This window comes from Paenibacillus sp. MER TA 81-3 (assembly GCF_023713585.1).
In the GTDB taxonomy this organism is placed as follows: Bacteria; Bacillota; Bacilli; order Paenibacillales; family Paenibacillaceae; genus Paenibacillus_B; species Paenibacillus_B profundus.
In genome coordinates, this window is sequence record NZ_JAMAWB010000031.1 from 1 (window position 1) to 57671 (window position 57671).

Here is a 57671-nt window from a genome sequence, read left to right on the forward strand (position 1 = left end):
TCCACCAACTCGTCCATTCTGCGCAGTAGATTATCTTTGGGAACTACCAGATTGTAGAGTTCCATATATGGGCTCAAAATAAAGCTTTGTTGCTTCGGGAGCACAGAGATCACCAGCCTTTGATGAGTTACTTTGATTATACCGAAAAAAAGAGACAGACTCTTCAAAAAAATGAAGAATGGTCTCTTTCAGGACTAAGGGACTTTTTCAGTGGCCTCTGGTATCACTAGGGTTACTTTTATTCATAGTCGTAAAGGTGATTCATTCGACACTGGGTAGCCCCGCCGCTTTTCTTGTCTTGGGCGGGGCAAAAAGAAACAGGTCTCAACAGAGAATATATCTCCAATAAGACCTGATTTAATAAATTTGCAAGGCTTAGCTTTACCTGTGAACCCAATAATCTGTTGTGCTTAGTGAATTGTAATTTTCCCCTCTGAGGTTTCATAAGCACTTTGTACCTTATTCTAACATATAAGAGATATTATTGAGGTAAATCCAATCCCTAAAAAGTTTTTCATTTAGTAGTTCTGGACATACCTTTTTGCTATAAGCAATAAAATTTTCAAACAATTCTTCTAGCATTTTTTTCACGTCTGACTTTTCCATTACTATGTGCGAAGGTGATGGTAACCATCCAGGTATTAAACTTTTGCATTCTAACTGCATCTTTCCACCTTCCTCTCTAAAGCCTATCTCCCTCATTACACCCTGCTCATAAAAACCTAAGCGGAAGTTGTATTCATTTTTATTGAAATTTTGAATTATCTCTGGCAATTCTTCAATAATCAATGGAAGGTCGAAATTACAATCTACTGGCCAAAGTTCACTTCCAAACCCTGAAACAATAAACTCAATATTTTTAGTTTGATGTAAATATTTACAAATGTCAGATATTATACTAGTTTCATCATCAAGCTCATCATCATATTCTTTTTCTTCAATAGTCAATTTGTCAAAGTTGTTTTTATGCTGTAAATACATTCTAAACATTGAATTTTTCCTCCTTTTTTCAATTACTATTTCAATTTAAATGCTTCACTTACAGGATATGAAGTTATTAGTTTACCCGTTTTTGAACTAGGGATAATAACTGCTTTTGTAGCTGGTATTATATCCCAAGATGGTTTTATTACTTGTCCTAACCCCTCTGGTATATCAACAATGGTTGGCTTATCAACTTTACCATACGAATTTAGAAATTCTGCTGTTTTTTGATTATCAAGCCATTGACCTTGTTCTGTCATTTTTCCTAGTTCATTAACAGTTCTTGCTCGTCCTTTCAATGACTCTAAATTCTTATTACCTGCACCATGTGTTTCAAAAGTATGTCCAAAGTTAGGTCTGCTCTTCCAATTAACCTCGCCTTTTTTCCCAACTAACCATCCATCAACCTTACTTACGCCCGCTTCACCCGTCCCCCCAAAAGGCCCTTCCTTCTTACCGCCGCCACCGCATGACTGGCTGCTGTACCCGCTCGGGTCCACGTAATTAATCGGGTTGTTCCCGACATACGCGTACAAATTCAGTCCGTCGCCCCGGTACTCGTCCTCTTGCGTAAACCGGGCGATTACAGGGTTATAGAACCTTGCGCGCAGGTAATACTGCTCCGTCGTGTGGTCATACTGCTCGCCCGCATAGCGGAAGCGGTTCGGGATGCCTTCTGTGGCGGATAGAGTGCGACCGAACGCGTCGTACTCATAGCTGTTTACGATTCTGCCGAGGCGGTTCGTGATGTGCGCGACATCGCCGTGCTGGTTTTTTAGGTAGTAGTAGGAATCTCCCCTGCCATCCACCTGCGCGAGCCATTCATGGCCGCGGACATAGGATGCCTTGATGTTATGCTCCCCGTCCAACTCATTGACCATGTTCCAGCCGTCATACACGAAGCGGCTGGTAACGCCGTTCTCGCGGATGCCGCTGCGCAAACCCTCGGGGTCGTACTCATGGTGGATATGGCTGCCATCCGGCTTCTCCACCTTGGCAGTCCGGTTGAACGCGTCGTACGAATAGGTCGTGGTGCCGCGGCCAGAACGTTCAGAGACCATATTGCCTTGGCGATCGTATTCGAACTCGGTTTGGCGACTATCCTCTTCCAAGAACGACAACAACCGATTGCGGCTGTCGTAGGTATAGCTCGTTGTCTGCCCGTCCAACACGCGGCGAATGCGGTTCCCCGCCCGGTCGTAGCTGAACGACTCTTGCGCTCCGCTGCCGTAATCCGCCTCCAACAGGCGGTTCAGACGGTCGTAGCCGTACAGGGTGAGCTGATGCTGCTCCATCTTGGCAATCTGGTTGCCGTTGTTGTCGTAGCTATAGGTGTGCCGCATCAGGTCCTGGCCTTCTTGACTCGTCGCCCGCAGGCTCGTCATGTGGCCGTCCCCGTCATAGCCATATTGGACGTTGACGCCGCTGCCATACAGGATTGAGGCGATGCGGTTGCCTTCGCCGTAGCTGTATTTCGCTACGCTATCCCGGCCCTGCAGCACTTCCTCGATACGGCCTATTTTATCATAGCGGTATTCCGTATGTCTGCCCGCAGCATCGGTTAGTCCGGCCATATTTCCATCTGCGTCATACTGATATTCCAGCACTTTACGCGCGCCGTGTCCAGCCAGACCGTGCACACAGCTTGGCCATGGCTGTCCGCCTCGGCCGCCCGTTCCGTCTGCGCCTTGCCCGGACTGCGTGCCCTGGAACCATTTCGGCCGGCTCCCTTCGCGAAGGGTCCCGTTCTGAGGCTCGCTCCTATACTTCGCCGTCAGCTTGCCATCCGGCGTGTAGGTATAGTCATACCGCACATGCGCGTTGACCGCCGTCTTCAAGGTGCCGTCCTCGTTGTACATATAGGCTTCTTCCGCGCCGGTGGATGCTTCTCTGCGCTTCACCAATTGGTCGTCGAAGTTGTACGCGTATTCGATGACGCGCTCGTTGCGGTCGATTTGCCGCGTCAGGCGACCCTGCTTGTCGTACTGGTACACCATCGCCTGCTGCGACGGATCCTCAATCGCGGCCAGCTTGCCCAGACTGTTGTAACGGTACGAGGTCGTATGCCCGTTGCCGTCCGTCGAGCTTGTTATATTTCCGGCACGGTCATAGCTATACCGCTCTTCGCTTCCGTCCGCGCGGGTGAGCACCTTAATGTTGCCCCACGCATCCAAGGTGTGCCGCGTCGCATTCCCTTCGCCGTCCACGATGCCCGTAATGTTGCCTGCCGCGTCGTAGGTGTATTCTTGGCTCACCTTGCCCTTCGCGCTGGCCTCGGCGGTGCGAATCTGCTTCACACGGCCGCCGATCGTATACGTGTATTCGACGCCGATCCCTTCGCTCTGCTTGCGGATCAACTCTCCGGCCTGATTGTACCGGTTCTGCTCCACGATGTGACCGTAAGCATCGAACACTTCCGTCAGTCGGTTCAACGCATCATAGCGATAGACCGTGCCCTGACCGTCATCGGTAAGCGGATTATATTGATTCGGCGATACATGCTTGATGACTTGGCCCGTCTTGTCGTAGAACAGCCGCGTCGTGTCGCCCCGCTTGCCGGTGATCCGGATTTGCCGGTTCATCACGTCATAGTCGTAGGTGACGCGGTTTCCGTTCGTATCCGTTTCCTCCAGCACATTGCCCGCCCGGTCGTACTTGAAGTAGACGCTTCTTGCCTTGGCGTGCTTGCTCTCGCGGCGGCTGAGCTGAACGATCCGCCCAGCCATATCATAGCTGGCCTCGGTCTCATACCCTTCCGGCACGATCAGCTTGGTAACATTGCCGTTCCGGTCATACGAATAGGAAGTCACTGCGGCAATCTTGTTTCCGTCATTTGCCTTCTTCGCACCTTCCGCCAAATCTTCCACGTCTATCAGATCCAGCCTGCGCTCAAGCAGTCCCGCCGCATTGTATTCGTAGCGGGTGATCTGGACTTTTTGCGCGCTCAGCTTGCGCCGCTCGGATGTTTTCTGATTCAGGCAGTCGTAGGTGTAGCGGACTTCTGCACCAGTATCGTCGTAGATCAGACTTACCCGGCCCAGCTTGTCATAACGATAGCAGATGCTATTGTATCGGCTCGCATATCCAGTCTCACCGACATGCTCCGTCGTCCGTTTCTCTTCGGTCAGGTTGCCCGCTTTGTCGTAGCGGTACAGAGTCAGCTTATATAGAATCGTACCGTCCGCTGCCTCCACCGGCTCCCGTTTTTCGGTCAGCCAGCCTATCCGGTTATAAGCATACAATGTGCCGAAGCGCTCTTCATCCGTTTTGGCGCTCATCCAGCCTTTGGCGTCGATGGACTTGACCACCCGTCCAGCGCTGTCGTACAGGAATCGCTTGCTGACGTTGCCTGCCGGGTCGGTAATCTGGATGAGGCGGTTCATTGCATCATAAGCGTATTCGGTGCCCGAGCCATCATCCGTCTCAGGATCATATCGCTCAGGATCGATGGTCTTGATCACATTTCCGGCGGCGTCGTATTTCGTACGGGCAATCCCGCCGTCCGGGTACAAGGTTTTGATCCGGCGGTTCCTATGGTCGTACACGTATTCCATCCCCGCACCGTCATCGGCAGCTCGGCTGTAATGGTTCGGATTGACTTCTTTCAGCAGGTTGTCATGAATGTCGTACATGACACGATACTCGTTCTGCATCGGGTCGGTTGTCCGAATGAGCCGGTCCATGAAGTCATAGCGGTACTCCGTCCCTTTGCCGCTGCCGATCTGCTCGATATATTCGTTCGGCAGCACCTTCTTGATCAAGTTCCCAATCGGATCGTAGAACATGAGGGTGGTGTTGCCTTCGGCGTCGGTGATGCGCGTCCGTTGATTGATCGCATTGTAGGCAAACTCTACCGTTCCATAAGCGGTCGTTATGCTCGTCATCCGGGCCGCTTCGTCATAGCCGTACCTGAATTGCTGGCCTTCCGCATCCTGAACAAGGGTCGGCGCATCCGTATGCTTCGCGTCATACCGGAAGCTTGTCTTATGGCCTGCCGGATCCGTCCGGCTCAGCAGCATGCCGCGCGCGTCATACGTATACGTGGTGACGGCATAATCCGCATCATCGATAGACGCTTTTTCCTCAAGCAGATTGCCACGTTCGTCATAAGTATAGACGGTGTCGCTTCCACTGTTCGTCGTCGTGCTGATCCGGTTCTGGCCGCTATCGTACCGGTGCAGCACCTTCGTTCCGTCAGGTTGCGCCTCCTCAAGCAAATTGCCGTATTCGTCGTACACCCAACGCGTGATAGCCCCGCTCGCATCGGTGTGGCTGTCTTTGTTCTGATATTGGTCATACGTATAGGCTTCATGTGTACCGTCATCATAATGAATTTCGGTGACCAAATAATTGCGGTTGTATTTGTATTTCTCCACCACTCCGGTCGCATGGAACGTGAAGGTGGTGAGCCTTGCCCGCTCGTCATACGCGATCTCTGTGACATGGCCCTCCTGATCGTACTGCCGAATGACCCGGTCAGCGCTATCGTAGACGTTGCGGACATAGGTGTGGCCGTTTTGATCCGTAATGGAAAGGATACGCCCCTCCTCGTCATAGGCATACGCGACTGCGCCCCCGTTCGGGTACGTCACGCCAATGAGCAGCTCGCCTGCATATCGGTACTCGACTTTGCGGCCAATGTTGTCCACAATTTTAATAACTTTCCCGTTTTCGCATGTAAAGGCAAGCACCTTGCCGCCGGGTGTGGTCAACGTGCGCAGGCCCTGTTCGTCATAAGCAAGCGTCGTCTGGTTGCCGTTGCGGTCGCTGGTGGATTCCAGCCGTCCGGTAGCCCCGTCGTAGACGTAGGTCTGCCGCTTGTGCTTGACGACATACCGGCCTCTTGCCGGTTCCTCGCTCAGGCGATAATCGAGCGCTCCCGCCCGTTCGTTCTTCCATACGTCCCCCTGCTTGACAAAGCTCTCATAATGCCCGTCCGTGCAGATGAGAAACATGCGATCCTCCAGCCGGGTCAGCGAGCTCTCAAAGGCAAACAGCCAGCCTCTGCCCATCATGCCGACGAATGGATTAAGCGAGTTAAAGCTTCGGGTCAGCTCCAGCGTGTCTCCGATATCATGGACGACCAGATCGGTCGCTTGCAGGTAGAACCTTCCTTTGGCAACATCGATCGGGTCTCCCTTAGTAACCAGATTCCCCACATTGCTTACTAAGGACATCTTCAATTGGCTCAAAAAGGTTGCTGTATTGATATTTCCATTTTTCCACAGCTGCATCGCCGTTTCCCCGGTCATATCTCCGGTTACCGCCGCTCCGTATTTGCCGAACGGATTTTTGCCTCCCGCAAAAGAGAACGCTGCGCCAAAGACGCTTCGCACCGCATTGCCGAATAGATCCGCGCCTCCTGTATTGCTGATCCCCAGCACGTTCGATGACACGAAGCTCGCCGTATATCTGCCTCCGAACTGGGTCAGCATCCCCGATCCGCACGGTATCCCTTTCAATATGCCGCCAGAGATCGTTCCCGCCAGTGCGCCGTTGTAAAAGCTCTTCAAATAATGACCAAAGAAGCCTTCCCCTGTCTGACTGCCATTCAAGGGATCGTACGGATCGAATATCGCCGTAATCGCCGTATTGATGGCCCCGCCGGTTAATCCGCCGGTCAGGACGGTCGTTCCGCCGAGCATGAAGCCCCCGCCCAGAACGGCGATGGTCACCGAGCCGTATTTGACAATGTTGTACAGCTCCTCATTGCCGCCGAGCACGGTATCCCGCATGAAGTTGTGGGATTTGGACAGGTCGCCCACCAGGGCTTTGGCGAAGTCCTCCCTCCCCTCCGCAATCTCGCTGACCCCTACGGCGGCGGAGACGGTTCCGGCAACGCCGACAATGAGGGGAAGGGCAACGCCCCCCGTTGCCACAGTGGCGACTGCTACGGCAACTACGCCGACTACCAAGGCAATGGCGCCGAACCCGAATTTGCTCTTCGCCTGCTCCGCCTTGGCAATGCAGGCTTCCCGATAGGCCAGCGCGTGATCGTTGACCTCTTTCATCAATTTGGCGTCCTCGGCCAGCTGCGCGCTGTCGTCGAACGTCTCTGCCGGCGCTTTACCCGGCTCACCCAAATAGATGATTTTTGCAGCCATCACATAGGTCATATCCTGTATCGCAATGGCGTGTGCGGGATCGACGAACTCCCCTGGACTGCGGCTAATGAACACGTCCTCACCCGCTGTGATGGCGATCCGCTTCGGAACGACCGGAGGCGCGTCCGCTGCCGCACTTGCGCTCTCGCTCTCTCCCATCGTCATATCGGCGAAGGCCCGCACATACAAGTCGGTATCGGAGACGATCTCCACGACACCGTCTCCCGACAGACGCAGCTTGATGCTGTCTGCGTCATTGGCGCTGAACACGATGTCTTGAGCGGACAACCGCATTTCTTTGCCCGTATCGTTGTTGAGGGCTCTGTTCTGCGGGTCGGACATTTTATGCCCATACTTGCTCTGCTCCGCTCCCTTCCTGACCGCTCCGATGGCGATCGCTTCTCCTTCATTCATCGTCGGAAAATGCAGCATGACCTGAGACCCCGGCTTCGGCATTAGGTACGAAATCTGGTTGTCTATGCCTGTGGAGTAAGGAAACCAACACGTGCTGCCCTGCGCGTGCGCAGGATCAATGCCGAGATGCAGCCGGATTTGATTTCTCGAAATCTCGGTAATTTTACCTTCCAGGGACACCCCTTGAATCCGGGCATTGGCGATATAACCTTGCCTTACGCCGTCAGCAGTGCAGAAGGTATACGTGTACTGCAATATGCCATCCTGTACGATGGCCCTTGCTCGGCGGATGACGAACAACCGCCGTCCAAAGCTCACTCGTCCCCCCAGGGGAAGTGAGGCTAGCGTATCCACCTCAAAGCTGATAAAATCCGTGTCCCGCAGTTCAGGGTTCTCATTCGTCTGGGCAAAAAGGCAGCGGCGCAGGTCGTTCCGGATGACATACTGATCGTCCGCTACATCGACAGGCTCATGATCCGTAGAAACACCAAGCGAGAACCGAGCCGCTCCCGAAGCCGCATCCGGCACGACAACGGCCTCAAAATGCGATGCAAGCCGCTTAATAAACTGCCAGTCGGTCTCCTCATATTGCACGATGAGCCGGCCGATCTTCTCATCTTCAGAAGCGTGATCCTGAAAATAGGCGTTAGGCTCCTCCTTCAGAACCTGCTCAATCACCTCACGGTAGGTCATGTCCACTTGTTGAAAGGAACGTCTTTTTCGTTCCATATCTAAAGCGTATGTATAGGACACGGCGTCAATTTCCAACACATACACACTTCGTATGCACCGGATTTCCACATTGCGAATCATGCCATGAAACAGAATTTCCCCTTGGTTGCTTCTGTCTTCCCCCTTCCGCTCCCCACTGTCTTCAAGCTCTTGGTACAGGACGACCGGAGCGCCGAATTCAAGCTCATGGATGCAGCTATCCTTCTTCTCCTCCGGAATGATGGCGCTGAATTGAAGCTGCACATGCTCATTAACTTCTTTGGTCAGGGTAAGTCCGGTTAGGCTTTGCAAATCAACCTGAATATCGAGAATCAACCCCGCGTATCTAATCCTCATCCTCTTCCTTCCCTCCTCCCTTAGGTTAGCTACTCCCTTTGCCCATCGTGAATTATCGTTATGACTCCTCCATACGTGCATGAATTCCAGCAGGTGCTCAGCAGCGCGTCCGATCCCCCGATCGATACGTTGTCTTTCCCGGATTGCCAAGGCATCGTCACATTCGGAACGCACATCGCTACGCATACAGGCGCCGGAACCTCTTCTGGGGGCGGCGCTTCCTTTTTAATGAACAGACTGGCGAACCATCCTGCCTCCTCTTGCTTCGGCATAGGAGGCAGCGCAGCAATTACGGCCTGTACAGCGGGATTCTCCGTGCTCTGGCATAAGCCAAACGGCCTGATGTTGGTCATTGGAACGCGATCCTCGACATTCAGCTGCGGCTGATCATGAATGTAATCCCCGTGGCTGGCGGGAACGACCAACCGGGCCGGACGCGTCCCTTGGGTGCACATGCAATACGCGCCGTGTACAACATATTTGGGCTCCTTCTGCTCGCTGCCTCCACCATCCAGCATTTCCTCCATTACAATCCCCTCCTGACTTTCCTTTTCAATGAACCGCCTTATCCTTGCTGCTCCGCTTCCGCATCGGACAACGCCGGTTCTGCCGCGCAGCGGCTCCGCACCTTTTCCAAGCGCATACCCAGCAAGTCTCTTCTTAAGAGGCTCTCCGCCACATCGAGATTGATGATGACGTGTTTTTCAAGCAAGCCCTGAACCCGAAAGATCGCATGCTCGGCAGCCTTCGCATGATCGATTACGATGCTTTTGACTGCCCCTGTTTTGTAAAATTCCGTATGCTCCGATAAACAGTCCACCCTGGGGAGGAGCAGCAGCCAATATACCTTTTGCATGCTGTGCTGCGGATTCGATAAGATGGCGCATTTGAATACCAACCCTGGATCATACAGCTCCAGCACCTTTTTCAGTTCATCCGCCACGAATACGACCGGTTTGCCGATATAATCGGGATAGACGCTATCTGCGCTGCCTTCCACAAACACCACGGTAATGTCATGAATGTCGTCCGCCTGCTCCGGCGTAACCTCTATTGTTTTGTTAGTCGATTTCAAACCGGCGAATCGGATCATATTTTCCACGTTCTCGTCCTGCGAAATGATGAAATATTCCATATTCCCTCCCGGTCCCTTTGCGGAACTTCTCTCCATCAAGCTTCGACGATCAAGATGCGCTGTAATTGTGCTTCGCTCAGGTCAAGATGCTTCACATCCCCTGCCAAAAACGTCGCTCCCTCCAAATGCGCATCCGCAAAGCCCGTGTTCTTCAACATCGCTCCCCGAAAATCCGCTCCTCTGACATCGGCTCCCTTGAAGCTCGCCTCTTCCAGATTCGCGCCCGCAAAGCTTGTCTCCATGAATGGCGGGATGTGGAGCTGTTCCTGTGTAGGAAAGGTCAATCCCGCCTGTATCTGCTCCAGCTTGCAATTTCGCAGATTGGCACTTCTGAAGCTCGCGCCATGAACGATGCTGTTGTTCAGATCGGCTCCTTCCAGATTGGCGCCGCTGAAATCCGCGCCAATGAACGCGCAGCCCCACAACAAATTGCCGGCAAGCATGCTTTCAGAGAAATCGGCAAAGCTGAAGTTCAACAATTTAAAATACATGCCGCTGAAATCCAAGCCGCTAAACACTTCATAGACGTATTCGGTTCTTTTGCCAGCTGAGAACATTTCCCGCAGTTCCCGGCTATCCTTCACCCGTGAATCGTGCCTGTACACCAGCTCGCTTCGGTCCTTGTATTCACCGACGTGGACATACAACTCGTCTTCTTTGTCGATAGCTGCGAACTCGTCGGTGCGAACCGCCTGTTTCACCGCATATCTTGCAAGCTTGATCATATAGGCCATATACCACACGGTTTCCTTCCGGATGATGGACGCCACGTCGGCGGGCAAAATCTTCCCGACATACATTTTTCGTTTCGCTGAAATATACCGTTCGAATTCATCCAAGTAAGCTAAAACCCATCCGGCGTCGTATTCGGCGGCACATTCCGCCGCATCCCCATACCACTGCCCGTCATACGCACAAATTCGGCAGCTGTGGTCCCCGCTCAAGAGCCGGTTTCGCAACACGGCATATTGGATAAACTTGATCTTCCCCTTTCGTTTCTGATCCTGCATACGGCGGATCTCCACACACATTCGCTTGAATGACTCCGTAAATTCGTCAGCCAGTCTGTCCCTCTGCGCCATTACGAGCTGGTGGAGAGCCAGCATTTGCTCCATGCGTTTTTCGGTTACGGCAGTCTGCTGCCAATGCCGCAGCGCCTCGTCTCTTGTCACAACGGATCTCCCTTTCTGCGCGGAGCGCCCTATTGCCAGACTAGTTCGTAAAGACTTCGTTTCCTTTCAGCTCCGTATCTCCCCCGCTATTCAGCACGATTTTTCCGCCCTTTTGGCTTTCAATCGTAATTTCCTCGCTAGCCGTCATCGTCAGCGTCTTGTCCGCTCGGATGTTCACGGTTTCTTTGGACGTCAACGAGACTTCGTTCTGGCCGACGATCGTAACTGATCCGCTCTGATCCAGCATGATCGTCGCTTGTCCGTTGTTGGCGGAGATGAGTACATGACTGGGAGCCAGCGTGACCTCCATGCCTGACGAATTGCGAAAATATCTAACGTTCGGATCAGCCATCCGATCCTGAGAACCCCCGCCTTGGGAGCCCCCGCCCGATCCTGCCCCTGTACCTTGAGCTCCTTGCGGCGTTGCCCCCGGCAGCTCTCCCGCATATGAATTGACCGAGCTGATCGCGAAGGCCTCTTCCTCCCGCTGGCTCGGAAACGTCACTCGAACACTGTCGCCCGCCTCGGGCATGCAGTACCAGCCGCTGCCGTCTGCGGACGCATATACGGTAGAATAAGGAAACCAGTACGCCTTGCCGGCATCCTGCTTCTTGTCGATATCCAGTTGGACCTTTACCTTGTCTCTGTTTATCGCCATAACTGTGCCGCCTACGGAAGCTCCCCGAATAGCATCGTTATACGGCTGCTCCCGGTTCAATCCCTTTCGGCTTGTAATCGTGTATTGGTGCATGACCCTTCCTTTTTCCATGGTGGACACGGCCTTCTCGACATATAACCGTGCCTTCTGAAAGTCCACGGCATCCCCTACATGCAGCAATTGGTCGGTTGTAATCACATAAAATATGAAATCAGTCTCCTGCGCATCCGACCGGATGTTTTTGTGATAGGTCATATAATCGCCCAACTTCTTTTTGACGATATAATTGAACTCTTCCAGCTTTTTGACCGCGCCAGATTCCGGCAATCCGAAGAAGAATTTAATATCTTTGAATTGCTCGGCCGGAACCACGACTGTGTCAAGACGGGAGGCCATCCTTTTCAGAAATGCCCAATCCGTTTCCTTGTACTGCATGACCAAATTTCCGATACCCGGGTTTTTGTCCGCCGTATAGTTCACATCGTAGTTCGAATAATCTTTGCCTATCTGTTGGACAAGCTGGCCGTAATTCATTGACGCATCCTGGAAGGACCTGCTCTTCACGCGGATATCTAGCATTACCGTGCTCGTCAACGCTTCCGCATGAATGGAATAGACATCACGCGATTTCTCGATGCGCATCTCGGTGATAATCCCGGAGAACAACACCCGCTCCTCGCCTTGCTCCAGAATCTGCTTCACTTCAATGGGCGTCTGTTCATTGATCGCATAAAGATCATTGTCTTTGTGCTCTTCTGAAATGACGCCCGTGAAGGTTAATTTTCCATGTTCATTCACCTGCTGAATCATTCTCAATTCCAGCAGCTGCATATGATCAAAGGGCGCTACTCTCACATTTTGATAGGATAATAGAGATACGCTCATCCGTTCGCCACCTCCACTGAATCGATCATTTCTTGGGCTATGCAAGTCCACAGCTTGCCGTACTTCCCATTGCAATTGATGTTGCCAATCAGTCGTTTCTGGCCAACATCCACAAAAAATAAAAAGTTAAATACCTTCCCGTGCGCCACCGGATTCAAAAACGAGCAATAGTGAATCCGTTGCCCATTCACTTCCTTCACCCCGTCGTCCACCCACTCTGTGTGCAGCTCCATGTTCTTCATGTTCCGGATCATCTCTGGCTTCATGGCCTTCATATTGATTTCTTGCCCAGGATGATCGGTATATTGCAGGATGACGTTCACTGCGTGAGCTTCGTTCTGGAACACCTTCTGTTGTTCAGTATCGAGCGTGCAGATGAGAAAGTCTTTCGGGAACAAGAGGTGAAGGATCTGCTGAAAGAGGCCGATCTTCTCGAACTCTACTTGGGAGCCATTGATCTCAACACGGCCCTTGTGAATCCCTTCTCTAACTTCCTGCTGCCAAAGCGCTTCCTGATCGGCGTAATCTGCTTGCTGATTGTCTTGTGCAGAGTCTTGCCCCGTTGCTTCCGTTTGAGCGGCCTGCTGTTCGTAGATATCCCGCTGCTCCACATTTTTCCTCATTTTTTCCAGTTCAATAATCTTCTTGTCCAGATGCTTCATCTGAATTCCCCCTCCTTGAATGGTGCTAGCTTCTGACACTTGATGCCCATTTCCCCTTCTTAAATTGAATAAATATCCAATCGAGTATTAAATATGATATCGGCAATCTTTGGAACATTTATCAGGTTTTTTTGTCTACATTTTCTATTTTTTAGAAAATCATTGAGCAAGTCTTCTAAAAAAGCTTGTAAATGATAGCCAATATGCAATATGACGATTTTAACCATCCAGATGCACTGAACTATGACGCGTTCATGAAGGATGTGAACGAGGTGCGCACCACGGACAACAAGGCCGATGTCATCATCATTGAAGGCATATTTGCGCTATATTTTGCAGAGCTTAGGGAAATACTGGACTTAAAGATATTTGTTGATGCGGATGCGGACGAACGGTTGTATCGCAGAATAAGCAGAAATATGAAAAACTGGGGAGTTAGCATGGAGGAGGTTGCGACCTACTACTTGCACGCAGCCAAGCATCGCGAGATCGTATTTGCGCTTCCCACGAAGAAATATGCCGATATCATCATCAATGGCCACCAGATGGAAGGGACTGCGAAGCACATCATTTGCAGTTGGATATACAGCCGCATGAATCCAGCTTCACCTTAATCGAAGTGCGGCATATAAGGCATTCAGGCTTGAACCTGGATGCCTTTACTAATCAATTCATGAGCCCTGCACCGATTAAATGTGGAACGTGGAGTTCTTGTTTACGTAAACTTTCGTGTATGATTAAAACTACAAGTGGTTGAAAATATACTTTTTAAACTACTTTTACAAATGTAGTGTGATGAACAATTGGAGGTTATACTCATGAGTCGCCAGAAATTGCAAGAGAGACTCAAAATGAAGGAAGTTGAAACGAAACACGGAGAGCAATTCAACAATTTATTGCGCTATGTGTTTCAAGTGACCAATCATGATTTGCAAGCATTGGGCTGGGAGAACAGAGAAATTGCGCAGGCCAAGCTGCCCGTGCTGAAGCAAGCCGATGTATTGGGCTGGTTCGATGGCGATAATCTGATTTCGCAGCTCGCCGTGTACCCTTTTCAGGTTAATATTTTCGGACAAATATACGAAATGGGCGGACTGACCGGGGTCGGCACCTACCCTGAATATGCCAATCTTGGCTTGATGAACAAGCTAATGCGCCAAGCGCTGACAAATATGCGTGAGCGAAAACAGTCGATTTCTTATCTGTATCCTTATTCCATCCCCTATTACCGCCGCAAAGGCTGGGAAATGATATCCGATAAAATATCGTTCGAAGTGAAAGACACCCAATTGCCGAAATTGAAGACCGTGCCCGGCAATGTCGAGCGCGTGACGATCGAGCATCCAGACATTAAACAGGTCTATCAGCGCTTCGCTTTGCAAACCCATGGGGCTATGTTCCGCAACGAGTTGGCGTGGGAAGAATATTTGCGTTGGGACCTCGATGATATGACGGTAGCTATCTATTATGACAGCCATCATCAGCCGATGGGCTATCTGCTGTACTGGATTGCCGAAGAAGTCTTTTATATGAAAGAAATGGTGTTCGTCAACCAAGAAGCAAGGACGGGATTATGGAATTTCATCAGTGCCCACTTCTCCATGGTAACCCGTGTCAAGGGGCACATCTATACAGATGAACCTCTCGCTTTCTTGCTGGATGATGGCGATATTAAGGAAACCATCGCCCCTTACTATATGGCACGTATTGTCGATATCAGCCTGTTCCTAGAGCAGTACCCGTTCCAGCCGCAAGCAACCGAGTGCCAGTTCACCTTCGTTCTGCACGATCCAATGCTGGAATGGAACCAGGGTATCTTCACTTTGGCAGTGGACAAGGATGGCAAAGGGCACTTGACAAAAGGCGGGAGCAACCGAGACGCTGAATTTGATATCCAAACCTTGACCACGATGCTCATGGGCTACAAACGAGCGTCTTACTTGGCACGGATCGGCCGCTTCCAGGCGAATGAAGCCACCGTCAATTTGCTTGAGAAGCTGATCATTCGCCAGCAGCCTTATTTCTCCGATTACTTTTGATTGAATAGGGGGAGGTGAAGCGAAATGGAACCCTATTTTCGGATCGGGGAAATAGCATCAATATTTAACATTCCTCTGCAGACGCTGAGATACTACGATAAAATAGGTCTATTTTCTCCGGTTCATACGAATCAGGAAACAGGATATCGATACTACGCCCTGCATCAGCTTCCGCTTCTGCATCAGATCAAAACGTTCAAAAGCATGGAGATTCCATTCGCCGAAATTAAAGAGTTGACGTCGACAGATTGGAACGTCGATAAAATGGATCAAGTCTATGTCGTCCAATTAGAACGGCTTGAGCAACAAATGCGGGAGCTGCAAACGTTGAAAATAGAGCTTGAAGCCAAACGCCATCATTTCTTAGCGCTGCAAGCCCAGCCTAAAAATGAGATTTCCATTCAGCAATGCGAGGCAAGAAAACTATTTTGCAAACCGATTGACGTGTCGACATACAAGGAGCAGGAAACGGAATATTACCGCTCCTTCCTGCCCTTTTCCAATCAGACCGATTATTTGAATGTGGAACCCGGCTTTATTGTGACGCAGCCCGCTTTCTTTAATGAACGAACGACGGCTTCCTATTTATTGCTAGTCAATCCGACGGTGGTTCCGGAAGGTTTTCAGCCTCACCATATGAACGAAGGCACTTATTTGACTCTTCTCATTGAGGACAGCTATGCGAAATCTCCAACCTATTACAGCTTGCTGCGTCAACATATTTTGAAGCATGGAATCGAGGCAGTGAGCGACATTTACGAATTTTGTTACACCGTCCTGCCCAACAATAATAACGACGTCAGTGTGTGGGAATTACGAGTTCAAATAAACCCCTTGACCCTACCATCGTTGTAGGGTTTAGATTAAGGCTATTCTCAGATGAAATTGGAGGAAGCCTAATGAAAATACTTGTAGTCGTTGCCCATCCCAGAACAGATTCACTCACGTCGAGCATGACGAAGCGCTTCACTGAAGGATTGATCGAGGCTGGACATGAATACGAAATCGCCGATTTGTATGCCGAAGGATTCAATCCGCTATTGTACCCGCAAGACGAGCCTGACTGGAATAATCCGAGCAAAGCATATTCGGACGAAGTGCTGCGCGAAATGGATCGAATCCGAGCAAGCGATGCGTTGGCCTTTATTTTCCCTATATGGTGGTACAGCGTTCCTGCCATCTTGAAAGGATATTTTGCTCGGGTGTGGAACTATGGCTTTGCATATGGTCCAGCCAAATTGCCCGTTCAAAAAATAAGATGGATCGCCTTGGTTGGCGAGACTCAGGCCAAATTCGAAAAGCGGGAGTATCATTTGCTGGTGCAGCAGCACCTCAACGTCGGATTGGCGGGATATACCGGCGTTCAAGATTCCAACGTCCACTTTATGTACAATACGATCGGGGAATTCGCTGAAGGCCAGCAAGAGAAGAACGAGGCTCATTTTGCCGCTCTATTGAACGAGGCGTACCGAATTGGGCACACTTTTTAAGTACATCTGAACATGACATGTTAAAATCTTGGTGCCGACCAGGCTTCTAAGAAGCCTGTCAAGGTTGACAACAAAAAAATACGGATGGGGGTATCGTTCGAGGTGACCTGGCGATCGATACCCCCACCATTTTTGTTTTATTCAACTTATCTTAATAGGTTTCCATTAGTGCTCTGTTTTGAACCAAATTGCCGTTCTTATCATATTCTTTGAAGGTTGCTCTATAATAAGGTGTGGCGCCATTAAAGGTGAACTGTGCTGGGGTATCTATATATAAAGTAGTTCCATTCTTCAAATAATTGTTGTATCCCATTAATTGATACAAATCAATATCCTTCCATCCATTCCATTTACTTATAGCATTGATTGTATTACGTGCATCATTCAAAGTAATTTCTTTATAGTTAGGATAGTAGAACTTTTGAACCAAAGTTTTGTCAATGAAGGTTACTTTCAAGTCTCCCTTTAGGTCATGTGTTCCTGAGTATACCATCTTTCTCAAATCGTGAGTTACGATAGCTTTATGCCCCGCTGGAAGCGAAACTTCTTGTGAAGGAACCGTATATTTATCCGATTCTGTGAAGGTTTCCGTATTGGTAGTTGATAAATTATAAGTAACGCTTGTTTCAAAATCGGCGCCTGCTAAAGCAACAACACCTTTGGCGGCCACTTTAAACCCTAACTGCATGCCGTTCGTTACTGAAGTAGCTTGAGATTTTGTATAATCCTTTTGAAAACTGTCCGTTTTCATTTTTTGAGTTGTTGACGTGAAGTTCGTCAATTCAGAAGTACCGCGATATATCGTATCGCCCGTTTTTGATGTGTAATTCACATTAGATACATCCAAGTCATTTGTAGCTTCAATTTTTAATCCCATTTGTTCTGCGATACTGTCATAACCTTTGGAACTTGCAAGATTGGCTTTGTACCATGATATAAAACGATTGGCTTGATGAGAGCTTTGGTCTTTCAGTATCCAGAATCTAGCTAAAAACCAACTGTCCAATATTTGTTGTTGCATATTAATAGGTTTGTGTGTCAATTTGGACTGGGTATCCCTATCTTTCATTCTCAAATAGACAGTATCGATATAAGATTCTGCCGCATAAGGGCTCGCGCTGGAATATGAACTGGCATTACTCTGATTCGTATCGAAATCAGCAGCAATGGCCGGTAAAGCACCTACCGGCATCAAACTTAATGCTAAAGCGCTAGCATTCACTTTTTTTCTTGTTTTTTCCAAGCATTTGTGCGTCCTCCTTATTTCTAATCCATCCGTGCCATTTTCGCTGCTTATTTTAAGCTCCTATGTCCGCCAATCAGATGATGATCACTCCGTTCCATTGTTACTGGCGTTGGTGATGAGTCGGTGTTGGGCGAATCAACTTGCTGAAAGCCAAAATATAAGGCGAAAATCAAAAAGACACTCGACATTTTCTTCATTTCTAACTCCCCCTTTTTACATTTATTTGTTATATCCACTACAACTTAACGATAACATGATTGGAGCTCAATCTATAAATAAGGATAGTTATATTGTGTTCCAAAAATGTGAAAACCGTTAGGAATGCCACGTCAATCGATACAGATATCCAAAAAAACCTTACCGAAGCCATTAAAATGAAGCCGGTTAATTCCGAAAATAATACAAAAGGAGGAATCGAAATACCGCAGCAGGACAAGCATGTTTTCTCCAACATCTGATAAATGAGTGTAAAATTGTATAAATATGAAGAGGGGAACTATATGGTTTATACGTTAAACGCAATTGAAATTGGGAAAATCATAAAGGATTTGCGCTTGAAACAAGGATTAAGTCAGCAGGCTCTGGCAAAGGGGATCTGTACGCAACCTCATATCAGCAACATTGAAAATGGCCGGGAGGTTCCATCTGGCTTCATCTTATACTTATTGTCAAAAAAATTAAGAGTGAATGTAAAGTGTTTATTTGATATCCAAGACGACTCTAATTTAAACTACAAAAATAATATTAAATTTATTGTCCAATCCTTTATACAAGAAAATGATTACGGACAAGTATTGAAGATACTGGAAGATGAGAGCCATCTTTTCGAAGCTCCCGAAGATCAGCAATTCCTCTTATGGGCGAAAGCCATATCCCTTTACTATTCAAAAAAAGATTTGAATACGACTTTTATGTTGTTGAAAACAGCATTAAAAAAAACTTGCAAATGTTTAAAATTCTGTTCCGAACAGGAATTGACGATTATTAATAGCATTGGCATTCTATTGTCTGAAGCCAATCAAAACCGCCAAGCGTTGCGGATTTTAAAATGGACGTACCGCCATATTCATAAACATTATTATATAGAAGACAGGACGCTGCCCATTAAAAATATATACGCGTTTGCGCGTTCCTTATCAAGAAATAATGACTATCACAACTGTATACGCTGCTGCAATGAAGGAATCGAGCAGTGTTTAAAATATAACTCTCTTTACCTTTTTGGAGAACTATGCTACGAAAGAGGCTTAAATCACTATTTTTTAAACCATTTCGAATCGGCATTAGAAGATTTCGAACAAGCCATTATGCTGTTCAAGCTCAAAAAACAGTATAACTCCAAACATTTTGTGGAAAATAAAATAAAAGAATTTGAACTGAAAAAATAATGACTTTTTACATTTGAAAAGAGTCCATAAAAATAGCCGTTTCTTCTTAGACAGAAAGAAACGGCTGTAGAGCTGTGTTGAATGATCAGTCAATATCAATTGGAACCGTACGTTTATTTACAAGCTGAGCATTCTTCTCATCCGTCACATCATAGGTTGTTACGATTAACTCGGCGCCATATACGCCCGAGAAAGAACCTTTCCCGCTTACTTCAACAGCAGAATACGCATTAGCCGCAGATCCGTAGCCGCTCGTTGTAATATGAACTCCGGCATTTTTGATTTCTTGCTGCTGAGCGGATGTCAGGCCGACATAGTGCCTCCCCAGAAAATCATTGTATTCAAATTTCTTTGACTCTTGCATGCCCATCCAGCCAGTATATACTCCAGTCGCTTTGATTACGCTGCGATTAGCCGTAGTGCTTCCCGTTTGACCTGTAAATACAACATCTCCGCGATAAGTTCTTTGGCTGAACTCCACAACTGTTTTATACGTTTTATGCGGGGGAACTTTCACTGGTTGCGCAGGCACTTCCAATGTATAGGATTCACTTGTCGTATGTGTTTCTGTATTGGCTGTATTGTATTCCAGATTTATTTTGCCTGCACCCTCTAAAATTAACGGAAGGATGAATTTATTGCCGAGATCCCCGCCTCCACCAACTTTGAATCCGTTGGAAATACTGGTTGAATTGGATTCCGTATACGTTTTACTGAATTTCACAGTGTTGAAGCTTTGATCTTCATTCGTTTTATTTGGAAATGTGTTTTCTCCTATAAATACAGGCAGCGTTGAATCATAGTGTATGTTTTCAGTTTTCGCATCAATAGATAGATCGATTACGGGTGTAACACTATCTGGATTAGACCGAAGCGTGTATCTAAAACCATTACTTTCAGGGTTGGCAATCGTGTTTGCCAGATGATTTTTGTAATAATACGTGCCCACCTTTTTAAGTACTTCATTCACATCCACGATCCCGATGCTTTTTTCTTGGGCAATAAATGATTCGGCATAAGCCTGGGGCGGAACCGAAATGGTTCCAAGCGTGAGTAGAGAAAGCCCAATAACAAGACCATTTTTCAAAAAATGTTTTCTCATTGTGTATCCCTCCGATTGATTGTGCTGATGATTTCGCCTCATAATCCTCCTTTCATTCGGGTTAATGTTATGGTAGCACGGAATTTATTTCCTCATTGCATAAGGATTGTTATATTCTGTTTCAATCATGTTAAAAACCCGGGATAAGCAAAAACGAGCGCCCCCTGCACAGTTCAGGGAGCGCTCGCTGCCACACATTTATCTTATGATTCTATCATCAATATAGGCTCTTCGTCCGTTCGCCGGACTATTTTACTTCGACAATGCGCTTCTCTACTGCCGGGTGAATAACCTTGTTGTTAATCAAGTATTCCTCTACCAATTCATAGAAGGTATAGCCGGTATCCAGCACACGATCCTTCTTCAGCATGGAGTAGCCGTCTCCGCCTGACGTAATGAAGTCGTTCGTTGCAATCTTGTATGTTTTCGCCAGATCAAGCGGCTGTCCGCCAATCTTTACTTCCATCACGCGCTCGCCAACCGGCTTCTTCACATCGTAGACGAAGGACAATCCGCCCACTTGCAGGAAAGAGCCTGGCAAATCATCGGCTTTCTCCGCCCCTTTGACGGATACTTCCAGCGCAGCCTTCACATCCGCACCGGTCGCTTCCACGATCGTCAATGTATTCGGGAATGGCAGAATGGAATAGAGATCCTTCTTCGTAATTTCTCCCGCCACCTTGCTGGCCCGGATTCCCCCGCCATTGACTAGCGCCACATCGGCTTCATATCCCGCGATCGTCTTCGTCTTGGCAATGAGCGCATCCGCAACGAAGTTGCCCAGATTGGTCTCCATCGCGCGGACCTGCGTCCGCTCGCCGTCTAGATTGACTTCCGTTTTGCCGATTACGTCCTTCATCGATTCCTCTACCTTAGTCACGACCTCTTGCACGAGCTTCTCGATCTCCGCATCAGCCTTTACCTTCTCGTCGTACTCGACCAGCCCGCCGCTGAAGCCGACAAGCTCCTTATTATAATAGTAGAGATCAACGCGTCCCAGCGACTTGCCGTACTCCCAGTCCTGTACAATATAGGTGCCGTTGACGACTTCTGGCGTGCGAAGCGGTGTATGGGAATGTCCGCCGATAATGAGGTCGATTCCCGCTACGTTTTTCGCAATCTCCCGGTCTTTTTCAACTCCGATATGCGATACGACGATAACATGATCGGCTTCTTTCTTCATCTCCGGCACCAATTGCTTGGCAATGTCTACCGGATCTTTGAACGACAGGCCCTTCACGTTGTTCGGATGCGTAACGATCGGCGTCTCTTCCGCGACGAAGCCAATAAACGCAAAGGTCTCACCGCCAACTTCAGTCGTGAACGTCGGCACCAACAGATTGGAGCCATCCGCCTGGAAGACGTTGGCGCTAATCATCGGATACTTCAACTGATCGCGCAGCTTCAACAGTTGCTCATAGCCGTAATCGAATTCGTGGTTCCCGGCTGCCATTGCGGCATATCCAAGAGAATTCAAAATCGGAAGAATCGACTCCCCTTTGAACTGATTCGTATAGATCGTTCCCTGAAACGTGTCTCCCGCGTCCATCAATAGGAAGTTTTTGTTTTCCTGCTCCCATTCTTTGACGAGCGTAGCGATTTTGGCGTATCCGAATTCTTGGCCACGCTGGTCTTCCTGAATGTGACCATGCACATCATTCGTATGGGCAATCGTAATATGCTCCGTGAGAGCAACTCCCAGCGCCTCAACCAATTGCTCGCGAGTCACATGGGGCCCGTCAAGCAGCTCGAGTTCGATGCCTAATGACCGGGCAATTTCGGAAATACGCTTGGCGGAAGGAGCCTCTCTGTCATTAGCGCCCTCTTGCGCCGTAATCGCTCCTTTGCCAGAAGCCCAGTCCAGATAACCCTGTGCCCAGTATCCATTCTGCTGCGGAATGGTCTCTCCGGTGCCTCTGGCAATCAGCGCGACGGTTTCTCCCAATGATACCGGGCGATCCAGCCGCAAGTCCCCTTGCTCATAGCCCGTAATAATATGTTTCTGCTGCATCCACTCATTGTGCTGCACCGGATGGAGCGGATCGGCAAAGGCGGGTGCCGAGAACAGCATCCCCAACGCACCTGCTGCCAACAATGAATACGCTTTCATTTTAAACTTCAAAAAAATCATCCTCCCTTAAACTGATAGAATGATAACCCTGAACAAATATAAGTATATTTATTCTTTTTGTCAATCAAAAGTTATATATAGATTGTTTTATATCGGTCAAGTTATTGCTCAAGCTAAAGCATAGGGAGGCAATTTGCTTATTTAAATCATTTCTTATTAGCACTAATCATATTTTCAATCACTCCTTTTCCCGGGAGATCAGCAGCAACTATGCCGGTATACTCCAAATTGTGATTTACTATATAATCAGTTGTCAAAACGTTAGTTCCTTCAAATGCAATTGTGCATATCCCGATGAAACAATCGGTTCTCGGAAAATCCGGATACGAATCTGAGAACCTTTTTGATGACTTTCATTAGCACTTCATCTGCCACGACAATAAAGCCGCGTCCATCTGCCCAGTTACATCAAGGCATATCTGTCGATTTCATGCTACGAAAGTTGAGTTACTTATTGTAAATACCATCACTGTTCAGTAAAATGATACACAGCAAGAGCATTATAACAGTAAGCTAGGCGAGGAAGGGAGGTACTATCCGGTGAACTATGCGGCTCCCGCATTCGCTGCTGTTCATCATTTCTCACAGAGCAATCCCCCCTCTCATCCCGGTAAGCGCCATTACAGGGAGAGAACACACATCCCCATGCAACAGGCGTATACTCCATGACAATGAATATGAATGCAAAGGAGTGTATCATTGGCATGAAAACGAATATGAAAATGATTATGTTCTCCACAATCTGCTCCATGACACTGGCAATTTCCTTGTTCTCGACTCCTATATTTGCGGAGTCGGCAGTTGCGCCATCATCCGAGAAATCCGAGCCGTCGCCCAACCCCCAAATTGTAACCGCTTCCTTCACGCAGCACGACCTGGATCTGTTGAGCCGGGATATGACAGGCATTCCGCTTGACGGCGATTCCTATATTATTGTCGCACTCTCGGTTCTTCGTGTCCAATGCTGAGCCTAACATCAACTTTATGCAAACCCAATATAAAAAACGATGTACGCTATCCTTTAGACGCAAATATGGAAGCAGAGTAGTAATAATGGAGGATTAGACATGAAAATAAACACAATTGTAGAAAAAGAATTTTTACATCCCCAAGAAGATAATTTAGAAACGTTATTAAACAAGACAGCCCTCCTTCAAAAACAGCTTAAAGCCAATAATCATCTTAACCCTAAATTCCCTTCAGATACATTTCTTTATAAAAAAGAGTTGGAAAAGAGTTATATGCCTGAAACAGGAATAAATACAGAGGAGGTCTTTACAAGTCTTTCTGAAATGTTTGAAGGAAGTATTCGACCACAATCACCATATTCGCTCTTTAATATGGTACCATCACCATTACTGGATACAGTGGCTGCAACAACAATGACGCAATTATACAATTCAAATAGTCTAATGGATGCTTTTGGTGGAAAAACCATATTATTTGAACAACGCATAACAAGGGCCATTGGTCGTTTAGTAGGCTGGGATCAATCGTATGGAATTTCTTGTAATGGTGGAAAATTAACACTTTTTTATGCCATAAAATCAGCAATTTCAAAAATCGCTCCTGAGTCAAGACGTGAAGGCATTCCAAAGGATCTCGTTGTTTTAACAAATGAGGGAGCACACTATTGTGTTGAACATGTATGTTCAATACTTGGATTAGGAGCGAATCAATGTATTCGTATTGGAACAAAAGAAGATTGGCGAATGGATATAGATAAATTAAAACAGGTTATTTACGAGCAATTAGCTAGAGGTAAGCGTATTGCAGCCATTGTTTGTTGCGGTGGAACCACAATTAACTTTGCTTGTGATGATACAATTGAAGTTTATCAATGTGTAGAGCAGGTTTTTAAAGAAACGAACCAAACGTATTTCCCATATTTTCATCTAGATAGTGTTATCGGTTGGCTGTGGTTTAATTTTATGGGCTTAAGTGAAAAAGAATGGGAACAACGAGTTGAAAATCCTGAAATCCGTTTCAAAATTAAGCGAGCAGCACAAAAAATGGAAGGTGTTTCTCATTTTGACTCGTTCGGTGTAGATATGCATAAAAATGGTTTATGTCCTTATTCAACAAGTTTTTTTATATCAAAAACAGATGAATGTTTTAATCGCTTGAATGAAGGTACATATACTTACGGAGAAAATGACTATGAATTTGGTAATTTTCGTGCCTATCGATATACCGTTGAAAATTCTCGACCAGCTACCGGCATCGCTGCTGCCTGGGTAGCAATGAATCGTTTAGGGAAAACGGGCTATCAAGAATATTTAGTCCGACTACATACATTAAGTTTATTGTTTAAAAAAGAAATAGAAAATCTAAGTGGTGTGTCTGTTATTAATACTGCTTCACTCGGCTGGGAAATTGTTTTTACGATTTCATTTAACCGAATTCGATTACATTATTCCGATTTTGATCCGAGTGAAATTGCCAAAACGTTCATTCAATATTGTTGGAACGAAACTAATAAAGGACGAGAAATTCCACTAATTAGTATTGTGCCAGAATTTAAAGTGAATCCAGAGGATAGAATGAAAATAGCTTTTTTACTATACCCCATGTATTTATTTTCTGAGGATAAAACCGGAGAGATTATAAGTAAATTAGCATCGTGTATTTACGAATTTGAAATGAAAGTAATATCAGGAGAAATTGTAATTGAGAATCGTCTCTTAGAAAAACCAATCCGCTGATATTTAGCAATCGGAAATCCAGATGGTTCACCAAATCCCGTGTTAAGACAATTTTCGGAAAGAAAATGCCGATTTTTCCTACGCTAAGGATTATCGGCTTTGTTTTTAATCAACAAGGGGGGAGGACGGAAAGACGGTGTAGACATCTTGTCACTTTACAATTCCAGATTTTATTCCATCGATATTGATGGATGTCTTGAAATGAACCTTTTTATAGTAATCCTCCTTGTTTAATTGACTCCATACCTCAGGCTGAAAAGCCATTAATTTACGCCCAATTCCTAACGCGTCGCAGTTGCTTTCTTTTAAATGACTGAGGACTTCCTCCGTTAACGTTGTCAGATTAGCACTCAATTTTTCCTTTAATATGGAACTATCTTTCTCGACATCACCTTTGGGATACTCTGTAATTTGCAGTTTAAGATTCATATCAATGGAAACGTTAATTTGGTTATGTGTGGATTTATGCAGCTTAATTTTTCTTTTTATATGTTTAACCGTAAATGAAACAAATCGTTCCGGATAGTTTTTAGTTACATTATCCAAAGTTATGATGAAACTATTTTGCTGCGGACTTCCTTTTTTCAACAACAAGTAGAGAGTCGATTGATTATGATTCAGGTGGTAACCGGTATACTTCCGATCATTAAATAATGCAATTCCTTTAACGATCGCTTTATGTTTGTTTTCCTCTACCACGATAAAAGGCAACGTAATATCCTCTCCAGGATCAAGCAAAACAGATGCAATGGATTGAATATTCTCCTCGGGAATAATCAAGCTTTCTTCTGCACTCTGGATTAGATCCAATAAATATCTGCTTATATGTTCTTCCCTGTCATTTTTTAATTGGATAAGCGGCAATGCCTTATCCTTCACTACTGCCACTCTTGCATTTAATGAATTGCGGGGGTTGCGGTAATGCAGATCGAGAAAGGGGTATATATCTTGGGCAGCAAAGGCTTCTCCAAGCAATAATAATTTATTCTTTGCGGTATCCAATACACCGGAAGCCATGTGATTCAGAATTATTTTCGCTTCTCCGGGTGTTCTGGCAGTAGTAACCAATATGTCACCTTTCGAGGAAGAATTCTTTGAATGTAAATTTCCAATTACGGGAGCCGCTGCACCCACGCAAAGAAGCTGCTTATTAGTGAGGTCATACGTCAGGGCCTGAATAAGTGTTACATTCTTCATTAAATGTTGATCCCAGCACCCAGTGCTTATCAGACTGAAACTTAACATGATTATTAAACACTTATTTCGCTTCATGCCTTACACTTGCCCTTCTTTTTGTGATAAATGAAACAGCCAACAACAAAGCAGGAATGAATAATTGAAACACATAATGACATGCGGTGAGATATTTATTAATAACATTAAGCTTGTCTATATGCATAAACCAAATGGAAACAATGAGAGTAATGACGCAAATAAGGGGTAAAAAGCGAGTATGCTCTAACTTGAAAAGGTTAGCCAATCCTTTTGAAGATAGGAGTAAAAGATACATAAAAGAGGTAGCGACTGAAATAATCCAAATTGAAATGAAAAACAAATCCATACGTTCAATGACGTGGAATGAGTAAGCCTTAATCATATAAATAAACGGTTCTGGTGTAAGATTGATGTCTGCCGGGCTCATGAAATACACAAGGCTTATAAAAACTAAATAGGTATAAAATAAAGTGACAAATATATGAGCCATAATTACAGCTTTTAATTTTTGCTTGCTGCTTCCATTAACAAAAGGAAATATAAAAAAAATAAAATCAAAACCGAGCATCGAGAATATTGCTTCCTTAGAGCCTTTGAAAATATTCAAGGCGCCTGCACTGCCTATGGGCAGGATATATAAGAAGTTCGCATCCTTCAGGGAATATGTGCTTAGAAAAAGTAAAATAATCAATAGCGGTGTTACCAGAACATAGAAGCGCGCGAGACTCTGCAACGTATCTTTTACAAGATACGCGCTGACTGCTACCATTAACGAAATGATTATCCAATGTGGAGTACGTTCTAGTACCCAGCTTCCAACGATATGACCGTATCTCGCAAGTATATAACTCCCTTGAAGCATGAAGTATATTGCATAGCACACAATAAGGGTTTTCCCCAAAAATTCACCTGAGGTCTTTTTAAAGATATCGTACATGACTAAGCACGGATATTGATTACAGAGCATCCACATGACTAAAATAACACCGATCATGAGTACACCTGCTATTAATGTGGATATCCAACTGTCATGGTCAGCATATTTAGCGACATTATAAGGGAGCGACAATATTCCAACTCCAATTTGTGCTTGTATAACAATGTATACCATTTGCTGGATAGTAATGTTATCTTTACTTGCGAACAATTAGCTTCATCCTTTATTTGTAGTCTAACACGATGTAAATTACCGTTACGTATTCGTTTTTATTAGCTTCTTTATATATTTCCCTATAATCTTGTCTTTAAAATCCTTTAAAGTAAATGGCGTAAAATAAGGGGAGCCGAAAGACTCCAGCTTACATAAATGACCTAATACCGCAATTACACCAAATGCCATTCCAACAAGCCCAAGACACGCAGCCAGAAGCATAAACGGAAAACGCAATAATCGAACAGCTTCGCTCATTTCATGAGTTGGTATACTAAACGCAGCTATGGCTGTAATCGCAACAACGATGATCATCGTTGTCGAGATTAACCCAGCTCTTACAATAGCATCTCCGATAACTAAACCGCCTACAATACTGACAGTTGGTCCAATTCGCGGCGGCAATCTCAGACCTGCTTCGCGAATTAGTTCAATAGTTAACTCCATAATAAAGGCCTCAATTAACGGCGGAAACGGAATTTCATTTATAGAATTTTTAATGGGCATAACAAGTTCATCAGGCAATACATCAAAATGAAACGCAATGACAGCTATATAAAAGGCAGGTAAAAATACAGCAACAAAAATGCCCATGAATCGCAATGAACTGATGAAGAGCCTGGTGATCCATCGACTGCTGTAGTCATCAGCCGATTGCAAGAAAGCCGAGAAATGAACGGGCGCAATAAGGCAAGTAGAACAGCCTTCTAAAAAGATGATGATCTTCCCCTCATTAAGGTGAGCTATCGTTCGATCTACCCTTTCTGTATTTAACATCTGAGGAAAAGGGGAACGTGTGGAGTCTTCAATTAGTCCTTCCAATTGTCCAATATTCACAACGCAGTCTATTGGTTTGGATTTGAGCCTTCTCTTGATTTCATTAATCACCCGTTTATTTGAATGCTTTTCTAAATACACCAAAGCTATTTCAGTTTGAACCTCATCTCCGACTTTGTCATATTGAATGATGAGATCGTCGCTTTTAAGCGTTTTACGGATTAAATATACATTTTGCCTGAGAGTCTCAATGAAGCCTTCATGAGAGCCTTGCACCACTTTTTCATTTTCAGGTTCCGCTATTGAACGCATAACATCATTGGCAATGTTAATAGCGTACAATTGTTTCGTTCCTTCTATGCTAATGATACAGGAACCCTTAAGGAGCTCTTCCTTTGCCTCAGCCATTTCCCGCAATACCTTATAATTTACACATGTTTGCTTTCCGGTGTTTATTTCATTAAGCGGCATTTTTAAAAAGGTCTGAAATACGATCCGTTGCAATTTATTATGATCGGCGATTGTATCTAGATAAGCAATTAGGACAGACGTGCCGTTTTCCTCTATTCGTTGAACGGTGAGGTCTTGAGTATGCTTGAACGAATGATGCAAGTATTTCTCGATCGTGTGGTTGTCATTCTCAATAGGCAAATTGTTGTCATTCATCGAGGATATTTTTGTTTTATTCTTATCATTGTCCATTGGGGCCGTTCTCTCCTCAATCATATTTATGGATTGAAAATAGGTTCCCCCAATAATGTGATTATATGCTGATTCCTTTGTCCAGAGCGGCCCAAAGCGGTGTACGAATTAGCAAAGGGTGCTCACTTCTTTCCAAGGCCCAAATGAACTTATCAAAAGCTATCGGACTTGTTGTTCACAGGCAGGACGCGCTGTTCCGCCTTTTCATACAGAGCAAGCAATCGCTTGATGAGTGCGAGCTTAGGCGCCGACCAGTATATGAACAAGGCCGAAACGATGCCTAACATAGCTCCTGCAGCGACATCTACAGGATAATGGACCCCTACCCAAATCCGGGAGACGGCTACACAGCATGCAAGCCCAAGCCACAGCCACCCTTCCTTTTTACGAACGAGCCAGAATGACACACAGATTGAAAAAAACAGAATCGTATGGTCACTCGGAAATGAATTATCGATAGCATGTTCAATCAGCTTGTTGACGTGCGGCAGCTCCGCAAATGGCTGATGATGGGTGTAGAGTTGACCAGCCATTTTCCCGAGAATTTCAGCAAGAACAAAGGCAAGCCCAGCTTGTATGACCATCATTCTGTTTTTACCCGTGCGGGTGAACCAATATATAAGCATACCCAAGACTAAAAAATACAGCATATATTCCGCCACAAAGACGGCCACCGGGTTAAGGGAAGCAAACTGCTTGCCTAAATCATTAATCGCTCGAAAGACATCTATATGATACTGAGAAAAAGACACTTATAAAATTCCTCCCGCATTTCTAATTCATGATTGAACTACCCTGATATCAACTTCAATGAATATCCGCCTTTTTAAAGTAAACAATGGTTGCTATAAGTCCAATGATAGCGGTAGCAATAATCGCCGCATACGAATACAACGGGGGATATTCGGGAACAAAGCCGTTGTCCGCGATAACATGTACGGCTGACCACGGATATAAAGCCTTATATTCCCGATTGGCAAGCGCCACGTTGCCCATCGTAATAACAGCCGTAAAAATAATGGTTGGAACATAGTTTTTGAACAGAAAGGTGACAAATATAGTTGGGGTCGACAAGAGAAACAGCAGGCTGCCTCCGATGAGAAATTGTTTCAGTGATTGTAACAATACGGCAGCATTCAAGCCTTCATACTGTCCTATCCATCCCAAAATGAAAGTCAGTCCCCAAGCCACCAAAGTTAATACCAGTATCCAAATGAATAGCAACACCAGCTTGCTTGCAATAAGGCTCATTTTTGACACAGGGATGGTTAACATATTTTTCAATGTGTCTTCCACATACTCACGGTTAAACAGATAAGCCGTAATGACTCCATATAGCAGTGTTCCAATTAGAAGAAGCACATACAAATTGGTCTGGGAAAATGCCTCGCTAAATAGAACAGGCATATCGGGCTTTTTCGCTTTGTAATCTAAATATCCGATAAAGACCATTAACGGGGCCGCTGCCGCTCCAATAAGGCTGACCATGAACATCTTGGCTCGCTTAAGCTTGAGAAGCTCTGTATACACCAAATTAACCAATCGTCCCGCCTCCTATTAATTTGATGAAGTAATCTTCCAATCTGTCCTCACTTAGCGCAATCCTTGATACTTCGATGTCATGCTCCACGAGCATTTTGTTAATCTTGCCTTGCTGGCCAATGTGCGAGTACACGCGGATTTTTCCATCGTCATGAACCTCATAGTCAAAAATATCGAAATGCTGCTCCAGAAGCATTGCTGCTTTGTTATCGTTGGATACTTGAAACTCAAGAAATTTACGGTTCCTTGTCCGCAGCTCCGCAAAAGAGATTTCTTCAAGCAGCTTCCCTTGATGAATAATCCCGATCTGATCGGCCAACTGCTCGACTTCGGATAAAATATGGCTCGAAATGAGAATCGTTATCTTTCTTTCTTCGGCCAGAGATGTGATGAGTTTGCGTATTTCCTTGATGCCGATCGGATCCAAGCCATTAGTAGGCTCATCTAGTATTAACAGCTCCGGGTGATGAAGAATAGCGCGGGCGATTCCCAGTCTCTGCTTCATCCCCAAGGAATATTTGCCGACTAACTTGGCAGGTTCATTCTGCAGCCCAACGATTTCTAGAGCTTCTTCGATTGCATTTTTTTTATGGACGCCCATGAGCTTGGCATTAATGAGCAGATTTTCCCGGGCCGTCAGGTTTTCATAAAAACCTGAAAACTCGACAATGGAACCCACTCTCCTTAAAATCTCTTTTTGCTTGGTTAGCATATTTTCTCCGAATATTTCGATCTGCCCTTGGGTCGGTTTGATTAAGCCTAGCAACATGCGAATGGTCGTCGTTTTGCCTGCGCCATTCTGTCCAAGAAAGCCGTAAATCTGCCCCTGCTCCACGGTCATGTGAAGGTTGTCCACGGCCTTCTGCGTACCATATGCTTTCGTTAAATGGGTCGTTTTTATAATTGCGCTCATGCTGCACCTCCTGCTTTTTCATGACTTTTACATCGGCTCATAACTACATGATAAGCAGGCGATTTTAAATGCCTCTTAACCAGTTCTTAATTAATTCTTAACATGACCCGTTCATAAGGAGACATTGGGATATTCTCTTACAATTGTTTAGGGATAGTGAAGCTAAACGACGTTTTCACTCCCGGATCGCTTTCCGCCCCTATTCTCCCTCCGTTTTTCTCGACAAGCGCTTTTGCGATGGCAAGACCCAGACCGCTTCCGCCGTACAAAGGATTCCTTGAGCGATCGGTACGATACATTCGTTCGAATACCTTGGTCAATTCGTCTTCCGGAATTCCTGCCCCCTTGTCCCATATGCTCAGTTGATACACTGTCGTGTGTTCTGTCAGTTCAATGCCCAATACTCGTCCATCTTTTCCATACTGCACCGCATTTTTTATGATATTGTTTATTATTCGCAGCAAGCTTAGCCGATCTGCCGTGACCAAGCATTTCTCTTCGGGGATGGATGCGTTAAGCTCCATATTGACTTTAGTCAGCTCAGGCAAAAATTCAATCACTGCTTCCCGCGTAATCTCCGCAAAATCAAGCACTTCCGGCTGCAATGGAACTTCATCTGCATCCAGCTTCGCCAAATGGAATATTTCATCAATCAAATCCTTTAAGGCGCTAGCCTTCTTGGAGATGATGCCAACATATTCTTGTCTTTCTTCTCTCGAAGCAGCGATATCATCCTTGAGGGCATCCACATATCCGATAATCGATGTGAGGGGTGTCCGAATATCATGGGAAATATTAGACAACAGACTCTTTCTTGCCGCCTCGGATTTGATCGTCTGGACTTGGACTTTGTCTAACTGCTCGATCAACTCATTGATAGAGAAAATAACCTCATTAAATAAAGGCTCGTCATTCGCCAATAGTCTGGTGTTCACATTCCCAGCAATGGCACGTTTCAATGCTGTAACCGCGCCCTTTACTTTCGTCATGAATTGGAACCTCATGGATAATAGGGTTGCCGTTATTACAAAAAGCGCAGTAAATAAAACCCCACGAAATATTCCATGGGGCTGATTCATGACATCCATGATGACAAGAGCTATCATGATTACTAATTGCGCAACGAGGAGAAAGATGCTCTTGTCATGCTTCATCTTTCTCACCTACAAACTTATAACCGATTCCCCACAAGGTCTGGATCAACTTCGGATCGGATGGGTCTTCTTCGATTTTTTTTCTGAGCTTGCGGATATGCACCATCACGGTATTGTCATCTTCCAAGTATTCGCTGTCCCACACCTGGCGAAAGATTTGGATCTTCGTAAATACTTGTTCCGGATGGGAAGCAAAAAACTTTAGCAGTTCAAATTCTTTTGCCGTTAATAAAATCTCTTCTCCGGCTCTGGTCACAGTATACTTTTTCGAATCGATCGTTAAGCCTTTGTACCGGATCAGCGTGTCCTCATGAGCACTGCCTATACTTCTCTCGCTGCCTAATATTAAAAACCGCCTCAGATGAGCCTTGATTCTGGCAACCAATTCATTAACGCTAAAAGGCTTCGTAATATAATCATCCGCCCCGATGCCCAGCCCTAAGATTTTATCAATCTCTTGGTCCTTAGCTGTGAGCATAAGGATCGGAACATTGGTTTTATTGCGAAGTGTTCTGCATACCTCAATGCCATCGATCTTGGGCATCATCAGATCCAATATAATTAAGTTATATTTATTCGTATCAAATAGACGAAGGGCTTCCTCTCCATTTACCGCCATATCGACCTTGTACATTTCTCTTTCTAAATACGTTTTCAACAGCTCGCGAATTTCTTTTTCATCATCGGCTATAAGGACTTGAATATCTTCCATCTTCTCACCAGCTTCTTATTCATTGGCAAACTTGTAGATTTAGTTTAACTAATCCTGAACTAAATTGCACATGACACAAACTATAACCGCCCCCTTTACAATAAATTATATTCCGCTTGATGTTGGTTTAACTTTGTTCATCTATGATTAGACACGTAAAAGGATGAAAAACAAAGTGAAAACTAAATGAAAAAGGAGTCATGAACATGCGTACACATCGTTTCATGAAATGGACAGCAGCCGTGCTTGCTTCCGCATTATTGCTCGCAGGCTGCTCTTCCGGACAAGCTGCGAACCAGGCAGTCGATGCTTCCAACCTGACCTTGGATCAAATTGTTGAAAAGGCAAAACAAGAAGGTGAAGTCAATTCGGTCGGCATGCCGGACACTTGGGCCAACTGGGTGCAAACGTGGAACGATTTAGGAACGAAATATGGCTTGAAACATACAGATACAGACATGTCCAGTGCCGAAGAGCTTGCGAAGTTCGAATCGGAACAAGATGATGCAACCGCAGATATCGGAGATGTCGGCATTGCGTTCGGTCCGCTGGCACAGCAAAAAGGACTGACACTCCCGTACAAAACCTCGTACTGGAATGACATTCCGAATTGGGCCAAAGACGATGAAGGCCACTGGCTGCTCGGCTATACCGGCACACTGTCCCTCATTACAGATAAGAACAAAGTGAAGAACCCGCCGAAAACGTGGGATGACATTAAAACCGGCACCTTTAAAGTCGCTGTCGGCGACGTCATGAAGGCGAACCAAGCGCAATTCGCCGTCTTGGCTGCCGCTTATGCTTTCGGCGGTGACGAAACGAACATTCAACCGGGCATCGATTTCTTCGCAGAACTGGCGAAGAACAAGCGCCTTGCTTCCAATGATGCCGGATTGGCGAACCTGGAGAAGGGTGAAGTCGAAGTCGGCTTCCTCTGGGATTTCAATGCGCTCGGCTACCGTGACAAAATCGGCAAGAACCGCTTCGACGTCGTAATCCCGGAAGAAGCTTCGGTCATTAGCGGTTACGCAACCGTCATCAACAAATATGCGAAGCATCCACACGCTGCGATGCTGGCACGCGAACATATTTTGTCCGATGAAGGTCAATCGAACTTGGCACGCGGGTATGCGCGTCCAATCCGCGCGAACGCGAAGCTGGCTGACGACGCCAAGGCAATGCTGCTTCCGGATGATATGTACAAAAATGCGAAGCCAGTCAAAGATTTAAAAGCATGGGAAGAAACGGCGAAAAAACTTCCACAGCTGTGGCAAGAACAGGTGCTCATCCATGTCCGATAAGAAGCTTATCTTTATCATGTTGGAGCATTCATCGGCGTCTCCGTAAGGGGACGCTTTTTGTTCACATGACAGACGACAGCCGAAAGGAGTACGTATATGAAACGGTTTAACAGCATGCTGTACATCACGGTGATCCCGTTATTCATTTTTGTGGCGTTATTCATGTTCGTTCCGCTCTTCACGATGATCTCGGGAAGCTTCCAGCCAGACGGCGGCGGCGCGTTCACGTTGACGCAATATACAGAAATATTCACGAATCCATATTACTTGAAAGCATTCGAGAACAGCATTCTCATTTCCTTATTGTCGAGCTTAATTGGCATTGCAGCTGCAGTGTTCGCGACGTACGCCATTACCCGCTTCCCGAAGCACATTCAGGAACGCGTGCTCGTCATTACGAACTTGACCTCGAACTTCGCAGGCATTCCACTAGCATTCGCCTTCATCGTGCTGCTCGGCAACAGCGGCTTGTTCACCTTGCTGTTCCGTCAATTCGGCATTGATATGTCGGCGGCGTTCGATTTGTATTCGTGGTCGGGGCTGACCGTCATTTACGTGTACTTCCAGCTTCCGCTCGCAATTATGCTGCTGTACCCGATGTACTACGCTATCCAGGATAATTGGAAAGAAGCCGCGTCGCTGCTCGGCGCATCTCCTTTTCAATTCTGGAGACGCATCGGACTGCCGATATTGCTGCCAGGGATCGCAGGCACGTTCAGCATCTTGTTCGCCAATGCGATGGGCGCCTACGCTTCTGCTTACGCGTTGACGGGCAGCAACTACAATCTCGTGCCGGTGCGCATCGGCGCGCTCGTATCGGGTGATATATTCGCTCGTCCAGAGTTGGGCAGCGCCTTAGGCGTGCTGCTTGGCTTAACGCTGCTGGCCGCCATGCTCGTCAATGAATGGCTGACGCGTAAAGTTCGGAGGGATCTGCTATGACACGATTGACTCGTTCGCTGCCGATGGTTGCTTTTGCTGCAGTGCTCATCTACTTGTTCATTCCCATTATCGCCACCCTGCTCTACTCGCTAGCCACGTCGTGGAACAAGACGATATTGCCAGAAGGCCTGACGCTGCAGTGGTTCGGCGAGCTGTTCCGCGATACACGATTCATTCAGGCGTTCGGACGCTCGCTGCTGCTAAGCAGTGCGGCTACAATTGCCGCCGTTGTCGTCATCGTTCCGGCTACATTCGCCATTTCGCTGTATGCTCCGAAGCTGGAGCGCTGGGTGCAAACGCTTGCCATGCTCACCTACGCCGTGCCAGGCGTCATTATGGCGGTCGGATTGATTCGGGCCTACTCAGGCAAAGGCTTCTCGATGATTATCATCGTCTTCGGCGCATATGTCATCGGCATGCTTCCGTTCATGTACCAAGGCACACGCAACAGCTTGCGTGCCGTACAGGCAGGCTCGCTGATGGAAGCTGCCGAACTGCTCGGCGCGAGCCGCATGCAAGCTTTCATTCGCGTTATCATTCCGAATATTATGCCAGGGATTCTCGTGTCGGCGCTGCTCTCCTTCTCCATCTTGTTCGGCGAGTTCGTGCTCATCAACATTCTTGTCGGTGGCCGCTTCGAAACGATGCAGCTGTACTTATACGCCAAATTGAATACGAGCGGACATATCGCAAGCGCCATTACCGTAACATACTTCATCCTCATGGCCATTCTCAGCGCATGGATTGTGAAGCTGACAGGACGCACATCCAAGCCGAACAAGGAACCAAGCGCTGCGGTGGCTGAAGCTGCTATCCCTACAACTAAAGCGATGATGAGCAAGGAGGCTTCATAATGAGCTACGTGCAGATGAATCAAGTAAGCAAGGCGTTCCAAGAACAGAAGGTGCTCGACAGCATCGATATGCAAATAAAAAAAGGGGAATTGGTCACCCTGCTCGGCCCCAGCGGTTGCGGCAAAAGTACGCTGCTCCGTATCTTATCCGGCTTGACGGCACTCGACAGCGGCACCATTCATATCGACGGCAAGGACGTCACCCCGATTGAGCCGAAAGGCCGGGAAATCGGCATGGTATTTCAATCGTACGCGCTGTTCCCGAACTTGACGGTAACCGATAATATCGCTTTCGGGTTGGAAATGAAAAAGATGCCGCGTGATGACATCCGCCGTGCAGTCGGCGAGATGATCGAGCTCACCGGTCTGCAAGGCAAAGAAAGAGCATTTCCGCGCGAACTGTCAGGCGGCCAACAACAGCGTGTCGCGCTCGCCCGCTCGCTTGTGACGAAGCCGAAGGTGCTGCTGCTTGACGAACCGCTCAGCGCCTTAGATGCGCAAATTCGCAAAAACCTGCAGCAACAGCTGCGCTCCATTCAGCGGGAATTGAATATGACGACCGTGCTCGTGACGCACGATCAAGAGGAAGCGATGGCGGTAAGCGATCATATTTACATTATGAATGCCGGACATATCGCCCAACATGGCGCTCCGCATGACATATATACGCAGCCTCGCAACGAGTTCGTTGCGCGCTTCATCGGGAGCTATAACGTATGGAGCGCCGAAGCGCTCGGCCGCATCGCGCCGCAGGTTGAGCATACAGGCAGCAAGTTATATGCGATTCGTCCGGAAACGTTCTGCGCGCAGCCGCTTGAAGGCGGAATAGCCGTCACAGGCACGGTCAGCAGCGTGACGATGCTCGGCAACATTACGCGCATGGAATTGAACGTGCAGGGCCAACACGTCGTCGTCGACCAAATTCACCGGGCTTCGGATTGGGCCAACGTCGGCGATTCTACCACCGTCTATTTACATCCGAAGGACGTGATTCCGCTTCATGATGCTACTGCCTGATGAACGTAGACAGCATATTTTAGAACAGCTGCAACGATATGGGAAAATTCAGGTGGCGTCCCTCGCCACTGCGTTAACTGTCACGCAGGAGACGATCCGCCGTGACTTGGACGAGTTGGAAGCGAAGCAAATGCTGAAGCGGGTGTACGGCGGTGCCGTTGCCTATTCACATGTAAAGATGGAGCCCCGCTTCGAAAAGAAGAGCACCATAGAACACACGGCGAAGACGGCAATAGGGGAAGCTGCCGCCACGCTCATTCAAGACGGCGATACCATCGTCATCGATGTCGGCACGACGACCGTCGAGCTCGCCCGGGCAATCCGCGGCGTCGTTCGTGTAACGATTGTCACGAATTCAATTCCTGCAGCAGAACTGCTCAATGAACGGCTGGAAGCCAAATGGTTCGATAGTAAAGTGATTATGCTGGGAGGCGTGACACATCCGGAACAGAAATCGATAGCGGGCGCTTTGACGTGCGAATTGCTTGCGCGATTCCACTTCGATAAAGCGTTCATCTCCTGCGGCGGGATGACGCCGTCTGGTATTAGCGATTACGACATGGAAAAATCGATATGCTCGAACTTAATGATTCAACAATCGGACCAAGCGTACGTGCTAGGAGACCGATCGAAGCTGGGGAAACGCAATTTTTCCGCATCTGCGAACTGGACAAAGTCACCGCCGTTATATGCAATGCGCCGATGCCGGAGGATTGGGCACGGTCTGGCGTCAATGTCGGGTGGATTACAGCATAGAAGCCATTATTGTCATATGGGGTGCTTTTATGAAATGTCGCAACAGCAGTGCAGTAACGTTACACGTTTTTCACGCCGAATGGAAGCTGCTCGGCCTCGTCCGCTCCGTTGCTCCATTCTCCCCTTCCGTCAGAGAGCCCCTGCACCTTAGTGACAGCGCTGAATGATACGAGTGAACTGTCGCCACACCATGTATAGTAGCACTCCAGGGCACGGTAACCATACCACACGTTATTTGGCCTCATCCTCGACGTTATCCTTTCTGATCAAAGGGGAGAATAGTCATAAGGAGCATGGAATAAAAGGCCTTTTATTCCACATGAAGAGCAGCTATAAATCAGGTTGGGTTCTAACTGTTTTCAATCATATCTCAGGAGAAGATAGTAAATTCCCCCTAGCAATACTGCTCCGATGGCAATTCCGAGCAAGCTGCTTATGACCAGAAGTTTTGCAACTTCCTTAATGTTTGTTTTTATTCTGGGACTTCTTCTACCGTGATGTGCTGCTACCCTTACTTGTGAAATCCCCTGTTTCTCGCTAGTCATCAAAACTAGTCTCGGAACTTTCTCCACAAAGAACTCATAGTATTTTTTTAAAAAATCTCTTTTTACAGAATCGTTTATATGTACATGAATCTCAACAATATCGTAGACTGTCCCCCCCTCTTCTTCTAATTCTGTACATATGGCTTCAAATAACAAATTGATATCATTTTCATCATTCATATCAGGTTGCCTAGAACTTCGAATTGCAGATATTAAAATTGAATTATCAATAGTTAACTTTTCAATGGAAAAGCTATGAGAATCTTTAACATCATCTTTCTTAACATTTGTCGATCCAAAATGAACCACAACAATAACCTCCTTTAAGAAATAATAGCATAAATTCCATTGATTATCATATACAACCATGTTACTATATTACCAAATAAAAGAAAGAGTTATGAAAATGAACAAATCTCTCAAAATTACTTTAGGCCTTACCACTCTTGCAATTATTTTATCGGTCTCTATGTCCTCTGTTTCAAAGGCATCGATCCCAGACATTCAAGAAGCTAAAAATACTGTTGAGAACTACATTGAAGCAATTGAAAGTAAGAACGTTGATGAAATAATGAAATGGGTAAAGGATACACGTTTTGACTCACCTGCCCAACAAAGGTCTCAATATTTTACTATGTTCTCTAACGATCCTTTTTCAAACGCAAGTATGATCAACATTCAGAAAATTAATAACAATACAATGAGTGTTTCAATTGAGTTGGATAGAAAAAGCAACAAAGAATCTGAGATAATACAATTACCTGTTATAAAAGAAGACGGTAAATGGAAGCTACTTGTTGCTGGGGTGGAAACAAAAGAATAACAAAAGGAGATGGACTTAATGGTTCTGAAAGCCAAAAAATTGATATTTGGACTAACCGTGGTAACAGCGCTTATTGTAGGGACATCTACTATTTTTGCATCAAACGCACCATATTATGATTTTTCGCTAACAAAAGTTGATTGTCCTAATAAACCTTGCAATACAACCTCATATAGTACATCATCATTTGATACAAACAACAAATCTGTTACTATAAAGGGCTGGCAAGACACTACCACTTCAACCGATGCTTCGGTTGCATATCAGGTTGTTATAAAAGGTTGGTTCTCGGATGACGTTAAAGGAGAAAAGATTATTCAAGGGAACTATGACAAAAAAGGAAGTTGGTATAATGAAAAAATCAACCTTGGATTGAATGGTGTTACAGGAGCACATATTAAAGTTAAAAATTTATCTTCCACCAACGGTGTTTTTGGCGCTGGTAACGCTTACCCATAGATATACTGCAAAAGTTAATAAGGCTCCTGCCAATGGAGCCTTATTCTGCGTACTACTGGATAATTGAGTTGTTAGCTCCTATCTCATAATATAGCCGCCATCGGGGAAGAGCGTGCTTCCCGTCGTATACCGGTTAGTCATCAAATAGATGACTGAGTGCGCAACCTCATCCGCCTCGCCCACTCGTTCGAGCAAACACATTTTGTTGTATGCCTCATAAGCTTCAGCCCGCTTTTCTTCCGGAACGCCCTCCCATTGGAAGGAAGTTTTGATCGTGCCTGGCGAAGTCACGTTAACGCGCACGGGAGCTAATTCCACGGCTAGAGCTTTGCCTAGACTTTCAATCGCTCCATTGCACGCAGCATACGAGATATGCGGTTTCCTACACGCACGCTTCTCTTTTCCGCCGTCTCCGTTCGGGAGAACCCAGCCGTACTGCTCTCAATTTCCCCCTCCTGATTCAAGACAGCCGCTTCGCAGTGAAGAAGCTGTCCGAGCAGAATTACGAGCTCGTTCATTCTCCTGTTCAACACCAAATTCATGAATTGCTGGTTCACTTCGTGCGCTTCTTGAAGCATGTGGGCTTGACGATGCAGGATATTGTCCATGATGACTCTCGTCATGTCCATGAAGGGAACTTCGAGCGGGATATCGAACAGAGGAATGCCATATAGATTGCTTTTATGGATGGCTTCCTGCGGTACTTCTTGATTATTTCCGCATTGCGAAACAGCTGTAATTGCAACAGCTTTTCCACTGTAAAGAGAGTGTTGTCCATGGCTTCACCTCGTGCAGATCTTACTCTCGATATTACCATCGATTGTCAACCATGATACTAAACCGATGCTCAATGCATCTCCGACTTTGTTGCGCACCCGAATCAATAACGTTGCAGAACCATTCCATTTATATTTAACGACATTAATCATATCCGCCGCCATATTGCATGCATGGCATCCTTCGGAGTGGCTTGCCGTGCTGTTCCTCCCTTCCTCGCATCCAGCACGTTCCAACGAAGACAAATTCCCCGAGGCGGGGATGTATATTCGCCGTGTCTCACCAAGAAGCGCATCATAAGGTAATGATAAAGGAGGAGAATACGAATGGAAGCATATTATAATTGCTTGTATTGCATGAACAAAAAAGTCCGCATCCTGACGGTAGACCGCAAAGAATATGCAGGAACGATAGTGAATGTAGACAGAGAAAATGTCTACTTGCGTCCCGAAGCAAGAGGCGGGGGGGTGAAGACATCCGCCTTCTTCCCTAGCTTCAACGACGAAATCTTAACGCTGAGCTTGTTCACCTTGCTTGCTATCGCTTTGCTGTAACACGACAAGGCCCGGCAGCTTGCCGGGCCGGTCTTGTCCCTTGAAGGGATTCAGCGCGACGGGCGCCTATGCGCTTTCAGCGCTACAGCTTATCCGCCACGGTGATATAGGATTTCGGTATGCCTTTGTCGAATACGTCGGATGAGAGATTCGGCAGTTCTTCCAACGACTTCACATAAAGTCCTTCGGCCGCAATCGAGGTCACGATTTCGCCCAATGTCCTGTTCCGCAGCTGTACCTTGCGGCAGGCAGCTGAAGCACGTCGGACAATATATATTGAATGCTGGCGACCGCTTCCGCAGCCAGCTCGTTCGCACAACGCTCGTTGTCCGACGAGAATTCTTCCAACGTCCGCCCTGTATCTCTCAGCCATTACCCGTACGATTTGAGCAATGTGCGTTAAATCATGAACAACCCACGTAGAAAGCAATTCTCTTAACTTCACTACACCGAACGCAGGGTGTGAGCCAGTCAATTCAAGATGTAATTCAGGTTCAATAAGATCCATAAGTTTGGTTGTATTCAGTGTTCGAATCGTTTTAAATTCAAGCAACTTTTGTTCAATCGATCTTTCAGACCTTTCATTTAAGTGAGAATAACGATCAAATGGGGGAAATGGTTTACTTTCGCCTTCCTGAAGAATAAATTCTAACCTTGGTATCCAATTATTTTTCTCTCCCTCTATGAGGTGCTCAATCACTTCAGAGACGTTCCAGGTTCCTTCGCCTTCATTGCATTGCAACCATCCATTAGATACATCAGATAAAAATTACCCCAATGTTTGTGGTATACGCTCCAGAACCTCAATAGCTTCTTTCATATTAAAATTCATATAACTGCTCCTTTCTTCTTTTTTAATTTCCCTTCAGCTTTTTCTATATTCTCAGCAACTCTAAATTGAACGATTTTGTTTATTAATTCATAAGGCAGCGGCTTGTCTATAGGAAATTGTATGGACCCTTTTGCCCCTTTATATTCAGCTAATTCATCTTTAAATGCATGAATCCCGCTGGGGGTTGGATAAAATCCAATATGATTTTTATAAGCGGCAAAATGCACCAGATTTCCATGCAGCACAAAAGTAGGCATTTGATAGCTTATCTTTTCCTTTGCGTCTGGTGCCGACTCTTTAATAACTTTTCTTAATGTTTTAAGTATTGCCTGAACCTCAGGAGGAAATTGTGAAATATAATCATCGATGGACTCATACGTGATTTTTTTTCCTTCCATGATTTCTCCTTTCATAAACCTTATTTAGTAGTCTTGTTATATTATCCTTATATTTATAACATAATCTGTATATTCCTTTTTTAGATAAATAATCGGTACTCAATAAAGTAAAAGCACCACATTGCGTCCCTTCCGCCTTCGTGAACATTGCTGCGTCGCACCAGCGCATGCAACGTTTCCCGGTCAGGCTTGTCTTAGGGTGTAGTCGCATTATAGCTCATCATCTCCGCCTTTGAAGCGTCTTTTCAACAAATCGTGAATCAGGCTCGTTAGGGTCCACTATCTCCCTTCTCCCACACTCCCTATCCACAAAATAGGAACAGAAAAGAAGACCAGAACGACGGCTGTTCTCCCGGATACTTCCATTTTAATACACCTAAAGAATAGGCCAACCAGAAATCTCTGGTTGACCTAATTCAACAGCCTAAGAGATACTTCTCAATATAATAATAATAGTTTTACGGATTTACTTTGATTGAGCAATATCATCCAATCATTTTATTTCTCCTTATGGCATCCTTACAATCATACCAATAGAAGGAGGAATGTTAAGTGCCAAACGAAAAAAGAACCGTCAGTTATGACGCAGATTTGCAGATCGCCCTTACCTATATATACACTCGCCTCCAATGTGGGGATTATCGCTTCCGTCGCACCATTTTTCACGGCGGTAATGGCTCATTTCTTTTTGAAGGGTGAATCCCTGCAGCCGCTGTTTTTTGCGGGCTTTGCGGTAGCCATGCTGGGAATTGTATTGATTGCCTTTAACGGAAGCTATATTTTGAGACTCAATCCCAAAGGGGATATTCTCGCTGTTCTGGCCTGCATATTTTGGGCGACGTATTCCATTCTGATGCGCAAGATCAGCGGGCTTGGTTATCATAACATCGGCTGCACCCGGCGGGTATTTTTCTATGGTCTGCTTTTCATGCTCCCGCCACTGCTACTGTCAGATTCTCATTTGGGTCTTGAGCGGTTTGCGGAGCCTGTCAATCTGCTGAATATTTTATTTCTTGGGTTGGGAGCCTCGGCATTGTGCTTTGTTACATGGAACTGGTGTGTGGGCGTCTTGGGGGCGATCAAAACAAGCGCCTATATTTATTTGGTACCGGTCATCACCATTGCGGCCTCATATTTGTTCTTGCATGAAACTATTACAGGAGCAGCTCTGCTTGGTACACTCCTAACGCTGGCGGGTCTGTTTCTTTCAGAGAAAAAACATAAGAAAAAAACAAAGTTCAAGGAGGTAGATTATAATGCTCCCATAGGTTGAGACACGGGAGCGTGATAAATAAGTTATAATAATGCCATGGAAAAACGGACCGATATACCCCAGAGTTTAAAACTAAAGTAGTGCTGGAGGTCTTGGAGGAAGAGCAGACCAAGCACGTAAAGCCATGGCCGAAAGGGATCATCCAAAGATTAACATCAAACGGCAATCCCTACTATGGCTATCGCCGAATGACAAGAGCGTTGAAGAAGCAGCTTGCTTTATCTACGATGAATCAAACTATGTTAAGCCTTTGTTGCAATCTGTTATTTTATTGATTCTGGTTGTTATTATAGATTTAATTAAGCGCAACAAAAAGAAAAGAAAAAATCCTAAATTTCCATATATCGATGTATCAAATGGGTAAAGAGGAACGTTAGCAAAAAATCACGTGACCTCACTATACCTAATGGGTACATATTTTAGTTCAAGAATTAAAATAGTATCATAGCGGACTTAATAACAAAAAGAGGGGTTCGCCGCCCTCCTTTACTATTTCCGCTAATACATCCCCTATTTAAGTACCCTGCTTCACCAACAGTGAGCAACACTCCACATGTGTTGAAACGGTCAATGGGATATAAAAAATAAGCCCATTTGCAGGAGCCTGACCTGCTATTAATTATATTATCCCTCATTCAATAGCTTCTTTAATGTGGCAATATCGTTACTCGAAACTAATTGCTCAAGATTTTCAAATATCTTTTTCTCATCCCAGTTCCACCATTGAAGCTCCAACAATAATTTAATCGTCTCATCACTGAAACGCTTCTTAATAGCATTTGCAGGATTGCCGCCAACAATTGTATATGGTTCAACGTTTTTCACAACAGTTGAGTTCGCAGCAACAATTGCACCGTCGCCAACTTTTACCCCCGGCATAATCGTGACATGTTGTCCCAGCCATACATCATTACCAATCAAAGTATCGCCTTTGAAAGGCAATTGTTCTTTCGTTGGAGTGACCTTTTCCCAGCCTCCAGCAAAAATATTGAAGGGATATGTTGTAAAACCATCCATCTGATGATTAGCACCATTCATAATAAAAGTAACCCCTTCAGCCATGGCGCAGAACTTACCGATAATCAGCTTATCACCTAAAAAGTCATAATGATGCTGAATATTGTCATAGAAATTCTCTGGTGAGGTTGTATTGTCACTGTAATATGTATAATCGCCAATCTCAACGTTTGGTCTACTTGGTAAATTTTTAATGTAACAAACTGTTCTAATATTTTCATTTGGATAAAGCTTATTTTTATCCGGAGCTAGCATCATACTTACACTTCCTCTCTAATACGTTATTTAACCTTCCCCTTCAAATAGGCTTAACTGTTTTCTAACATAATAACATACCACAAAAAAAACAATTTAATATTAATGTACTCGAGCCATACTGTCACATCTCATCTATTCTTTCAGTACTATCAATATTAGACACTCCACATGTGTCGGGTAAGCAGAGTCAATATAAAATCATCCATCAAATTCTGCACCACATGCCACCTCCTCCCGCCGCTGCCCCTCGCCCTAACCGCCTTCAGCGAAGGGCATTTTGCGGCGGGGATACGCTTCTCGCCCCTCAGACCGACCGCCTCCCCGACCTAGGTCCAGTCGCAAAAACCATCGCAGGTCGGTTTTTCGAATCGCGGAATCGCCTACAATAAGAACATGAAGACAAGAGGAAAAACGGAGAGACGGTAAAACAAAAATGAAGGTAAACAGGGGCACCGGTTTCGCCTATCGTGTTCGGCAAGTTGTCCGGACTGATCGGCATTCTGATCGCAGTAGGGTTGATCTCATTCGGGATTTCTTTACTGAAGAGAAACGCGGCCTAATTCGATCGACTGCGGCCCGTCGGCAGCCAACACACATAAGAGACTACGATAACGTGATCAATGGAGGCCTGATCTTGCAACGGGAACAGATTCAGCAAACCGAGAAGCTGTACGTTCAATGCATGGGACACGCCCAATCGTTGCGGCAGTAATATGCGACAGTCGTCCGAAACGCAGGTGGTCTGCAATTACCGAGGTATCAACGCGATCGTTTTTGGGAAGAGTGTCATCCCCTTTTTAAAAACGTGCGACTTTTCTTGCATTTAAGACGTAGATATGGACTTTCACCTTTGGTTCATAGCCTTCTAATTGATCTTTCAAGTAATGAGCGAGTGCCACGTCAATCCCAACCAGCATCTGCGATATAAGATTACCTCCTAAGTATTAATCAAGCTGATCTCAGACCTGGGTGCCCGTCGGAACCACCTACTGTATCCTCGTCAACAGCACTCATATCCGAACATGACGATAATTTGGGCGCTACCCCCATCAGTTCAGCGGTGCAACTAGCGGTTAGAAATTGAGTGGTGGATCTTGGGTAGCAGGCTTTCCTAATCACTGTCATTAAACCCGCAAAGAGAAGAAATATCCTGAGAAGAAGCTTGTTGATCCTATTGTCCTACGGCCAGGTCCAAGATACTAGAAAGAAATTCAGTTTGACTATTTCCATCTCTCTAGAAAACTGGAAATCGCATCAAACCAAGCTTCAAAAAATACGATACGAGGAGATGTAATAAGTGAAAAAGTTAATCGAATTCAAAAAAGTAACGAAAGAATACAAAATAGGAGAAGTGCCAATCAAGGCCCTTGATGGTGTTGATTTATCCATATCAGAGGGAGAATTCGTCGTTATTTTGGGTGCAAGTGGTGCGGGTAAAAGTACGATTTTGAACATTCTTGGCGGTATGGATACGCCTACTTCAGGTCAAGTGTTGGTTGGTGATCAAGAAATAACAAGATTCAACGAAAAAAAATTAACAGAATATCGCGGTGAGAAAGTAGGCTTTGTCTTTCAATTCTATAACTTAATTCCGAATTTAAACGCGCTAGAAAATGTTGAATTTGCCACTGAAGTATGTAAAAACCATCTGGATGCTAAAGATATTTTACATAAAGTTGGATTAACGAATCGTATCAAAAACTTCCCTTCCCAGCTCTCTGGAGGAGAACAACAAAGAGTTGCTATAGCTAGAGCTGTTGCAAAAAATCCCTTACTTTTACTGTGTGATGAACCAACCGGAGCTTTGGATTATGTGACAGGTAAGGCTGTTTTAAAGCTTCTTCAAGATTTGAACAAAGAAACGAAGAAGTGCGTCGTTTTGGTTACACATAACACCGCGATTGCTCCTATGGCGGATAAAATTATTAAGGTGAAGAGCGGAATGATCGAAAGCGTTACGGTGAATCACGACAAACAGAATGTTGAAGGGATCGAGTGGTAATGATGAAGTTATTTTTGAAGTTATTAAGGGATATTAAACACTCTATCGTTCAATTTATTGCCTTAGCTTTGGTTATCGCAGTAGGAGCTTTTTTCTATTCGGGGCTGAATAGTTATAGCAATAAGCACAGTGCTTATACGGAGACTTACTTTAAAGAACATAATTTAAGCGACTTAAATGTATATTACAGTCAAATTTCCAGGGATGATGTGGCCGGTTTAAGCGAAGTTGAAGGTATAAATAAAATAGAAGGACGTTACACCTTTGATACCACGCAAGTTTTTGAAGATTATAAAGCTTCATTAAAAGTTCATTCGATCCCTGTAAACAACGAAATAAATACGCCTACTATGATTGAGGGCAATATCCCGTCAAAAAAGGGTGAGATCTTCTTAGATTCCCATTATGCAAAAGAACATCATTATCAGACTGGAGATACAATCAGTATCAATGCGAATGGAAGAGAGGTTGCGTTTACAATTAGCGGCTTGGGTGAGAATGTTGAATATGTAAAAAAGAACCCCACACAAGACCATAAAACCGACGGAGTCGCTTATATTGCCGAAGAGACAATACCTGAAATCTTGGACGGCTTTTACTATAATGAAATCATGATTGATGCTAAAGAAGGTTACGATATTGACAAATTAGGCAAATCAATTGAAGGACAATCCAAACAACTTACTTATTTAGACCAAACAAGTAAGGAACGGACTTACGGTTATTCTCAAATAAAACAAACGATATATAATAATAGTATGATGAGTAAGGTTATACCTTTAGTTCTCTTTTTGATCTCAGCTATCATCCTATTTCTTACCATGTCGAGGACGATCGATTCTGAGCGAAATCAAGTAGGTATCATGAAGGCTCTGGGTGTAAAGAACCGAAACATCATGCTTCATTACATGGGATACCCTGTGCTGGTAGGTATAGTAGGTTCAATCATAGGATGTGCCATGGCCGCTCTCGTATTTATTCCATTAGTAACTGCGTCGAGTGCAAGGTCCTACACTCTACCTGACATTACATTCTCACTATCTTGGTATTCGATCATTCCTTCCATCATTTTCTCTAGTGCTTTTGGACTCCTGTCCTGTTACTTAAGTGGCCGAACCATATTAAAAGAACGTGCGGCTCAGGCTATGCGTCCTAAACCGCCAAAGAAGATGAAAAAGCTATTAATAGAAAGAGTTCCAGGTATTTGGAGTCGTATTTCCTACAGTTACAAACTCATTTTGAGAAATATATTTTTAAATAAACAAAAAGCTTTAGCGAGCTCAATTGGTGTGGTTGTAAGCACGGTGTTATTGATAACGGCTTTGGGCACTCAATCGTCCTTGATCAAAATAGCTAACCAAATTGAAGATGTTTATACGTATGATTTAAGAGTAGATTATAAGTTGGGCACATCTTCTGATACGTTACAACTACCCTCCGGTATTAACAAAAGTTATTTTACATCCACCTTTCCTGTTGAATTCATCAAAGATAATGAAAAAGAAAATGCCACTTTAGTTGTTACGGAAAAAGAAAACAATCTCATTCATTTCTTTGACAAAAATGACAATAGGCTATCTTTAGAAAATAATGGTGTGCTAGTACCCCAATCTTACGCTGACAACTATCATATTGTAGAAGGGGATATCATTAAAATAAAGTTCACGGCACCAGAGCTTAAAAATAAATCTGTGGACATGAAGGTTTTAAAAATATCTACACAGTATACGAACCCGTCGTTTTATATCACACCAGCCTATTTAAAGAGCTTTGGCATAGACTACAGTCCAACCTCGCTTTTAGTTGAAACCAATAGCTCGACAGATTTTATAAGCGTTCGCAACTTCTTTGAACAAGATCATCATGTAGATACAATTGCAGATAAGACGGATCTAAAGAAAGCAGCTCAATATACTTTGAAACAAAACAGTTTTATGTTTATTATGTTTATCATTTGTGCCGTCTTACTCTCCTTTGGCGCCATATATACGATATCTTCCATAAACATTTATGAAAGGAATCGTGAGCTTGCAACACTTAAGGTATTAGGCTATCAAAAACATAAAATAAACAGACTTATATTTTTTGAAAACATCATACTAACCATATTTGCGGTAATTGTAGCTTTACCGATAAGCGGCTATATTTATACAATTATTGTAAAGGCACTGTCTAGTACCCATCAACAAATCCCAGATAAATTAAATATTTTTATAATGTTGGTATCTGTTATTCTTGCATTCTTACTTACCATTCTATCTAACTTACTACTTAGGAGAAAAGTAACCAAAATAAATATGATTGAATCATTAAAAAGTATAGAATAATGGAGAAATAGCCTTAAGTTCTTGGAACTTAAGGCTATTCAGCCTGTTGAGAAACCTCAACAGGCTGAATAAGCTTAGTTTTTTTCAAAAAGGGTTAATTCAACAATCCATTCGGTTTAGGCATCCCCGCTATTTGGCGAGTATTATCATATCAGCAGGCCATTCTCCACTACTACTAAAGCTTCATCCAATAATTTAGCAAACTCTGATTTTGTAGCCTCAGCACTATATTCCATTAACGATATATTTACCCCAACAACCACTCCGGCAAAGGTTCGTACTGCTAGATCATCAGAATTACTACCTACTCGTTTGGCGACAATCTGTGTTAACAGCTGCATCATCTGTGTTAAGTTGTTCAGCGCTGCCGCGCGTAGCTCCGGGACCGCCATGATCAGTTGATTTCGCTGACGTGTTGTTTCCCACTCATCGTCAGTGATCTCGTTAATTCCCGAAATCATGGCATTTCGAACGGCTTGTAAGGGATTCAACTCTGACGGTTGATTTTCAAATGCAGCGACGAGAAGAGGATCATAATTATCGGTTAATACCACGTCCTCTTTTGTAGCAAAATAACGAAAAAATGTACTCGGTGAGATTTCCGCAGCTTCAGCAATTTGTTCAACCGTTGTCGCATGATAACCATTTTCTCGAAAAAGCCTTAATGCATGCGTCTGAACATTGGCCATCGTTTTCGCTTTTTTTCGCTCACGTAATCCGACTTTTTGTTTCGCACCCTCAGACATCCTTTTGCACTCCTAACAAAGTCAAATTAAACTCGATGTGATTCAAGCATATTGTCACTTAAATTAGAGTCAGTGTCAACTTACACTCAAGTTCATAACCCATCAACTTTCACTGATTACCGACCAAGAAAGTGTCGTTTTCCTAATCGACGCCAAGGATATAGTTCTTCTGGTTAATCCGTTTTTGCCGCCCCTTTACCGTTTGTTTCATTTTACGGCTTGATTTAAATCTGTCACCCGCGTTTCGAACCATAAGATTTATTAACATTGTTTATATGAATGGCTATCGTCTTTTGGCGCTCCAACGCGATCACTCCCTTTCTGCCATTGATAAGGTACAACCAAACTTTTCCTTAACTTAAAGACTAGTTCTGGAATGTTTACTCTCTACCGTGCGCGCTTTTAAAAGACCGAAGGTAAAAGCAATTCCAACAACCGCAGCTCCTACACATACCCAGAACATATTGCCCATGCCGCCGACAAAAGAGGTTTTAACAGAATGAACGAGCGAATCTGAACCGATTTGACGCGCGGCCGCCATACCGGCAGATACATTTCGTTGCGCGACTTCAAAAGCATCCGCGGGCCATTCATCCAGGTTGAGATTATTTCGATAACCAGCGCTCAGAACAGTCCCTAGAATTGCGACTCCTAACGTTCCTCCAACCTGTCTGATGGCCATAAGAAGTGCCGATCCCACACCGCTTCTCTCGGGTGAAAGTGCTGAGATAGCTACATCCATCGCAGCCGGGAGTGCAAATCCAATGCCAAGTCCCACTGCAGAAATCCAAATGGAAGTAAATCCGTATCCGGTCGAGATATCTGTAGCGCTACCCATCGCCAACCCAATTCCAAGCAGTAAAGATCCAAGAACAATTGCCGTCCTGGTTCCGAATCGTGACTGCAGAGCATCCGATATAGGCGATCCAATCACTAGCCCGATAACGAGCGGCAATAGTCTCAAACCGGCGCTTAGCGCGTCTACTTCTAACACGGCCCGAAGATATTGAGGCAAAGCGAACAATACGCCGAATAGAGCAAAAGAGATGATAGAGCCTATCAAGGTTCCACCTGTAAAACTTCGAGATCGGAATAACGAAGGGTCAACCAATGGTTGAGTGGTTCGAGTCTGATATACAACAAACCAGAATAAGAGAAGTATGCCTGCAATAACTGACGTTAATGTTACTGCATCGCTCCAGCCTCTTTCACCCGCTTCAATAACACCATACGTTAAACCGATCAACCCTATGCTTGAAAGCAACATCCCCGGAAAATCCACAGCGCGGCGTTCTTCGCTCCGAGATTCAGGCAAGAGGAAAGTTACTGCTATTAGCGATAAAATAACCAGTGGAATATTGATGATAAATACCGAGCCCCACCAATAGTTGTTAAGGAGCCAACCTCCAAGAATAGGACCAAACGGTATTCCAATCGCATTAGCCATCATCCAAATTGCAATTGCTTTCGGCCTTTCCTTTTCTGAAAATATCACTGGAATAATCGCCATGGACAATGGCACAAGCATGGAAGCGCCTAAGCCGAGAAAGACACGCGCTGTTATAAGTTCCCATGGCAATGTGGAATACGCGCACGCAAGGGAGGCTGCACCAAAAATGAGCAATCCGGCAATAAGCATCCTCTTGCGCCCGATTCTATCCCCTAGCATCCCCATCGGAAGCAGCATCGCGGCAAAAACAAGATTATATGCATCGGCAAACCATTGAAGCTCGGCATTTGTTGCGTGCATATCTTCGGCCAAAATCGGCAAAGCCAAATTTAAAATCGTCATGTCCAGTCCAACCGCAAGAATTCCGAATGCAAGTGAAGCCAGTACCCACCATCTTTGTTTATATTGCGAATTCATACTGAAAGCACCCTTTCTTATTATGACATTAACTTTCATTTAGTAGTTTATATACTTTGACCCTAACTGTCAATATTTAATTTATCAAATGTTCAGTGCTGCTGCTGCTGATATATCTCGCATCGCAGCGCGCAACTGAGCAAGAGAAGTTGATTCAAAGCCGTGTTCCCATGCTGGTCTTTGGGCTATGGATTTCGTCTTGTGTTGGAGACTCATCCGACCATGAACGCCTCAATTTGGATTCGTGTACCTCAAGCCGTGCGTTTGCCTCCGGCTTCCTTCAGACCCCGCCTCACGGCGGGCGCCCTTGCCTTTGGCTAATGGCAGGCGCTCGCCAGCCCCCATTCCGGACTTTCACCGTAGAGATGACGCCAATGCTGGACGTACATACAACAATCTGGCTCATGCTTCTCAGCATGAGCCAGTTCGAAGTCTGCAATTGCAGGAATATATATTGACACTACTGCCCCCATATGTCAGGGTGCAAATAAAGACAAAAACAGTATCTTTACCGTCTGTGTTTAAGATAATAAAAACCATCGGTTGTATATTGAACCAAACTAACTATAAATAGGAGGCAGAAGAGCTTGTTTTCTTCCTCCTGGCACCGATTTATTGTTCTTCGTAATTCGCCAATATTCTTCGAATATAGTTTTGAAAAGCTTCTCTAATATCAGAAGGCTCTATGATCTCGCATTTATCTCCAAACCTCAAAAGTACATCATAACCGGATTCATTATTGATAATTGGAAAAGTAGCCAGACAGCTATTCCCTTCTACACTAATAATGTTCTCCTCGCCGTACCTTTCAATCACTTTATCCTTTATAGATAAGGCAATTCGGATCGTGACTGGAACCCATTCCCGGCTTATCCAATCTGATCCCTCCATTGCAAGGGGGGAAAAGTCGCGGGGCACAAACGTTTCTGGCAATACATAAAGCCTGCTCATCCGAGCCAATTTAAATATTCGGTAATCCTCTTTTAAGGTGCAGAAAGCTTGCAAATACCAACTGCTTTCTTTAAAAACAACTTGATACGGCTCTATTTTTCTGGTGGTAACATTCCCGTCCTTATCGATATAATCAAAAACCATATATCGCTCTTTGCTTAGGGCGGTTTCTATGCTGCTTAAAAGAGAACGCAAGGATTGATTCCCTTGATTTAAGGATAAATCGATAGCGTATCTGCTTTCTTTTTTAGATTGCCCGCCTTCACGTCTTATACAGTTTAGCTTTTCCAGAACATTAACGATTTCTTTATGATCGTATAACTGTCTGTAGCTTTCTAGACTCGTTGACAGTGTTTGAACATCCTTGAGCGTGAACAGTTTTTTATCGATTTTATATGACTTCATTAAACCGACTCCACCTGCAACTCCTTGAGTGGTGAAAATTGGCAGTCCCGCCATCGTTAAGGTATCGATATCTCTATAAATGGTTCTATTGCTTACCTCTAGCTTTTTGGCAAGTGCTCCTGCATTCATAACCTCGTTCTCCAAAAGAATCATGATCATGGCGATCAGACGATCAATTTTCATAAAGTCACCTCAACTCTAAGTATGCCATACTGTTGTCATATTTAGTATGCTACGTTATTCATGTATCAACAAAAAATATGCAGGAGGAAATTGAAATGAGTAACTTTAGAGTTGAAAGAAAAGAAAGCTTCCGTTTGGTTGGTTATAAAACGGCTTTAGAGGGATCGAGCAACGCACATTCCCCTCAATTTACCAATCAAAAAACGACATTTTTCATAGGAGCCATTGAGAATGGGCAAATGGCGCTCCTTCGTCCACTTGCTGAAGGTTCGTATGGCTATGCCGCGATAGCTGTGGAAAAAGGGAATGTTTTCTATTATGCGGGAGTCAAAACCTCGCAGCCTGCATTGGATCAAACAGAAGAGGTTCTGTTTCCGGAAAGCGATTATCTAGTCCTTACAGAGAAACGGCGGATTGTCGCGTTTAGCCTTCGACAGGTTGGAGGATCAGGCATTTAACGATCTATTAAATGAAGATTATGAATGGACCTATACAGGTGCTCCTATCGCTGAAATTCTGCTGAATGGAAAGCCGTCTGATGCCCAGGTTGAAGTATGGGTACCCGTAAAGAAACGAAATGACCGTTAAAGAGTTGCTTCATCTCTAATTCTTCAGGTATAAAACCAAGCGCACCGATAAACTGGACAAGCGATTTTAGGAAAAGCATCGTATAATAAAAAGAGAACGTGAAGCATTAATAAAGCTTGAAGTTAAACAGCATTTAATGCATTTACTCAAATAATGAATAACGAACAACAGCCCTTCACCACCTTATTTAGTTGTAAAGGGCTGTTGTTGTGCATTTTGGATGCAATGACACTACCGACTCCACATGTGTGGAGTAAGCAGAGTCAACACATATGATTTATATAATTCTAGTGCGCCTAAATCGAATTGCGAGTCTGATCCTTAATGCGTTGATAGAGGATAACTTCATCATTATTAACAGATCGTTACCGTTTGCGCCCAATTGCTTGGGCATCGGAAATCGGTGTTCGCCTTTTTACACGTTCTAGTATGAAAGTAAATTCAGTAGAGCATGACAAAGATATTGCTTCTTGAATAACTCGTTCATCCGAAAAATTGTACAATATCTGTAGAAAGAGTAGACGAAAAAGCAGCACATGGATAAAACTAAAATCTACAAGGCGATGAATTTTTCTCAATAAGTGATGTTCAGGTGCAAGATTATATAATTCCATATGGAATCATCCAGTTATTTGTTTACCAGCGTACAACAACAGACTCATCTCACTTTACTTTTCTTCCATTATACAACAAACCCAGTACCATCAAGGCACTGGGTTTCATTTTATAGATACTGTATTCATTTAGAGGGCTCTCGATTGGAGGTGAATGAGTTATTTATTTTCATAACGCACTAAGCCGTAGTTCATAAAAATACTGCACAATTGGATGCTTTAACTTCATCTTCTCGGTCATGTTTAAAATTCGTTTTTTTCCAACCCGTCTGTCCACCAAAGCTAGAATATTCAATAAGATATCATCGCTCTCTATGCTTTCCTCTATAGAAATGGATAAAAATTTATTAGCTGTAACGACAAAATTTGATTTACTTAATGATGATTGCGCCGACAAAAGCTCTTTTGCATATTCTGTTATTTTTCTATTTCTTGCAATTACTTTTAGCCGATCCTCCGGCACTGTTCCCTTGGTATCTTTTCTGACTGCTTCAATTTCTTCATTGCTAATCGGAATTTGGATATTTGCATCATTCTTAATTTCCAGCTCCGTCTGATACCATCTGATTAAGTTAGTTGTATCACTCATATTAAATACGTTCTTTTTATCTACTGCAATATAACAAAGCCCTGCTTTATCGGGTAAATAACGATAGCTCGTTGCACGGTATTCGACCCTTCCATGTAACGCAGGACATAGAAAACTCTCCAGATTTTGTTTCAATTTGCTCCAGCTCATGTACTACTCCTTGTTCTATATTTTTCGTACCTGAAAAATAGACCTACTCCCTTGTTTCTGTAAGAATAACTCTATTACAATTGTTCATCTTGACAAAAAAACACCACCTCGCTTGTTTGGTATCATGGAAGTACGACCAACCATGCCAACAAAAAAGATGGATAGCTCTAGGTTACAACAACATACCTTATCTGAACAGTCTCGTTTTTCCAAACTTTTTGCCTCGCTTCACGTCAGGAAAGCTCTGCGACACGAAGGCATTTCCAAATCGTTAGGTCTTACCCTACCATTATTACCAGCAAATACATACATGATTGGCTTCTGTTCATGCATGAGACACATACCATCAGTATCGACATTTGTTTCAATTATAACACAGCAGAATAATCTGACAGCACATATTGAATTACCTCTGCACAGGAGATAGTGTGTCGTGATTGTTTAGGCATTGCAGAGATCCGCTCCTTAGCATGATAGTTATATTCTTCAAGCCCTTGTTATTCTGTCTAACCTAGTGTAGCCGATCCACTTGTATCAAAGAATGATTGTATAAGTCATAAATTGAGGTTAGTATTTCATGTATGAGAAGCTATGGAAGAGGCCATAAGAGTCTTGCTAAGGCTGATCCATTAATCGAGAAGGGTATTAAATAACTTGTCGGACAAGTAATAACTAAATTCATATTTGTAGAGGTGTTACCCCATGGATCAACAAGAGTTGAACAAGCATTTAGTTCATATCGTCCAAGAATACGGATCAAAATGGAACAACATTGAAGATCACATCTATAAACAGTATGAACAAGAAGAAGCTGAATTAAGAGAAAAATATACAGGTGATGAATATCATTATGTACAACGAACAGATTGGCACGAACAATTCTCTGGGCTGATCGGTCCTATTTTTGTTGAATACTGTACCGATAAAAAGAGGGTGTATGGCGGTAGAAGCAGACAGAGCTTTGGTTTTCCGGTGAAGTTCAATGGGATAGAGCACTCTATTGAAACAAATGTTGAACTTAAGAATAAAAACCGTGCAGAAGTTTATTTCAAAACAGAAACTAACTTTAATGATGAATACCTGTTTGTGTTATTGAGAAAAGCCGACACATGGAAAATTGATAATTATAAAAATAGGCGTTATGGCAATGAAAAGTGGAATACTTGCATACTCTGAATTACATTCAAATTAAGCACTTTATCGACATTGTAAATAGAAGGGTTCAAGAATCTTTTACAGAATCTCGAACCCTTTTGCTTATTCTTTACTTCTCACTATCAACGCACAATACTCCACATGTGTCACAAGTATGTAAAAAAGAGCAATCTTAATATATTCTCGAAATCCCGCTTCTTTAATGGAAAACAGCGACTTTGATATCTTTTTTAAACCGCATAATGCATGTGTATTATTTTTCATTTCACAAGAAAGTATAAATTTGTTTTTTCTGTTCACTTTATTCAAGAAAAAAGAAAGCAAGTACTACAAGTAAACTACTAATACCACTCAAATTCGAACCCATAGTTGAAATAGACGATTGTTTCTAACATTTTTCCATCAATGTCTTACTACTAGAGATTCGTTCAAAAACAACTAACATTAAGGTCATTAGTAAAGCGAGAACAACTGTGCCGGCACTGACCCAACTAAGATTCAATACAGATGTGCCACTAATCACAAGACCTCCTAATCCCGAACCTAGAGCGAATCCAAATTGAATAAATGAAGTGTTCACACTTAAGGCGATATCAGGAGATTTTGGTACCAGCGTAACTAAATATAGTTGTTGGGCTGGAGAAGTACTCCACGTAGCTATCATCCAAATCATGATAACGGCAATAATGACAACTAGATTTGCCCCGATCATTGCCAGTGAAATCAACATGATTACTTGTAGTATTAATCCCGTTAGGATCGTAAATTTTGGTCCTTTTTTATCCGCTGCTATCCCTCCAATGATAGAGCCAATGAAGCTACAAATTCCAGCAAGTAATAAAACACCACTAATTTCTGCAATTGTGAGATTTGCTGAAACTTGTAAGAATGGTGTTAAATAGGTGAACAATGTGGAGTAGCCACCTATATAAAACAACGTC

Annotated in this window: 49 protein-coding genes and 3 pseudogenes (1 of these 52 running past the window's edge); 22 read left to right on the plus strand and 30 right to left on the minus strand. The window is 44.7% G+C overall.

Annotated features, from left to right (window positions below):
• Positions 1 to 459: 459 nt before the first annotated feature.
• The 7 genes from M3650_RS28570 to M3650_RS28600 are packed head-to-tail and all read right to left on the minus strand — an operon-like array spanning position 460 to position 13082.
• Positions 460 to 990, minus strand: a complete 531-nt coding sequence (locus M3650_RS28570; protein WP_251579564.1) for a hypothetical protein — start codon at positions 988 to 990, stop codon at positions 460 to 462.
• A gap of 26 nt (positions 991 to 1016) precedes the next feature.
• Positions 1017 to 8570 carry an RHS repeat-associated core domain-containing protein gene (locus M3650_RS28575; RefSeq protein ID WP_251579565.1) on the minus strand — a complete coding sequence of 2518 codons (7554 nt, stop codon included), beginning with the start codon at positions 8568 to 8570 and terminating at the stop codon, positions 1017 to 1019.
• 29 nt (positions 8571 to 8599) lie between these two features.
• Positions 8600 to 9097 (minus strand): DUF4280 domain-containing protein, encoded by a 498-nt coding sequence (locus M3650_RS28580; RefSeq protein WP_251579566.1) that lies wholly within the window; start codon positions 9095 to 9097, stop codon positions 8600 to 8602.
• A gap of 38 nt (positions 9098 to 9135) precedes the next feature.
• The gene (locus M3650_RS28585) at positions 9136 to 9705 is read right to left on the minus strand and encodes an imm11 family protein (RefSeq protein ID WP_251579567.1); all 570 of its coding nucleotides are present in this window, start codon (positions 9703 to 9705) and stop codon (positions 9136 to 9138) included.
• Between the two features lie 35 nt (positions 9706 to 9740).
• On the minus strand, positions 9741 to 10877 hold the full coding sequence (locus tag M3650_RS28590) for a pentapeptide repeat-containing protein (protein ID WP_251579569.1): 1137 nt from the start codon (positions 10875 to 10877) through the stop codon (positions 9741 to 9743).
• 40 nt (positions 10878 to 10917) lie between these two features.
• Positions 10918 to 12420: a phage baseplate assembly protein V gene (locus tag M3650_RS28595; RefSeq protein WP_251579571.1), complete on the minus strand. Its 1503-nt coding sequence runs from the start codon at positions 12418 to 12420 to the stop codon at positions 10918 to 10920.
• Positions 12417 to 13082: a hypothetical protein gene (locus M3650_RS28600; protein WP_251579574.1), complete on the minus strand. Its 666-nt coding sequence runs from the start codon at positions 13080 to 13082 to the stop codon at positions 12417 to 12419. The genes M3650_RS28595 and M3650_RS28600 overlap by 4 nt, the downstream gene beginning before the upstream one ends.
• A 191-nt stretch (positions 13083 to 13273) precedes the next feature.
• On the opposite strand from M3650_RS28600, the gene M3650_RS28605 reads away from it, so the two are divergent.
• The 4 genes from M3650_RS28605 (at position 13274) to M3650_RS28620 (ending at position 16611) form a co-directional block, all read left to right on the plus strand.
• Positions 13274 to 13696: a nucleoside/nucleotide kinase family protein gene (locus M3650_RS28605; RefSeq protein ID WP_251579576.1), complete on the plus strand. Its 423-nt coding sequence runs from the start codon at positions 13274 to 13276 to the stop codon at positions 13694 to 13696.
• A 204-nt stretch (positions 13697 to 13900) separates the two neighbouring features.
• Complete coding sequence (locus tag M3650_RS28610) at positions 13901 to 15121, plus strand: GNAT family N-acetyltransferase (protein ID WP_251579578.1); 1221 nt, start codon at positions 13901 to 13903, stop codon at positions 15119 to 15121.
• A 24-nt stretch (positions 15122 to 15145) separates the two neighbouring features.
• Positions 15146 to 15976, plus strand: coding sequence for a MerR family transcriptional regulator (locus tag M3650_RS28615; protein ID WP_251579580.1), 831 nt, complete (start codon positions 15146 to 15148; stop codon positions 15974 to 15976).
• Between the two features lie 44 nt (positions 15977 to 16020).
• Entirely contained in the window at positions 16021 to 16611 is a 591-nt protein-coding gene (locus M3650_RS28620; RefSeq protein ID WP_251579582.1) for an NAD(P)H oxidoreductase, read from the plus strand.
• Positions 16612 to 16762: 151 nt separating this feature from the next.
• Here M3650_RS28620 and M3650_RS28625 read toward each other — a convergent pair whose 3' ends face one another.
• Positions 16763 to 17803 carry an ETX/MTX2 family pore-forming toxin gene (locus M3650_RS28625; protein ID WP_483311798.1) on the minus strand — a complete coding sequence of 347 codons (1041 nt, stop codon included), beginning with the start codon at positions 17801 to 17803 and terminating at the stop codon, positions 16763 to 16765.
• Between the two features lie 101 nt (positions 17804 to 17904).
• The gene (locus M3650_RS28630; RefSeq protein ID WP_251579585.1) at positions 17905 to 18054 is read right to left on the minus strand and encodes a hypothetical protein; all 150 of its coding nucleotides are present in this window, start codon (positions 18052 to 18054) and stop codon (positions 17905 to 17907) included.
• A gap of 303 nt (positions 18055 to 18357) precedes the next feature.
• Here M3650_RS28630 and M3650_RS28635 point away from each other — a divergent pair, with 303 nt between their 5' ends.
• Positions 18358 to 19245, plus strand: a complete 888-nt coding sequence (locus M3650_RS28635; protein WP_251579587.1) for a helix-turn-helix domain-containing protein — start codon at positions 18358 to 18360, stop codon at positions 19243 to 19245.
• A gap of 85 nt (positions 19246 to 19330) precedes the next feature.
• Here the strand turns inward: M3650_RS28635 and M3650_RS28640 are convergent, their stop codons facing one another.
• On the minus strand, positions 19331 to 20347 hold the full coding sequence (locus tag M3650_RS28640; RefSeq protein ID WP_251579589.1) for an ETX/MTX2 family pore-forming toxin: 1017 nt from the start codon (positions 20345 to 20347) through the stop codon (positions 19331 to 19333).
• A gap of 247 nt (positions 20348 to 20594) precedes the next feature.
• Positions 20595 to 22457: a bifunctional metallophosphatase/5'-nucleotidase gene (locus M3650_RS28645; RefSeq protein WP_251579642.1), complete on the minus strand. Its 1863-nt coding sequence runs from the start codon at positions 22455 to 22457 to the stop codon at positions 20595 to 20597.
• A gap of 725 nt (positions 22458 to 23182) precedes the next feature.
• Here M3650_RS28645 and M3650_RS28650 point away from each other — a divergent pair.
• Both M3650_RS28650 and M3650_RS28655 read left to right on the plus strand, forming a co-directional pair.
• Positions 23183 to 23446: a hypothetical protein gene (locus tag M3650_RS28650; RefSeq protein WP_251579591.1), complete on the plus strand. Its 264-nt coding sequence runs from the start codon at positions 23183 to 23185 to the stop codon at positions 23444 to 23446.
• Between the two features lie 99 nt (positions 23447 to 23545).
• Positions 23546 to 25183, plus strand: a complete 1638-nt coding sequence (locus M3650_RS28655; protein WP_251579593.1) for a pyridoxal phosphate-dependent decarboxylase family protein — start codon at positions 23546 to 23548, stop codon at positions 25181 to 25183.
• A 150-nt stretch (positions 25184 to 25333) separates the two neighbouring features.
• On the opposite strand, the gene M3650_RS28660 is transcribed toward M3650_RS28655, so the two are convergent.
• The 8 genes from M3650_RS28660 to M3650_RS28695 all read right to left on the minus strand — a co-directional run bounded on the left by M3650_RS28660 (position 25334) and on the right by M3650_RS28695 (position 33348).
• Positions 25334 to 26455 carry a Ger(x)C family spore germination protein gene (locus tag M3650_RS28660; RefSeq protein WP_311295155.1) on the minus strand — a complete coding sequence of 374 codons (1122 nt, stop codon included), beginning with the start codon at positions 26453 to 26455 and terminating at the stop codon, positions 25334 to 25336.
• Complete coding sequence (locus M3650_RS28665; RefSeq protein ID WP_251579597.1) at positions 26442 to 27545, minus strand: GerAB/ArcD/ProY family transporter; 1104 nt, start codon at positions 27543 to 27545, stop codon at positions 26442 to 26444. The genes M3650_RS28660 and M3650_RS28665 overlap by 14 nt, the downstream gene beginning before the upstream one ends.
• Before the next feature lie 45 nt (positions 27546 to 27590).
• Positions 27591 to 29027, minus strand: coding sequence for a spore germination protein (locus tag M3650_RS28670; RefSeq protein ID WP_251579598.1), 1437 nt, complete (start codon positions 29025 to 29027; stop codon positions 27591 to 27593).
• Between the two features lie 152 nt (positions 29028 to 29179).
• Positions 29180 to 29779: an undecaprenyl-diphosphatase gene (locus M3650_RS28675; protein ID WP_251579600.1), complete on the minus strand. Its 600-nt coding sequence runs from the start codon at positions 29777 to 29779 to the stop codon at positions 29180 to 29182.
• Between the two features lie 55 nt (positions 29780 to 29834).
• Positions 29835 to 30569, minus strand: a complete 735-nt coding sequence (locus tag M3650_RS28680) for an ABC transporter permease (RefSeq protein WP_285848727.1) — start codon at positions 30567 to 30569, stop codon at positions 29835 to 29837.
• Positions 30562 to 31482, minus strand: a complete 921-nt coding sequence (locus M3650_RS28685) for an ABC transporter ATP-binding protein (protein WP_251579601.1) — start codon at positions 31480 to 31482, stop codon at positions 30562 to 30564. The genes M3650_RS28680 and M3650_RS28685 overlap by 8 nt, the downstream gene beginning before the upstream one ends.
• Positions 31483 to 31619: 137 nt before the next feature.
• Positions 31620 to 32636, minus strand: a complete 1017-nt coding sequence (locus M3650_RS28690; protein ID WP_251579648.1) for a sensor histidine kinase — start codon at positions 32634 to 32636, stop codon at positions 31620 to 31622.
• A complete protein-coding gene (locus M3650_RS28695; RefSeq protein ID WP_251579602.1) occupies positions 32626 to 33348 on the minus strand; it encodes a response regulator transcription factor in 723 nt (240 codons plus the stop codon). The genes M3650_RS28690 and M3650_RS28695 overlap by 11 nt, the downstream gene beginning before the upstream one ends.
• Before the next feature lie 206 nt (positions 33349 to 33554).
• Here M3650_RS28695 and M3650_RS28700 point away from each other — a divergent pair, with 206 nt between their 5' ends.
• The 5 genes from M3650_RS28700 (at position 33555) to M3650_RS28720 (ending at position 38368) form a co-directional block, all read left to right on the plus strand.
• Positions 33555 to 34649, plus strand: a complete 1095-nt coding sequence (locus M3650_RS28700; RefSeq protein WP_251579603.1) for an ABC transporter substrate-binding protein — start codon at positions 33555 to 33557, stop codon at positions 34647 to 34649.
• Positions 34650 to 34745: 96 nt separating this feature from the next.
• Positions 34746 to 35591: an ABC transporter permease gene (locus tag M3650_RS28705; protein WP_233699213.1), complete on the plus strand. Its 846-nt coding sequence runs from the start codon at positions 34746 to 34748 to the stop codon at positions 35589 to 35591.
• On the plus strand, positions 35588 to 36445 hold the full coding sequence (locus M3650_RS28710; protein ID WP_251579604.1) for an ABC transporter permease: 858 nt from the start codon (positions 35588 to 35590) through the stop codon (positions 36443 to 36445). Before M3650_RS28705 ends, M3650_RS28710 begins: the two co-directional genes overlap by 4 nt.
• Positions 36445 to 37461 (plus strand): ABC transporter ATP-binding protein, encoded by a 1017-nt coding sequence (locus tag M3650_RS28715; RefSeq protein ID WP_251579605.1) that lies wholly within the window; start codon positions 36445 to 36447, stop codon positions 37459 to 37461. The genes M3650_RS28710 and M3650_RS28715 overlap by 1 nt, the downstream gene beginning before the upstream one ends.
• Positions 37445 to 38368: a DeoR/GlpR family DNA-binding transcription regulator gene (locus tag M3650_RS28720; protein WP_251579607.1), complete on the plus strand. Its 924-nt coding sequence runs from the start codon at positions 37445 to 37447 to the stop codon at positions 38366 to 38368. The genes M3650_RS28715 and M3650_RS28720 overlap by 17 nt, the downstream gene beginning before the upstream one ends.
• 208 nt (positions 38369 to 38576) lie before the next feature.
• Here the strand turns inward: M3650_RS28720 and M3650_RS28725 are convergent, their stop codons facing one another.
• Positions 38577 to 39071 (minus strand): hypothetical protein, encoded by a 495-nt coding sequence (locus tag M3650_RS28725; protein ID WP_251579609.1) that lies wholly within the window; start codon positions 39069 to 39071, stop codon positions 38577 to 38579.
• Between the two features lie 91 nt (positions 39072 to 39162).
• Between M3650_RS28725 and M3650_RS28730 the strand changes: the two genes are divergently transcribed.
• Complete coding sequence (locus M3650_RS28730) at positions 39163 to 39585, plus strand: hypothetical protein (protein ID WP_251579611.1); 423 nt, start codon at positions 39163 to 39165, stop codon at positions 39583 to 39585.
• 18 nt (positions 39586 to 39603) lie between these two features.
• Positions 39604 to 40044 (plus strand): hypothetical protein, encoded by a 441-nt coding sequence (locus M3650_RS28735; RefSeq protein ID WP_251579613.1) that lies wholly within the window; start codon positions 39604 to 39606, stop codon positions 40042 to 40044.
• A 78-nt stretch (positions 40045 to 40122) separates the two neighbouring features.
• Here the strand turns inward: M3650_RS28735 and M3650_RS28740 are convergent.
• Both M3650_RS28740 and M3650_RS28745 read right to left on the minus strand, forming a co-directional pair.
• Positions 40123 to 40413: pseudogene (locus tag M3650_RS28740) on the minus strand (SDR family oxidoreductase); the annotation flags it as partial.
• Positions 40377 to 40673: a hypothetical protein gene (locus M3650_RS28745; RefSeq protein ID WP_019419922.1), complete on the minus strand. Its 297-nt coding sequence runs from the start codon at positions 40671 to 40673 to the stop codon at positions 40377 to 40379. The pseudogene M3650_RS28740 and the gene M3650_RS28745, both read right to left, overlap by 37 nt.
• A gap of 214 nt (positions 40674 to 40887) precedes the next feature.
• On the opposite strand from M3650_RS28745, the gene M3650_RS28750 reads away from it, so the two are divergent.
• The gene (locus tag M3650_RS28750; protein ID WP_251579615.1) at positions 40888 to 41121 is read left to right on the plus strand and encodes a hypothetical protein; all 234 of its coding nucleotides are present in this window, start codon (positions 40888 to 40890) and stop codon (positions 41119 to 41121) included.
• Between the two features lie 26 nt (positions 41122 to 41147).
• Positions 41148 to 41375: a hypothetical protein gene (locus M3650_RS28755; protein ID WP_251579617.1), complete on the plus strand. Its 228-nt coding sequence runs from the start codon at positions 41148 to 41150 to the stop codon at positions 41373 to 41375.
• A gap of 343 nt (positions 41376 to 41718) precedes the next feature.
• On the opposite strand, the pseudogene M3650_RS28760 reads toward M3650_RS28755, so the two are convergent.
• Positions 41719 to 42207: pseudogene (locus M3650_RS28760) on the minus strand (DinB family protein); the annotation flags it as partial.
• Positions 42204 to 42605, minus strand: a complete 402-nt coding sequence (locus M3650_RS28765; protein ID WP_233699222.1) for an iron chaperone — start codon at positions 42603 to 42605, stop codon at positions 42204 to 42206. The gene M3650_RS28765 and the pseudogene M3650_RS28760, both read right to left, overlap by 4 nt.
• A gap of 613 nt (positions 42606 to 43218) precedes the next feature.
• On the opposite strand from M3650_RS28765, the pseudogene M3650_RS28770 reads away from it, so the two are divergent.
• Together M3650_RS28770 and M3650_RS28775 are read left to right on the plus strand one after the other, a co-directional pair.
• Positions 43219 to 43878: pseudogene (locus M3650_RS28770) on the plus strand (DMT family transporter); the annotation flags it as partial.
• A gap of 124 nt (positions 43879 to 44002) precedes the next feature.
• Positions 44003 to 44242, plus strand: coding sequence for a hypothetical protein (locus tag M3650_RS28775; RefSeq protein ID WP_251579619.1), 240 nt, complete (start codon positions 44003 to 44005; stop codon positions 44240 to 44242).
• A 260-nt stretch (positions 44243 to 44502) separates the two neighbouring features.
• Here M3650_RS28775 and M3650_RS28780 read toward each other — a convergent pair whose 3' ends face one another.
• Entirely contained in the window at positions 44503 to 45153 is a 651-nt protein-coding gene (locus tag M3650_RS28780; RefSeq protein ID WP_233699224.1) for a Vat family streptogramin A O-acetyltransferase, read from the minus strand.
• Between the two features lie 1297 nt (positions 45154 to 46450).
• On the opposite strand from M3650_RS28780, the gene M3650_RS28785 reads away from it, so the two are divergent.
• Together M3650_RS28785 and M3650_RS28790 are read left to right on the plus strand one after the other, a co-directional pair.
• Complete coding sequence (locus tag M3650_RS28785; RefSeq protein ID WP_251579622.1) at positions 46451 to 47155, plus strand: ABC transporter ATP-binding protein; 705 nt, start codon at positions 46451 to 46453, stop codon at positions 47153 to 47155.
• A 2-nt stretch (positions 47156 to 47157) separates the two neighbouring features.
• The gene (locus M3650_RS28790) at positions 47158 to 49482 is read left to right on the plus strand and encodes an ABC transporter permease (protein ID WP_251579650.1); all 2325 of its coding nucleotides are present in this window, start codon (positions 47158 to 47160) and stop codon (positions 49480 to 49482) included.
• A 146-nt stretch (positions 49483 to 49628) separates the two neighbouring features.
• On the opposite strand, the gene M3650_RS28795 is transcribed toward M3650_RS28790, so the two are convergent.
• The 3 genes from M3650_RS28795 to M3650_RS28805 form a co-directional block, all read right to left on the minus strand.
• Complete coding sequence (locus M3650_RS28795) at positions 49629 to 50228, minus strand: acyl-CoA-like ligand-binding transcription factor (protein ID WP_251579623.1); 600 nt, start codon at positions 50226 to 50228, stop codon at positions 49629 to 49631.
• A 358-nt stretch (positions 50229 to 50586) separates the two neighbouring features.
• Positions 50587 to 52095 carry an MFS transporter gene (locus tag M3650_RS28800; protein WP_251579624.1) on the minus strand — a complete coding sequence of 503 codons (1509 nt, stop codon included), beginning with the start codon at positions 52093 to 52095 and terminating at the stop codon, positions 50587 to 50589.
• A 612-nt stretch (positions 52096 to 52707) separates the two neighbouring features.
• Positions 52708 to 53634: a helix-turn-helix transcriptional regulator gene (locus tag M3650_RS28805; protein ID WP_251579625.1), complete on the minus strand. Its 927-nt coding sequence runs from the start codon at positions 53632 to 53634 to the stop codon at positions 52708 to 52710.
• Between the two features lie 95 nt (positions 53635 to 53729).
• Between M3650_RS28805 and M3650_RS28810 the strand changes: the two genes are divergently transcribed.
• Positions 53730 to 54092: a hypothetical protein gene (locus M3650_RS28810; protein ID WP_251579627.1), complete on the plus strand. Its 363-nt coding sequence runs from the start codon at positions 53730 to 53732 to the stop codon at positions 54090 to 54092.
• 913 nt (positions 54093 to 55005) lie between these two features.
• On the opposite strand, the gene M3650_RS28815 is transcribed toward M3650_RS28810, so the two are convergent.
• Positions 55006 to 55575 carry an SF0329 family protein gene (locus M3650_RS28815; RefSeq protein WP_251579629.1) on the minus strand — a complete coding sequence of 190 codons (570 nt, stop codon included), beginning with the start codon at positions 55573 to 55575 and terminating at the stop codon, positions 55006 to 55008.
• 702 nt (positions 55576 to 56277) lie between these two features.
• On the opposite strand from M3650_RS28815, the gene M3650_RS28820 reads away from it, so the two are divergent.
• Positions 56278 to 56751 carry an NTF2 fold immunity protein gene (locus M3650_RS28820; protein ID WP_251579630.1) on the plus strand — a complete coding sequence of 158 codons (474 nt, stop codon included), beginning with the start codon at positions 56278 to 56280 and terminating at the stop codon, positions 56749 to 56751.
• A 367-nt stretch (positions 56752 to 57118) separates the two neighbouring features.
• Here the strand turns inward: M3650_RS28820 and M3650_RS28825 are convergent, their stop codons facing one another.
• On the minus strand, positions 57119 to 57671 hold the final stretch of the coding sequence (locus tag M3650_RS28825; RefSeq protein WP_251579632.1) for an MFS transporter. Its footprint extends 626 nt past the window's final position; the window shows 553 of its 1179 coding nt (coding positions 627-1179); its start codon lies off the right edge, out of view — the gene reads right to left on this strand; the stop codon is at positions 57119 to 57121.

What these genes read in the sequence shown, in the direction of transcription:
- M3650_RS28570 (WP_251579564.1), bottom strand. Translation starts at nt 990, where the DNA reads ATGTTTAGAATGTATTTACAGCATAAAAACAACTTTGACAAATTGACT.
- M3650_RS28575 (WP_251579565.1), bottom strand. Translation starts at nt 8,570, where the DNA reads ATGAGGATTAGATACGCGGGGTTGATTCTCGATATTCAGGTTGATTTG.
- M3650_RS28580 (WP_251579566.1), bottom strand. Translation starts at nt 9,097, where the DNA reads ATGGAGGAAATGCTGGATGGTGGAGGCAGCGAGCAGAAGGAGCCCAAA.
- M3650_RS28585 (WP_251579567.1), bottom strand. Translation starts at nt 9,705, where the DNA reads ATGGAATATTTCATCATTTCGCAGGACGAGAACGTGGAAAATATGATC.
- M3650_RS28595 (WP_251579571.1), bottom strand. Translation starts at nt 12,420, where the DNA reads ATGAGCGTATCTCTATTATCCTATCAAAATGTGAGAGTAGCGCCCTTT.
- M3650_RS28600 (WP_251579574.1), bottom strand. Translation starts at nt 13,082, where the DNA reads ATGAAGCATCTGGACAAGAAGATTATTGAACTGGAAAAAATGAGGAAA.
- M3650_RS28605 (WP_251579576.1), top strand. Translation starts at nt 13,274, where the DNA reads ATGATAGCCAATATGCAATATGACGATTTTAACCATCCAGATGCACTG.
- M3650_RS28610 (WP_251579578.1), top strand. Translation starts at nt 13,901, where the DNA reads ATGAGTCGCCAGAAATTGCAAGAGAGACTCAAAATGAAGGAAGTTGAA.
- M3650_RS28615 (WP_251579580.1), top strand. Translation starts at nt 15,146, where the DNA reads ATGGAACCCTATTTTCGGATCGGGGAAATAGCATCAATATTTAACATT.
- M3650_RS28620 (WP_251579582.1), top strand. Translation starts at nt 16,021, where the DNA reads ATGAAAATACTTGTAGTCGTTGCCCATCCCAGAACAGATTCACTCACG.
- M3650_RS28625 (WP_483311798.1), bottom strand. Translation starts at nt 17,803, where the DNA reads ATGCCGGTAGGTGCTTTACCGGCCATTGCTGCTGATTTCGATACGAAT.
- M3650_RS28630 (WP_251579585.1), bottom strand. Translation starts at nt 18,054, where the DNA reads ATGAAGAAAATGTCGAGTGTCTTTTTGATTTTCGCCTTATATTTTGGC.
- M3650_RS28635 (WP_251579587.1), top strand. Translation starts at nt 18,358, where the DNA reads ATGGTTTATACGTTAAACGCAATTGAAATTGGGAAAATCATAAAGGAT.
- M3650_RS28640 (WP_251579589.1), bottom strand. Translation starts at nt 20,347, where the DNA reads ATGAGAAAACATTTTTTGAAAAATGGTCTTGTTATTGGGCTTTCTCTA.
- M3650_RS28645 (WP_251579642.1), bottom strand. Translation starts at nt 22,457, where the DNA reads ATGAAAGCGTATTCATTGTTGGCAGCAGGTGCGTTGGGGATGCTGTTC.
- M3650_RS28650 (WP_251579591.1), top strand. Translation starts at nt 23,183, where the DNA reads ATGAAAACGAATATGAAAATGATTATGTTCTCCACAATCTGCTCCATG.
- M3650_RS28655 (WP_251579593.1), top strand. Translation starts at nt 23,546, where the DNA reads ATGAAAATAAACACAATTGTAGAAAAAGAATTTTTACATCCCCAAGAA.
- M3650_RS28660 (WP_311295155.1), bottom strand. Translation starts at nt 26,455, where the DNA reads ATGAAGCGAAATAAGTGTTTAATAATCATGTTAAGTTTCAGTCTGATA.
- M3650_RS28670 (WP_251579598.1), bottom strand. Translation starts at nt 29,027, where the DNA reads ATGGACAATGATAAGAATAAAACAAAAATATCCTCGATGAATGACAAC.
- M3650_RS28685 (WP_251579601.1), bottom strand. Translation starts at nt 31,482, where the DNA reads ATGAGCGCAATTATAAAAACGACCCATTTAACGAAAGCATATGGTACG.
- M3650_RS28690 (WP_251579648.1), bottom strand. Translation starts at nt 32,636, where the DNA reads ATGAAGCATGACAAGAGCATCTTTCTCCTCGTTGCGCAATTAGTAATC.
- M3650_RS28695 (WP_251579602.1), bottom strand. Translation starts at nt 33,348, where the DNA reads ATGGAAGATATTCAAGTCCTTATAGCCGATGATGAAAAAGAAATTCGC.
- M3650_RS28700 (WP_251579603.1), top strand. Translation starts at nt 33,555, where the DNA reads ATGCGTACACATCGTTTCATGAAATGGACAGCAGCCGTGCTTGCTTCC.
- M3650_RS28705 (WP_233699213.1), top strand. Translation starts at nt 34,746, where the DNA reads ATGAAACGGTTTAACAGCATGCTGTACATCACGGTGATCCCGTTATTC.
- M3650_RS28710 (WP_251579604.1), top strand. Translation starts at nt 35,588, where the DNA reads ATGACACGATTGACTCGTTCGCTGCCGATGGTTGCTTTTGCTGCAGTG.
- M3650_RS28715 (WP_251579605.1), top strand. Translation starts at nt 36,445, where the DNA reads ATGAGCTACGTGCAGATGAATCAAGTAAGCAAGGCGTTCCAAGAACAG.
- M3650_RS28720 (WP_251579607.1), top strand. Translation starts at nt 37,445, where the DNA reads ATGATGCTACTGCCTGATGAACGTAGACAGCATATTTTAGAACAGCTG.
- M3650_RS28730 (WP_251579611.1), top strand. Translation starts at nt 39,163, where the DNA reads ATGAAAATGAACAAATCTCTCAAAATTACTTTAGGCCTTACCACTCTT.
- M3650_RS28735 (WP_251579613.1), top strand. Translation starts at nt 39,604, where the DNA reads ATGGTTCTGAAAGCCAAAAAATTGATATTTGGACTAACCGTGGTAACA.
- M3650_RS28745 (WP_019419922.1), bottom strand. Translation starts at nt 40,673, where the DNA reads ATGGACATGACGAGAGTCATCATGGACAATATCCTGCATCGTCAAGCC.
- M3650_RS28750 (WP_251579615.1), top strand. Translation starts at nt 40,888, where the DNA reads ATGCTCAATGCATCTCCGACTTTGTTGCGCACCCGAATCAATAACGTT.
- M3650_RS28755 (WP_251579617.1), top strand. Translation starts at nt 41,148, where the DNA reads ATGGAAGCATATTATAATTGCTTGTATTGCATGAACAAAAAAGTCCGC.
- M3650_RS28765 (WP_233699222.1), bottom strand. Translation starts at nt 42,605, where the DNA reads ATGGAAGGAAAAAAAATCACGTATGAGTCCATCGATGATTATATTTCA.
- M3650_RS28775 (WP_251579619.1), top strand. Translation starts at nt 44,003, where the DNA reads ATGGCCGAAAGGGATCATCCAAAGATTAACATCAAACGGCAATCCCTA.
- M3650_RS28780 (WP_233699224.1), bottom strand. Translation starts at nt 45,153, where the DNA reads ATGATGCTAGCTCCGGATAAAAATAAGCTTTATCCAAATGAAAATATT.
- M3650_RS28790 (WP_251579650.1), top strand. Translation starts at nt 47,158, where the DNA reads ATGAAGTTATTTTTGAAGTTATTAAGGGATATTAAACACTCTATCGTT.
- M3650_RS28795 (WP_251579623.1), bottom strand. Translation starts at nt 50,228, where the DNA reads ATGTCTGAGGGTGCGAAACAAAAAGTCGGATTACGTGAGCGAAAAAAA.
- M3650_RS28800 (WP_251579624.1), bottom strand. Translation starts at nt 52,095, where the DNA reads ATGAATTCGCAATATAAACAAAGATGGTGGGTACTGGCTTCACTTGCA.
- M3650_RS28805 (WP_251579625.1), bottom strand. Translation starts at nt 53,634, where the DNA reads ATGAAAATTGATCGTCTGATCGCCATGATCATGATTCTTTTGGAGAAC.
- M3650_RS28810 (WP_251579627.1), top strand. Translation starts at nt 53,730, where the DNA reads ATGAGTAACTTTAGAGTTGAAAGAAAAGAAAGCTTCCGTTTGGTTGGT.
- M3650_RS28815 (WP_251579629.1), bottom strand. Translation starts at nt 55,575, where the DNA reads ATGAGCTGGAGCAAATTGAAACAAAATCTGGAGAGTTTTCTATGTCCT.
- M3650_RS28820 (WP_251579630.1), top strand. Translation starts at nt 56,278, where the DNA reads ATGGATCAACAAGAGTTGAACAAGCATTTAGTTCATATCGTCCAAGAA.